The organism is Bacillus sp. NP247, from assembly GCF_018966865.1.
Classification (GTDB): Bacteria; Bacillota; Bacilli; order Bacillales; family Bacillaceae_G; genus Bacillus_A.
The window spans coordinates 5,143,827-5,201,497 of record NZ_CP076653.1 but is presented as its reverse complement, the minus strand read 5'-3'; the positions used below and the strand labels follow the sequence as shown (position 1 = coordinate 5,201,497).

General features: G+C 32.5%; 53 protein-coding genes and 7 pseudogenes (2 of these 60 cut by a window edge). 15 read left to right on the top strand and 45 right to left on the bottom strand.

Features of this window, described 5'->3' with window-relative positions; genetic code table 11:
• Window positions 1-294 carry the beginning of a hypothetical protein gene (locus KPL75_RS26900; RefSeq protein ID WP_219921176.1) on the bottom strand. It extends 999 nt beyond the left edge of the window, so only the first 294 of its 1,293 coding nucleotides appear in the window; it begins with the start codon at window positions 292-294; the stop codon falls past the left edge of the window.
• 469 nt (window positions 295-763) lie between these two features.
• Here KPL75_RS26900 and bla point away from each other — a divergent pair, with 469 nt between their 5' ends.
• On the top strand, window positions 764-1,699 hold the full coding sequence (bla, locus tag KPL75_RS26895; RefSeq protein WP_215575058.1) for a class A beta-lactamase: 936 nt from the start codon (window positions 764-766) through the stop codon (window positions 1,697-1,699).
• 239 nt (window positions 1,700-1,938) lie between these two features.
• On the opposite strand, the gene KPL75_RS26890 is transcribed toward bla, so the two are convergent.
• The 3 genes from KPL75_RS26890 to KPL75_RS26880 are packed head-to-tail and all read right to left on the bottom strand — an operon-like array spanning window position 1,939 to window position 5,700.
• On the bottom strand, window positions 1,939-3,099 hold the full coding sequence (locus tag KPL75_RS26890) for a spore germination protein GerXC (protein ID WP_219918694.1): 1,161 nt from the start codon (window positions 3,097-3,099) through the stop codon (window positions 1,939-1,941).
• Window positions 3,086-4,564: a spore germination protein GerXA gene (locus tag KPL75_RS26885; protein ID WP_219918692.1), complete on the bottom strand. Its 1,479-nt coding sequence runs from the start codon at window positions 4,562-4,564 to the stop codon at window positions 3,086-3,088. Before KPL75_RS26885 ends, KPL75_RS26890 begins: the two co-directional genes overlap by 14 nt.
• A 56-nt stretch (window positions 4,565-4,620) precedes the next feature.
• Window positions 4,621-5,700, bottom strand: coding sequence for a spore germination protein GerXB (locus tag KPL75_RS26880; RefSeq protein ID WP_219918690.1), 1,080 nt, complete (start codon window positions 5,698-5,700; stop codon window positions 4,621-4,623).
• A gap of 523 nt (window positions 5,701-6,223) precedes the next feature.
• Between KPL75_RS26880 and KPL75_RS26875 the strand changes: the two genes are divergently transcribed.
• Window positions 6,224-6,406 carry a hypothetical protein gene (locus KPL75_RS26875; protein ID WP_215575056.1) on the top strand — a complete coding sequence of 61 codons (183 nt, stop codon included), beginning with the start codon at window positions 6,224-6,226 and terminating at the stop codon, window positions 6,404-6,406.
• A gap of 296 nt (window positions 6,407-6,702) precedes the next feature.
• On the opposite strand, the gene KPL75_RS26870 is transcribed toward KPL75_RS26875, so the two are convergent.
• Both KPL75_RS26870 and KPL75_RS26865 read right to left on the bottom strand, forming a co-directional pair.
• Window positions 6,703-7,389, bottom strand: a complete 687-nt coding sequence (locus KPL75_RS26870; protein ID WP_219918688.1) for an ABC transporter ATP-binding protein — start codon at window positions 7,387-7,389, stop codon at window positions 6,703-6,705.
• 11 nt (window positions 7,390-7,400) lie between these two features.
• Window positions 7,401-8,825, bottom strand: coding sequence for an FtsX-like permease family protein (locus KPL75_RS26865; RefSeq protein WP_219918686.1), 1,425 nt, complete (start codon window positions 8,823-8,825; stop codon window positions 7,401-7,403).
• Window positions 8,826-9,347: 522 nt separating this feature from the next.
• Between KPL75_RS26865 and KPL75_RS26860 the strand changes: the two genes are divergently transcribed.
• On the top strand, window positions 9,348-9,809 hold the full coding sequence (locus tag KPL75_RS26860) for a GNAT family N-acetyltransferase (protein WP_219918684.1): 462 nt from the start codon (window positions 9,348-9,350) through the stop codon (window positions 9,807-9,809).
• 237 nt (window positions 9,810-10,046) lie between these two features.
• Here KPL75_RS26860 and KPL75_RS26855 read toward each other — a convergent pair whose 3' ends face one another.
• From KPL75_RS26855 to KPL75_RS26845, 3 genes are all read right to left on the bottom strand, one after another.
• Window positions 10,047-10,763 (bottom strand): hypothetical protein, encoded by a 717-nt coding sequence (locus tag KPL75_RS26855; protein ID WP_219921175.1) that lies wholly within the window; start codon window positions 10,761-10,763, stop codon window positions 10,047-10,049.
• Window positions 10,764-10,921: 158 nt separating this feature from the next.
• A complete protein-coding gene (locus tag KPL75_RS26850; RefSeq protein WP_219918682.1) occupies window positions 10,922-11,296 on the bottom strand; it encodes an ammonia permease in 375 nt (124 codons plus the stop codon).
• A 284-nt stretch (window positions 11,297-11,580) separates the two neighbouring features.
• Window positions 11,581-12,042, bottom strand: a complete 462-nt coding sequence (locus KPL75_RS26845; protein WP_219918680.1) for a helix-turn-helix transcriptional regulator — start codon at window positions 12,040-12,042, stop codon at window positions 11,581-11,583.
• A gap of 687 nt (window positions 12,043-12,729) precedes the next feature.
• Here KPL75_RS26845 and KPL75_RS26840 point away from each other — a divergent pair.
• Complete coding sequence (locus KPL75_RS26840; protein ID WP_219918678.1) at window positions 12,730-13,731, top strand: alpha/beta hydrolase; 1,002 nt, start codon at window positions 12,730-12,732, stop codon at window positions 13,729-13,731.
• A gap of 453 nt (window positions 13,732-14,184) precedes the next feature.
• Here KPL75_RS26840 and pulA read toward each other — a convergent pair whose 3' ends face one another.
• The 5 genes and pseudogenes from pulA to KPL75_RS26815 all read right to left on the bottom strand — a co-directional run bounded on the left by pulA (window position 14,185) and on the right by KPL75_RS26815 (window position 18,519).
• A complete protein-coding gene (gene pulA / locus KPL75_RS26835) occupies window positions 14,185-16,755 on the bottom strand; it encodes a type I pullulanase (protein ID WP_219918676.1) in 2,571 nt (856 codons plus the stop codon).
• Window positions 16,756-17,237: 482 nt separating this feature from the next.
• Window positions 17,238-17,318 (bottom strand): hypothetical protein, encoded by an 81-nt coding sequence (locus KPL75_RS27620; protein WP_258237060.1) that lies wholly within the window; start codon window positions 17,316-17,318, stop codon window positions 17,238-17,240.
• 23 nt (window positions 17,319-17,341) lie between these two features.
• Window positions 17,342-17,698, bottom strand: a pseudogene (locus tag KPL75_RS27760) (peptidase M4 family protein); the annotation flags it as partial.
• Window positions 17,695-17,871: pseudogene (locus KPL75_RS27900) on the bottom strand (Holliday junction resolvase RecU); the annotation flags it as partial. The pseudogenes KPL75_RS27760 and KPL75_RS27900, both read right to left, overlap by 4 nt.
• A 45-nt stretch (window positions 17,872-17,916) precedes the next feature.
• A complete protein-coding gene (locus tag KPL75_RS26815; protein WP_219918672.1) occupies window positions 17,917-18,519 on the bottom strand; it encodes a DUF6944 family repetitive protein in 603 nt (200 codons plus the stop codon).
• Window positions 18,520-20,077: 1,558 nt separating this feature from the next.
• Between KPL75_RS26815 and KPL75_RS26810 the strand changes: the two genes are divergently transcribed.
• Together KPL75_RS26810 and secY are read left to right on the top strand one after the other, a co-directional pair.
• Window positions 20,078-20,185, top strand: coding sequence for a YjcZ family sporulation protein (locus KPL75_RS26810; RefSeq protein WP_078178596.1), 108 nt, complete (start codon window positions 20,078-20,080; stop codon window positions 20,183-20,185).
• An 812-nt stretch (window positions 20,186-20,997) separates the two neighbouring features.
• A complete protein-coding gene (gene secY / locus KPL75_RS26805) occupies window positions 20,998-22,302 on the top strand; it encodes a preprotein translocase subunit SecY (RefSeq protein ID WP_219918670.1) in 1,305 nt (434 codons plus the stop codon).
• A 55-nt stretch (window positions 22,303-22,357) separates the two neighbouring features.
• Here the strand turns inward: secY and KPL75_RS26800 are convergent, their stop codons facing one another.
• The 4 genes from KPL75_RS26800 to KPL75_RS26785 all read right to left on the bottom strand — a co-directional run bounded on the left by KPL75_RS26800 (window position 22,358) and on the right by KPL75_RS26785 (window position 25,741).
• Window positions 22,358-22,588 (bottom strand): hypothetical protein, encoded by a 231-nt coding sequence (locus KPL75_RS26800; protein ID WP_258236998.1) that lies wholly within the window; start codon window positions 22,586-22,588, stop codon window positions 22,358-22,360.
• 167 nt (window positions 22,589-22,755) lie between these two features.
• Window positions 22,756-23,418, bottom strand: coding sequence for a TetR/AcrR family transcriptional regulator (locus tag KPL75_RS26795; protein ID WP_219918668.1), 663 nt, complete (start codon window positions 23,416-23,418; stop codon window positions 22,756-22,758).
• Between the two features lie 24 nt (window positions 23,419-23,442).
• Window positions 23,443-24,606, bottom strand: a complete 1,164-nt coding sequence (locus tag KPL75_RS26790) for an FAD-dependent oxidoreductase (protein WP_219918666.1) — start codon at window positions 24,604-24,606, stop codon at window positions 23,443-23,445.
• Window positions 24,607-24,823: 217 nt separating this feature from the next.
• On the bottom strand, window positions 24,824-25,741 hold the full coding sequence (locus tag KPL75_RS26785; RefSeq protein WP_219918664.1) for a DMT family transporter: 918 nt from the start codon (window positions 25,739-25,741) through the stop codon (window positions 24,824-24,826).
• Between the two features lie 148 nt (window positions 25,742-25,889).
• On the opposite strand from KPL75_RS26785, the gene KPL75_RS26780 reads away from it, so the two are divergent.
• On the top strand, window positions 25,890-27,329 hold the full coding sequence (locus KPL75_RS26780; protein ID WP_219918662.1) for a MocR-like pyridoxine biosynthesis transcription factor PdxR: 1,440 nt from the start codon (window positions 25,890-25,892) through the stop codon (window positions 27,327-27,329).
• Between the two features lie 340 nt (window positions 27,330-27,669).
• On the opposite strand, the gene KPL75_RS26775 is transcribed toward KPL75_RS26780, so the two are convergent.
• The 5 genes and pseudogenes from KPL75_RS26775 to KPL75_RS26755 form a co-directional block, all read right to left on the bottom strand.
• A complete protein-coding gene (locus tag KPL75_RS26775; protein WP_002147682.1) occupies window positions 27,670-28,092 on the bottom strand; it encodes a DUF3995 domain-containing protein in 423 nt (140 codons plus the stop codon).
• A 158-nt stretch (window positions 28,093-28,250) separates the two neighbouring features.
• Window positions 28,251-28,784, bottom strand: coding sequence for a TetR/AcrR family transcriptional regulator (locus KPL75_RS26770; RefSeq protein ID WP_219918660.1), 534 nt, complete (start codon window positions 28,782-28,784; stop codon window positions 28,251-28,253).
• Window positions 28,785-29,012: 228 nt separating this feature from the next.
• Window positions 29,013-29,510 carry a DUF421 domain-containing protein gene (locus KPL75_RS26765; protein WP_219918658.1) on the bottom strand — a complete coding sequence of 166 codons (498 nt, stop codon included), beginning with the start codon at window positions 29,508-29,510 and terminating at the stop codon, window positions 29,013-29,015.
• Between the two features lie 150 nt (window positions 29,511-29,660).
• Window positions 29,661-29,807 (bottom strand): annotated as a pseudogene (locus tag KPL75_RS27615) (NAD(P)H-binding protein); the annotation flags it as partial.
• Between the two features lie 82 nt (window positions 29,808-29,889).
• Window positions 29,890-30,816 (bottom strand): zinc-binding dehydrogenase, encoded by a 927-nt coding sequence (locus tag KPL75_RS26755; RefSeq protein WP_219918656.1) that lies wholly within the window; start codon window positions 30,814-30,816, stop codon window positions 29,890-29,892.
• Window positions 30,817-30,999: 183 nt separating this feature from the next.
• On the opposite strand from KPL75_RS26755, the pseudogene KPL75_RS27610 reads away from it, so the two are divergent.
• A pseudogene (locus KPL75_RS27610) lies at window positions 31,000-31,226 on the top strand (hypothetical protein).
• 73 nt (window positions 31,227-31,299) lie between these two features.
• On the opposite strand, the gene KPL75_RS26750 reads toward KPL75_RS27610, so the two are convergent.
• The gene (locus KPL75_RS26750) at window positions 31,300-31,500 is read right to left on the bottom strand and encodes a hypothetical protein (protein ID WP_219918654.1); all 201 of its coding nucleotides are present in this window, start codon (window positions 31,498-31,500) and stop codon (window positions 31,300-31,302) included.
• A gap of 209 nt (window positions 31,501-31,709) precedes the next feature.
• On the opposite strand from KPL75_RS26750, the gene KPL75_RS26745 reads away from it, so the two are divergent.
• Both KPL75_RS26745 and KPL75_RS26740 read left to right on the top strand, forming a co-directional pair.
• Window positions 31,710-32,153, top strand: coding sequence for a cysteine dioxygenase (locus tag KPL75_RS26745; protein ID WP_219918652.1), 444 nt, complete (start codon window positions 31,710-31,712; stop codon window positions 32,151-32,153).
• Between the two features lie 18 nt (window positions 32,154-32,171).
• A complete protein-coding gene (locus KPL75_RS26740) occupies window positions 32,172-33,605 on the top strand; it encodes a 4-hydroxyphenylacetate 3-hydroxylase family protein (RefSeq protein ID WP_219918650.1) in 1,434 nt (477 codons plus the stop codon).
• A gap of 50 nt (window positions 33,606-33,655) precedes the next feature.
• On the opposite strand, the gene KPL75_RS26735 is transcribed toward KPL75_RS26740, so the two are convergent.
• The 3 genes from KPL75_RS26735 to KPL75_RS26725 are packed head-to-tail and all read right to left on the bottom strand — an operon-like array spanning window position 33,656 to window position 36,283.
• The gene (locus KPL75_RS26735; RefSeq protein ID WP_219918648.1) at window positions 33,656-34,534 is read right to left on the bottom strand and encodes an SDR family oxidoreductase; all 879 of its coding nucleotides are present in this window, start codon (window positions 34,532-34,534) and stop codon (window positions 33,656-33,658) included.
• Between the two features lies 1 nt (window position 34,535).
• Window positions 34,536-34,892 (bottom strand): serine/threonine protein kinase, encoded by a 357-nt coding sequence (locus KPL75_RS26730; RefSeq protein ID WP_002147709.1) that lies wholly within the window; start codon window positions 34,890-34,892, stop codon window positions 34,536-34,538.
• Window positions 34,893-34,912: 20 nt separating this feature from the next.
• The gene (locus KPL75_RS26725; protein WP_219918646.1) at window positions 34,913-36,283 is read right to left on the bottom strand and encodes an aminotransferase-like domain-containing protein; all 1,371 of its coding nucleotides are present in this window, start codon (window positions 36,281-36,283) and stop codon (window positions 34,913-34,915) included.
• A 127-nt stretch (window positions 36,284-36,410) separates the two neighbouring features.
• Between KPL75_RS26725 and KPL75_RS26720 the strand changes: the two genes are divergently transcribed.
• Complete coding sequence (locus KPL75_RS26720; RefSeq protein ID WP_219918645.1) at window positions 36,411-37,349, top strand: DMT family transporter; 939 nt, start codon at window positions 36,411-36,413, stop codon at window positions 37,347-37,349.
• 17 nt (window positions 37,350-37,366) lie between these two features.
• Window positions 37,367-39,058 (top strand): M3 family oligoendopeptidase, encoded by a 1,692-nt coding sequence (locus KPL75_RS26715; RefSeq protein WP_219918643.1) that lies wholly within the window; start codon window positions 37,367-37,369, stop codon window positions 39,056-39,058.
• Window positions 39,059-39,119: 61 nt separating this feature from the next.
• Here the strand turns inward: KPL75_RS26715 and KPL75_RS26710 are convergent, their stop codons facing one another.
• The gene (locus KPL75_RS26710; protein ID WP_002147718.1) at window positions 39,120-40,193 is read right to left on the bottom strand and encodes a helix-turn-helix transcriptional regulator; all 1,074 of its coding nucleotides are present in this window, start codon (window positions 40,191-40,193) and stop codon (window positions 39,120-39,122) included.
• 391 nt (window positions 40,194-40,584) lie between these two features.
• On the opposite strand from KPL75_RS26710, the gene KPL75_RS26705 reads away from it, so the two are divergent.
• Window positions 40,585-41,541, top strand: a complete 957-nt coding sequence (locus tag KPL75_RS26705; protein WP_219918641.1) for a phosphotransferase enzyme family protein — start codon at window positions 40,585-40,587, stop codon at window positions 41,539-41,541.
• Window positions 41,542-41,656: 115 nt separating this feature from the next.
• Here KPL75_RS26705 and KPL75_RS26700 read toward each other — a convergent pair whose 3' ends face one another.
• The 8 genes and pseudogenes from KPL75_RS26700 to KPL75_RS26665 form a co-directional block, all read right to left on the bottom strand.
• Window positions 41,657-42,112, bottom strand: coding sequence for a cupin domain-containing protein (locus KPL75_RS26700; RefSeq protein ID WP_002147723.1), 456 nt, complete (start codon window positions 42,110-42,112; stop codon window positions 41,657-41,659).
• A 246-nt stretch (window positions 42,113-42,358) separates the two neighbouring features.
• Entirely contained in the window at window positions 42,359-43,738 is a 1,380-nt protein-coding gene (gene lpdA, locus KPL75_RS26695) for a dihydrolipoyl dehydrogenase (protein WP_219918638.1), read from the bottom strand.
• A 202-nt stretch (window positions 43,739-43,940) separates the two neighbouring features.
• On the bottom strand, window positions 43,941-44,537 hold the full coding sequence (locus KPL75_RS26690) for a TetR/AcrR family transcriptional regulator (protein WP_219918636.1): 597 nt from the start codon (window positions 44,535-44,537) through the stop codon (window positions 43,941-43,943).
• Between the two features lie 97 nt (window positions 44,538-44,634).
• A complete protein-coding gene (locus KPL75_RS26685) occupies window positions 44,635-45,342 on the bottom strand; it encodes an aminoglycoside phosphotransferase family protein (RefSeq protein ID WP_219918633.1) in 708 nt (235 codons plus the stop codon).
• 116 nt (window positions 45,343-45,458) lie between these two features.
• A complete protein-coding gene (locus tag KPL75_RS26680) occupies window positions 45,459-46,253 on the bottom strand; it encodes a VOC family protein (protein ID WP_219918631.1) in 795 nt (264 codons plus the stop codon).
• 117 nt (window positions 46,254-46,370) lie between these two features.
• Window positions 46,371-46,472: pseudogene (locus tag KPL75_RS26675) on the bottom strand (alpha/beta hydrolase); the annotation flags it as partial.
• A 69-nt stretch (window positions 46,473-46,541) separates the two neighbouring features.
• Window positions 46,542-47,294 (bottom strand): class I SAM-dependent methyltransferase, encoded by a 753-nt coding sequence (locus tag KPL75_RS26670; RefSeq protein WP_219918628.1) that lies wholly within the window; start codon window positions 47,292-47,294, stop codon window positions 46,542-46,544.
• A 292-nt stretch (window positions 47,295-47,586) separates the two neighbouring features.
• The gene (locus KPL75_RS26665) at window positions 47,587-47,925 is read right to left on the bottom strand and encodes a winged helix-turn-helix transcriptional regulator (protein ID WP_219921174.1); all 339 of its coding nucleotides are present in this window, start codon (window positions 47,923-47,925) and stop codon (window positions 47,587-47,589) included.
• A gap of 174 nt (window positions 47,926-48,099) precedes the next feature.
• Between KPL75_RS26665 and KPL75_RS26660 the strand changes: the two genes are divergently transcribed.
• Window positions 48,100-48,816 (top strand): SDR family oxidoreductase, encoded by a 717-nt coding sequence (locus tag KPL75_RS26660; RefSeq protein ID WP_219918626.1) that lies wholly within the window; start codon window positions 48,100-48,102, stop codon window positions 48,814-48,816.
• Window positions 48,817-49,024: 208 nt separating this feature from the next.
• Here the strand turns inward: KPL75_RS26660 and KPL75_RS26655 are convergent, their stop codons facing one another.
• The 8 genes and pseudogenes from KPL75_RS26655 to KPL75_RS26620 form a co-directional block, all read right to left on the bottom strand.
• Window positions 49,025-49,447, bottom strand: coding sequence for an STAS/SEC14 domain-containing protein (locus tag KPL75_RS26655; RefSeq protein ID WP_258237059.1), 423 nt, complete (start codon window positions 49,445-49,447; stop codon window positions 49,025-49,027).
• A gap of 100 nt (window positions 49,448-49,547) precedes the next feature.
• Window positions 49,548-50,357, bottom strand: coding sequence for a MerR family transcriptional regulator (locus tag KPL75_RS26650; RefSeq protein ID WP_219918622.1), 810 nt, complete (start codon window positions 50,355-50,357; stop codon window positions 49,548-49,550).
• 130 nt (window positions 50,358-50,487) lie between these two features.
• A pseudogene (locus KPL75_RS26645) lies at window positions 50,488-51,946 on the bottom strand (serine hydrolase domain-containing protein).
• On the bottom strand, window positions 51,946-52,458 hold the full coding sequence (locus KPL75_RS26640; RefSeq protein ID WP_219918617.1) for a DUF1129 domain-containing protein: 513 nt from the start codon (window positions 52,456-52,458) through the stop codon (window positions 51,946-51,948). Before KPL75_RS26640 ends, KPL75_RS26645 begins: the two are co-directional and overlap by 1 nt.
• Entirely contained in the window at window positions 52,455-52,796 is a 342-nt protein-coding gene (locus tag KPL75_RS26635; protein WP_016095396.1) for a PadR family transcriptional regulator, read from the bottom strand. The genes KPL75_RS26640 and KPL75_RS26635 overlap by 4 nt, the downstream gene beginning before the upstream one ends.
• Before the next feature lie 430 nt (window positions 52,797-53,226).
• Complete coding sequence (locus KPL75_RS26630; RefSeq protein WP_219918614.1) at window positions 53,227-53,859, bottom strand: type 1 glutamine amidotransferase family protein; 633 nt, start codon at window positions 53,857-53,859, stop codon at window positions 53,227-53,229.
• Between the two features lie 74 nt (window positions 53,860-53,933).
• Complete coding sequence (locus KPL75_RS26625) at window positions 53,934-54,896, bottom strand: helix-turn-helix transcriptional regulator (protein WP_219918605.1); 963 nt, start codon at window positions 54,894-54,896, stop codon at window positions 53,934-53,936.
• Between the two features lie 63 nt (window positions 54,897-54,959).
• Window positions 54,960-55,535, bottom strand: a complete 576-nt coding sequence (locus tag KPL75_RS26620; protein WP_219918602.1) for a recombinase family protein — start codon at window positions 55,533-55,535, stop codon at window positions 54,960-54,962.
• A 128-nt stretch (window positions 55,536-55,663) separates the two neighbouring features.
• Between KPL75_RS26620 and KPL75_RS26615 the strand changes: the two are divergent.
• Window positions 55,664-55,807, top strand: a pseudogene (locus KPL75_RS26615) (DUF4158 domain-containing protein); the annotation flags it as partial.
• Window positions 55,808-55,942: 135 nt separating this feature from the next.
• On the opposite strand, the gene KPL75_RS26610 reads toward KPL75_RS26615, so the two are convergent.
• Window positions 55,943-57,671 carry the 3' portion of an ATP-binding cassette domain-containing protein gene (locus KPL75_RS26610; RefSeq protein ID WP_219918599.1) on the bottom strand. 1,442 nt of this gene lie beyond the right edge of the window, so the window shows 1,729 of its 3,171 coding nt (coding positions 1,443-3,171); the start codon falls outside the window, past its right edge; its stop codon occupies window positions 55,943-55,945.

Genomic DNA, 57,671 nt, shown 5'->3' with positions numbered 1-57,671 from the left:
CACATGTAGAAACAATAAAGTACTCGTCATGGTAGAAATTGTACTAACTGCAAAACCAGAAAATAACGCACTTATTTCTAGCCATCTTGAACTCCATCCAAAGAAAGTAACACTAAGTAATGATACTATCAGAATAGAAACAGTCCAATATAAGGAGCGGTGAATCCCAGCCTTATTCACAATAGGTATCCAGATAAACACACCCGTCATATAAGTTGTATAAAACAAGATTGATGGCCAGTATCCCTCAAAGCCTTTCGAAATCTGTAATCCATAAACAATGTAAATAAGCATGGGTGTAAAGATAGTCGTTATTAGTAGACTAAATGTAGTTATACTTTGCACCACAAGTCTTTTTTGTTTTGTCGTATGTATCGTATAACACCTCACTTAAAATGAAATCAGTAGTTGTTATTACTTATTCTGTCCGAAACGAGGTTGTTATATATGCGCAATCCAATTGAAATTCCCATTACGAGATAAACTCAATCTAAATCCACATTAAATTAAGTGGCGTGCAAAAAAGGTGGATTTTGTGATTCTTATAAATAAAATTAATGGATATATTCAAAATCTTAATCATAAATGGAACAAATGTGTTACTTAGATTGTCTATTACGTATAAAAAAGGTGTTCTTGGTAGTCCTCTCATTTTGTAATGCAAGAAATACAAGAGGAGTGCTATCCTGTGCATTTGTTAATTGTATAGGTATGTAAAATACCTATACAAAATCCATATATTCTTGAAAGAGGTTGAAAATTTATGATAGTTTCAAAGAAGTTTTTTCACATTGCACATTATAAAAAGATGCTCCCTGTAGTATTACTTTCATGTGTAACGCTTATAGGCTGTTCCAATAGTAATATTCAATCCGAATCCCCTAAACAAACCACACAAGAACATATAAGTAATCAATCTTTTGTTAAGCTTGAAAAAGATTATGATGCTAAGCTTGGTATTTATGCATTGGACACAGGTACGAATCAAACCGTTACTTATCGTTCAGATGAACGGTTTGCATACGCATCTACCCACAAAGCCCTTGCTGTAGGAGCACTGTTACAAAAGAAATCAATAAAAGATTTAGATCAAAGAATTAAGTATACTAGCAAAGATCTTGTGAATTACAATCCAATTACTGAAAAATATGTAGATACAGGTATGACTCTGAAAGAGCTTGCGGATGCTTCCATTCGATATAGTGATAATACTGCACAAAATCTTATTCTTAAACAATTAGGTGGGCCAAGTGAATTCAAAAAATCACTGAGAGAAATAGGAGATACTGTCACAAATCCTGAACGTTTTGAACCAGAATTAAACGAAGTGCAGCCAGGAGACACTCGTGATACTAGTACCCCAAAGGCATTAGCTACTAGTCTTCAAGCATACGCGCTAGGCGATATACTTTCCATTGAGAAACGGAACTTTTTAATAGATTTGATGAAAAGAAATACTACGGGGGACAACTTAATTCGTGCTGGAGTTCCAGGAGAATGGGAAGTAGCCGATAAGACCGGCTCTGGGTCTTATGGAACAAGGAATGATATTGCAATCATTTGGCCACCAAATAAAAAGCCAATTATTCTTGCGATACTTTCTAATCATGCGAAAGAAGATGCGAAATACGATGATAAACTTATTGCAAATGCAACTAAAATAGTGTTAGACGCTTTAAAAGTAACGAATAAATCATAGCAATGAATTTAAGCTGCTCCTACTTTACGGTACATATAGTTTTAAATACTTGTACTTATCTAAACGCTAAGAAATGTAAGCGTGTTTTCAGGCAAAGAAGGAGGCAAAAGCCTCCCTCTTCTCCTAATCGAACTCTCATCCCATTCCTAAAGAAGACGACGCCACATCGTAGTGGTCTTTCAAGTTCGAATCTCCTATTTAGAATTAATATTTTACGTTTCCTTTCATCATCAACCATTCTAATGCTCAATCATATTACGCATATTTTTAGATTTTCCATTTGTAGCTATATTAATCGAGACATTTAAATCTAATTCTTTATTTTGAAGGGATATTCCCCCCTCTTTTTTATAATGTTTCCACAATTTAGAATTCTGCCGATATAAGGAATGTGATAACTGATACGTGTCAATCCCTCTTTCGATTCCTTTTCGGTACGTTTTTTTAATTTCTTTTTCAACTTGGTCCTCTGCAATTTTTTTAATATCATTTACAGGCATAGAATTTATTAATTGAAAAATATCAGCATCGAAATGGATGTTCATAAGCATACATAACTTTCCATTTTTAATAAAATGCTTTGTATCTATCTTTGGATTTTTTAATACTATATGTCCAATGATTTTCTTGTTAAATTTTAATAGTAATGGAGCTCGTTTGGTATTTTCATCCGTCCATCGAACCCCAGCAATATCATGGCTGTTTAAATGATTTATATAGGATTTATCGTTTATAAAACCATAACCACTAAATTTTAACATTGGAAATGATGTATGTCCTTTTTTCCAATATGTTTTAGTCGTAGCTAAGAATGGAATGCGAGTTGTCATCCCAGGTTCATAATAATTTCTTTGGAATTTATATAAAGGTAAAGGATCTATTATTGTATATTGCTTGGTTATCTCTTTTGGTAAATTAATGATTGTATATAATTGAGAAATATTTAATATATTATTGTTCGCTAATATATTTTCTAAAGGCTCCTTAGTTCCAAATATCCACATAGTATCTCGAAATTGAAAAAACCGAGAAAAAAAATCATTAAATTGATTTAAGTCACCATGTTTTAGAAATCTCTCTGTTACAACAATTGTTTTGAGATGCTCCCATGAGATTTCTTGTTGAGCACCCTTATAAAAATCAAATGCTGCCTCATCTAAAATGGGGCCTTTTCCCTTTCCAATATAGGCCTGACTATAATTACGGGTAGTGCTCCCTTCTTGTTTAGCTATGTTAGAAAAATTAATAAATTGCGGACGGATGATATAGTTATTATCTTTAAAATCGATACCTAGACTATTTATATACAAAACGTGATGCAACTCTCTTTGATCCCAACACCCTGTTAGAAACGTACACATCATAAAAAGAAATATAACTATTCTTTTATTTTTCTTCATCGGTACTCTCTCTTTTCCTTGTATTATCTTGCGTATGCAATTCTTTAGGTCTTTTTTTCATATACGTGAAAGGAAGTCTAAATGTGGCTGCTAGCATACTTTTAAACACAGGGGGTGAATATGGTGTAAAGAATGGAACTCCAAAAGAGCGTAAATTTACTACGTGTATCACCATCACAAGGACACAAAAGATAAATCCTACTATGCCTAATAAAGAAGATACTAAGAATACTACATACCGCAATATACTTATTATTCCTGTTACTGACTGATTAGTTAAAGCAAATGTCGAAACAACCGAGATTGCTATTATAATGACCATAGATGCTGAAACAATTCCTGCACTAATAGCGGCTTGTCCAATAATTAATCCCCCTACAACAGATAATGTTTGACCAAATACGGCAGGAACACGTAATCCTGCTTGCCTCAAAATTTCAAATAATGTCATCATAATTAGCCCTTCTAAAGGAGCTGGAAAAGGAATCCCTTCTCTTGATAAGCTTAATGTAGCTAGCAACGTATAGGGAATTTGATCTGGATGATATGTAATTAGTGCTATCCAAATTCCTGGAAGAAATATAGAAATTGCTATCCCCAAAAGACTTACAAGTCGTACAAAGCTACCGAATATATAGAAAAAATCTTGATCTTCCGATGTATTCACAAAAAAAGGAAATGTAACTGGTGCAATTGTCGCTGTTGGTGACCCTTCAACTAATAAAATAAAACGCCCATATAGCAAACAATTCACAGCATAATCAGGGCGCCCTGTATATTCAACTAAAGGAAATACACTAAATTGATTGTTTGTGATTAACTCTTCAATTTGTGCACTTGAAACAACTCCATCTATTTTAATTTGTCTTAATTTTAATCGAACTTGATTAATGATATCTTGAGATGCGATATCTTTTAAATACATGAGTGCTACTTTAGTTTGTGTTCTTTCTCCAATAATAAATTCTTCATAACTAAGAGAACTCGTTTTTAGTCTTTTTCTAATTAATCCTATGTTTGTGTTTAACTCTTCAACAAATCCATCACGTGCACCCCGAATGGTCATCTCTGTATTTGTTTGTTCAACTGATCTTGTAGGTATTTGGGCAATATCAACTATATATCCTTGTTTAGATTCTTCAAAAATAATAAGGAGGTTTCCTTCAAATATAATCTGAGAGATAGTTTCATTCGAATTTACCATATCTAATTTCTGTACTGATAACTGGGGAATTAATGTTGAGAGGTTAAACTCTTCTATCGAATTACTTGAAAGCTCTTTGCAAACATGGGATGATGTGGCTTGTTTTAATTTTGTATTGTCAATTAAGTTTTGACAATACATAAACAATACTGACCTCGTTTTTTCTTTCTCATCGAATTCACGCTTTATTACTTTTACATCGTTGCATCCCTCAAACCACTCTAATATTATCTTCTCGTTTAATTCTACTCGTTTGTTCATCTACGTTGTCTCCTTCAAACTCAGCAACCTTATATAAAATACATTCTCATATTTTTTCAAGAACTTTTCTTATATTTAGCAACCCATACAAACACTATCAGTAAGATAGAAAATAAAAATAGCCCTAATGCTGAAACTGGTAAAACAATTTGAGATACAAACCAATAGAAACTAGAGTCACTGATAGGTAGTATACTTATTACTACAATACATGAAAGGATTACAAACATAACCCCATTTCTCGTTTTTTGATTTGTAATTGATAACAAATCTGGAATAAGAAAAACAACAAGTGATAGACGAATAAAGATCCCTACAAGCCACTGATACACGGAGAGAAAGTCTAAATTTTCAATGTACCTTCCTATTGACACAAGTCTCCATTCTTCAAATGCTGGATATCGTTGGTTTGCTGCTACGAAAGGACCAAATTCTATAATTGCTGCCATAACTGGGCCTATTGTGATACCAATAATAACAATACCCAAGGCAATCAGTTGATATAATTTGATTTTTGAACAAATGTGATGTTGTAAAAAAAGAATAAAAATTAACTCTAGAAATCCTGCTGCAGGATAAACCATCCCTCTAAATACTGGATTCATTCCATTTTCCATCATTGGCTGAAGTAAAGAATAATCTTTATGTGGAACATTTGCAAACATGACAAAAAAGCCAAGTAGAAATACAATAGGTAACAAAACACCTGTTGTAAGTGCAATAGATTGAATTCCTCTTGTAGCATTATAGAGACAAATCATTGAAAAAAGTATTCCTAATACAAAGTGAGGTGTTTCTGGTAAATAAAAAGAGAAAAAGGTTAATGTTTCTTTTAGTGCAACGACACCAATTGTTATTAAATAAAGTACAACTATGAATATGATTGGATATACACTGAATTTCCCAAAATTATTTTTTAACCACAAAAATAAATGTTCATTTTTTATGTTTATATATATGATGAATATTAATGAAATCCAAATCAAGTATATAACGCTTACTAATAGGATAGAGATCCACGAATCTCTACCCGAGGTATCTAATAACATAGGAATCATAATGACATGATTAATTATCCCAATACTACCAATGAGTATCATAGAAACTTGAAATAAAGTAATTGTTTGCTTTGTCATACTTACCACCATATTTTGTAATGAAGAAACATTACATAGTATAACTGATACATTACATCTTTATTCCAAATGGTTAGTGCTTAGAGCTACGGGAAATCAAACGCCCTTACTTATAATATCTATTACATAAGATGTAAGTTAGCCCTTCCCTTGGTGTATTTACCCACAATTGTTCAATACCCAATTAAAATCATCTCTTGGTAAAGGTTTACTATGTTTTTAATGAGCATCTACTTTAGAATACATAGCTTTTGAGTAATTGAATTTTAGTTTTTTGAAATATAGTATGCTGTACTGAAAAACCGATTACACATTAAAAATAAAGTCCTCCATCCACCTTCATAATTTCCATTGATATAAGTAGAAAGAAGTTCTTACCAACTTTTTTGAGAGGTACATTACCTGAATTTCTTATATCCACTACAATTGTCGAATCGCTTTTTATTTTGTCGAATATTCTGTACATGATTATCTTCAGACTGATATACTATAAATACAATAGTTTTAGAAAGGTGATGATATTATGTATGAACAACAAAATAATAGGGATAGAGATCAAAAAATGATGTTTTCTATGCAAGGAGTTCCCACAAATAAAGTTAACATGGATCAATTACCAAAATGGATTAGAATTTTCGGCTATTGTGCTTTTGCTTGGATGATATTATTTAGTTTAATTATGATTGTAGGTTTAATTCTTCAATAGCTATATAAATAAACGGTTAAAACGGGACAGTATTTAGATCATACATCTAGGTAATGGCCCGTTTTTTATATGTAATTCCTCAATGATATAGTTAACCGATCATAACAAAAAGAACCTGTAGAAAATCCTACAAGTTCTTTTTTAAATATTATTAAAAAGGAAACAACAAACTATCTCAACATTCATTGCAGGGAGACCATTTTGATTATGGCTTGGCTTTATTATATAGCAAATATAAAGATTTGAAGGGGTTCATTTTTGAAAATTATGTGAATTAAATAACCATGGTTTTTATATTAGGTATTATTAATTTCGTTTATCACTAACTTCTTTTTCCTTAAATAAACTGCTCGATCCGATTTTTTTGCAACTTCTTGTGAATGCGTAACTACAATTACACATTTATCCTCTTGATGAGCGAGCTCCTGAAACAACTCAATAATTTCATTTGCTGTTTCTCCATCAAGGTTTCCTGTTGGTTCATCAGCAATCAATAAATCGACATTGCAAGATAGTGCTCGAGCAATTGCTACACGTTGTTGTTGTCCACCACTTAGTTGCAAGACATTTCGTTTCGCTTCTACTTCTGTGAGTCCTACCTTCTCTAATAATTCTAATGCTCTTGCTTTTTTATTTTGTACCTTCACACCTGTAATTTCCATTGCCGTTAGTACATTCTGAAGAGCAGTCATATAGGTAATCAAATTATACGATTGGAAAATCACGGATACATTTTGATTACGGTATCGATCCAAACCAATTTTTCGAATATCCTTGCCATTATATAGTACATAACCGTTTTTAGGTATGTCCAGCCCACAACCTAAGCTAAGAGTTGTGGTTTTGCCAGATCCAGAGGGCCCTAAAATCGTGTAAAAATGCCCTTTTTGAAAAGAAAAATTAACATTATCTAGTATCGTTACTTTTTTCCCGTTACTTTCATAATAATAATCTAAGTTTTTAAATTGTAAAATCGTCTCCATATCGAGCCTCCTTATTCATCTTTTAATAGAATTTGTTTTGGATTTAAGCGTAGAATAGATAATGCTGGAAGAAGCGTTGCTAATATAGCAATAGCTAGTCCAATTCCCCCCATTTTTCCTACATCCTCTCCCGTTACACTTACATCAATCTTATCAATTGGCTCTTCGTTTTGGTTTTGTGGAGTACCACCAGCTCCAACCATCATTACACTACCATTTTGTGAATTGTCTTTTTCTTCGCTTGCTGTAGCAATTTCACCCGAAAGTAAGTTATCCCCTACGAATTGAGAAACTTTAGCCCCTGTTGTTAATGATAATCCTAACGCTAAAATAGCAATACATACTACTTCTACTACGAACTGCGCCATCAGTTTCCATTTTTTCTCTCCAATGGACAATAAAATCCCCATTTCCTTACGACGTGCTTTAATCGATAACATAATGATTAATCCTAAGATAATCGCACCTGCAATAGATACCATATAGATAATCATTTGAGACGTAGAAGCGATATTTTCGATAGGACCAATCATTTGTTTGTACAATGAATCTTGTGCATCTAACTTAAAATAATTAAAATCAATATCAGATTTTTTTGCTTCTTTTTTAAATGCATCAATGTCTTGTGGATCCTTCAATAAGTACACAACTTGAATACTACTACTCATACCTTCATCTGTTTCTAATTTTTTCAAAGTAGAGTAAGGCATATATAGTTTATTAGCTGGATTCATCATAGGAGGGGGATTTTGACCCATTGGTTGCTCATTCGTTTCGTAAATACCGATAATTTCAACTTCAAGAGTTTCCTTCTTATCCCCTGATTGAACTTTAACTTTATCTCCTACTTTCAAATTGTTTTGTTCCGCTAATCGTTTTTCCATTAAAGCTACATTCTGATCTTTCATCTGTTCTGTAATTGGTTTTCCATCAACGATTTTACTTTTTCCATTTTTAAAACTTTCTTGTAATAAAGTCTTGCGAACTCCTTCTATCATAAGAGAAGAATTCATATCTATTTCTGAACCTGAACCTGATCCTCCCACCATTGCAACGTTACCTTTTCCTTTTCCTTCTCCTTCTGAAGCTCCTACTAATTTAAACCCATCCGCAATTCCGAAATTATTGGTTATATAATTATAGTCTTTTACATGCTTGGACTTCGCTAATTGGTCTGCTTCTTTTGTGTTGAGCTTCGGCGGCTTAGGCATCTCGCCAGTTTCCCTAGCTTGTTGACCTAATTTGTCAAAATCAAGACCTAAAGTAACATCTGCACCTAGTTTTTTTCTTGCTGCATCCGCAGCTTTTTTTGATGCATTTTGGATTGTAAATCCTGCCAACACTAAATTTGTAACAATCAGGAAGACTGCCATCAAAATTAATGATGTTCCTACTCTTTTTTTCATACTGAGAATTGCGCGTTTCATAAAATTCATTTTTTCTTACCTCCTTGATAACTTGTATTCTATATAGGTTATCTAGAGTCTATATGGAGCTAATCGGTAGTTTATCTAGAGATATAAGGAGTTTATGTGTAGTTAGTTATTGACCTGGTCAAGAAAAACCGGAACACAAATTCAAAAACGCAATCGTTTTTGAATATTGGTAAGGAGGTAGTCCACATACATAGAGTTAAGATTCATTGAATGAGAGCATACAAATCTATGCTTATTATGTAATTGCTATACAACAAATAAAAAGCACCCTATTTGAATGGTTATATCTGTGTTTGTTAAATATAAAAATCCATTAATGAATATGGAGGTTTATTGAAGTTGGTTGGATTTTTAATAATAATATTGTGTTAAAAAGCCTAACCTATAATTTTATAAGTTAGGCTTTTATGTTATCTATAAGAAAAAGTTATAGAGACTCATAATATTTTATAATTTAACCTATTGTATTTAAACAAGTAAAATAAAAGTAACAAGTGCATACATTAAGGAGGTTTTTTGATAGTGATAGAAACTATAACATTTAGGATTGCTACGGCAGATGATTTAGATGCTATTGTAAAAATGCTTGCTGATGATGTTTTAGGAAATAAAAGAGAGCGCTATGAAACACCACTCCCTGATAGTTATATAAGAGCATTTCACGCTATTGATTGTGATCCAAATAACGAGTTAATTGTAGCGTGTGATGGGACGGAGATTGTTGGTGTTCAACAAATTACATTTACGCCTTACATTGCACGTCAAGGGGGTTGGAGAGCTACAATTGAGGGTGTACGAACAGCCTCATCAAAACGTGGTAAAGGTATAGGAACTAAACTTATTAAATGGGCTATTCAACGTGCTACATTACGAGGATGTCATTTAGTACAGCTAACAACAGATAAAGAACGACAAGAAGCTTTGCAATTTTATAAGAAATTAGGTTTTAAAGATTCTCATGAAGGATTAAAACTTTTTCTTTAATGAATATTGTTATTTATATACCAAAAAGACGTATATTGTAAGGTTAATTAACTATAGGCTTCGAAAATTATGGTAACTATCACTGTATTAGATATACAAATTGACACATTGTCTTTCATATAAATTACGCCACTTCAAAAGGTGTACCTTTTGAGATATAAAAACCCAATTCATTTATCAATGATCTCCTTGTATATGAATAGAATATAAAAAAGGAAATCGAAATGATTTCCTACTTCACTTTGTAAGCTGTAAAGCTTTCATATAATCATCCTTTTTCTCAAAGGTCTTTTTTGCTTCTTCAGCCGTTAATACATAATCTACTGCAATATTTTGTAATAAACTCTTATTAGCATTTGGCAGCTGAATCGTTATGTCTTCCACACTACTCTTATGATTTTCAATTGTTTTATTAAATTCCTGAATACTTCTTGCAAGATCCGCTACTTTTTCCATATGTGCAAAGTTGTTTAAATCCAAAAAGATATTACTTCTGAAAACTGCCGTAACATAATGCTTCGAATGTTTCTTCGCTATTTCTTTCTCAGCCTTCTTATCGAAAACAGTATCCCCTGTCTGCATTTGATCGAAAGTAAGTATAGTATTACTCCCTTCTTCTTCATAATATGTATTGAATCTTTCTTGTAAATCATTCGCTTCTTTTTTTATTTTATAGTTATCATTATTTACTTTTGGAGAGATTCGTCCATCGAAATATAATTGGAATTGTAAATATGGTTCATCTACTTGCTGTACAGAAGCTATTCGTGTGTCTGGGCCTGAAAAATCCTTACTTTGGTCAGGTATTTCAATTTGGTTTAGTTTAACAGAAAAACCATACTCCGATTTTGTATAATTTTGTGCTTTTTGTTCAATTTCTTCATTTGATATATCACATGATGTTAATAGCAATAAACTAAACAGCACGCTATATGTTATTTTTGTTCTTTTTATGCGAAAATCACAGGGTAATAAACCGATTACTAAATATAAAAATGTATAACTTTTTAACATCTTTTTTATTATTTTCATTTTAAATAGATTCCTTAACTTATTAATAATATAGTTTCATAGTTTGAAAAACACTTATTGAGTTTTCGTAACCAAAATAACTAATAGATATAAACTGAATCAGGTACAGACATTAAATAATAAAAAAAAGCCCCTAATATTCCAGTAATAAAAATAATAAATCCTATATTGCGTATGCTCTTAATTTTTGCTTGTAGTCCATTGAATCCTGCCAATAACCCACTTAAAGGGAATAGGGTAAAGTATGGAACGGGTGAAAGAAGATATTCTGCATCAATCCCCATACCCCAACACACAAAAGGTAGTACGACAAGGGAAAGACTAAGTAATCCCATTACACTTACGAGTAATTTACGGTTTTCAATCCCTGCAATAATTAAATAAATCCCACCAATAAATCCACATAACCAGAAAATGGGCATAAAGTAAATCCAAAGAAAGCTCAAGATGATCATATATAATTTTCTCCTAGTTGATAAGTTGTATTTCAACAATTGTAAGATGATACATAATAATAGAAAAAAGCCATACATCCTACTTCATAGGAACAATAGGACTTTTTAATTGCATAACATAGTCCGTTTAAGAACATGAGTGGTGTTTCCACACATTCCAACGTACAGCAAATTAATTGAGTAATAAATTTATTCTATGTGTAATCATTACTGTAAGCCCAAAGAAAAGGAGAACCAGTCTAATATAGGTATATATCCCTATTTCTTCAGTCTTAAGAAATTATTTAATTTTCTGGATTCCCTGTTAATTTATCAAGTTGATCTAGTGCTTTTTCTAAATCAAACGAATTAAACCAACGGTAATCATGTTTGTCTAAAATACGATAATGCTTGCTAATCAGATTTTGTTGTAAGCGAAAGTCCCCTTTTTCTTGAATTTGTTTCCACCAGACTTTTCCTCCCAATGTTTTTTCTTTGAAGTTGTTAATACTTTTATGGGCTATTGTTTCGATCACTACTAACGGATCATCTCCTAGAGTGGACTGTAAAACCTCACTATCCCTAAATAATGCACAAATAGCAACGGTATTGGTCCAACCCATATTAGATCTTCCCTTCTCGATTTGAACAAGTGTTTTCTTTGAAATGCCGAGAACTTCAGCCATTTTATCCTGCGTATACCCTTTTTCAGTACGAATTAACTTTATTTTCGTTGAAATGAGTTCAGTTATAATCTCCTTATTCACTTTCTCTCCTCCTTTAAAAAGTAACTTATGTATCATTTAGTGTAATTTTACACTTTCGCTCATCTTTTTTCAACTCGATTTTTTTCCTAGACCTGGAAAGGAAAAATCAGCGATCATCCAATATTTTAATATATACATATCATCTTTTTATGAAAACACTTCTTTTAATTACGAACAACGTATTGTAGCACAGAAATTATTTGTAATTAACGAGGGTGGAATTTGGTAGAGGAATATAAATAAAGCAAGAAAAAAGACCACCAGGGTAAACTGTGTGGTCTTTTTCAGAGGCGGGAAATTTTATAAAGATAATAACTTAATTAAAACTCAAAATAAGTATAACCTTATATTATACCTTTTGATACGAAAATAAGCATGTTCATGTTCTCTTATATTAATGAGAATATGAACTTACTTTTTAGATTTTAGTGTAAATTATTTATGGTTTTATTTTTTTGCTAGCTTTATAATATAATATACAAATTTATCACCTGTTTTTATAATTCAAGCACCTAATATTAGGAAAAGAGAATATTTGATACATTGGTATTCTTCTAGAAATACATTATTGATTATTCATGATGAATAATCAATAATCCTTTTAATATTTTATAATTAATTTACAGTATAAATAAAATATAAATTCTGTCCATAGTTTAAACAATATGTATTTTGGAGGAGGTTAATTTGATTTTTTCAAAACTCATTGATCGATACGCCTTGTATGATTTGCACAAAAAAAGAAGTGTCGAGTTTCAGTATACTTCTCTTTCTAACACCTCACTAGATATAAAGGACATAGAATTTTTTTATAAAGTACAACCATCTGATATTCATTTTAACATTAAGCATGCAAAGCAGGAAAAAGAATACATGGTTGGACAGTTCAAATATAAAAGCTCGGTTCAATCTGGTGATTCACGCAACGACTCTGTAACAGGGGAATTATTTTTACATAAAAATGAAGATGCACCTCATGTCATCTTTGTTCATGGTTGGAGAATGGATTCTAACGAACGTGTAAAAAAAATATTTCACGACCATATGACCAACTTGAAGTGGAATATGTATTATTTCACTCTACCCTATCATTTTGAAAGAAAGCCCAACCATTCCTTATTCAGTGGAGAGTACATGGTAAGTGCCGATATTGAACGAACTTTACAAGCCACTAGACAAGCAGTAGCTGATTTACGAGCTTTGATTAAATGGATTAAAGCAAATAAAAATGGCCCCTTGATTTTAATAGGAGTCAGTTTAGGTGGGGTTATTACCAACTTAACATCTCTTGTTGAACCAGAGATTGATGTATTAGCATCCATTTTCTACGCGAATCGACTTTCTTATTCGATTTGGAAGACAAATCCAGGTAAATTTATTAGAGAAGACTTGGAACATCATGGTGTAACGTATGATGATTTAATAAATTATTGGAAAATCACTGAACCGAGTCAAGCATTACCAAAAGTGAAAAAAGAAAATATTTTATTAATTTCAGGCAAGCACGATCTATATGTGCATCCTGAGGATACGGACTATTTGTGGGAATCCTGGGAAAGACCTACAAGATATATTTATACATGTGGACATGCTGGGATTGTTCTTAAACGTAAAAAAATTGCAACTGATACTATCAATTTTATTCAGAATCGATTGAACTCCCCACACTTTCCCAATGCGATGCCTTAAAGCGAGAAATTACTAAGTACGGAATCTTATACTTGCAATGTTTCATTTTATACTAAGCTCACTTTTAAACCTTCCTTTCTTCTGTTTTCACCCTTAACCTTACATGATTGGAAACTGATATAGAATTTAGGAAGTAACTCTGAAATAAACTCGCCATATGGAAAAGCGCTACTTATTCACCAGAAATTATTGTTATTTATCCTTCTTATGCAATATTACATATAAAATGCTTTATTTGTTCTGTTATAATTTTAAGAGTAAATTATTCATCCATTAATTTACACCATCCATATCTACATTTATGGAAACCCTAATTACACATAAAAAAAGAGAAGAACCTTGGTGAGTTCTTCTCTTTTTGTTTATTAAATTGTAATATAATTACAGTATGTGAAATTATACTAAGTTAACTTTTAAAGCGAAGTGAAAATAACCTCACTTCACTTTTTGCATTTATTTAATCGGTTTCTCAGTTTTTAAAACGAATGAACTTAATGCAGGAACTTTAATTTTATTATCATGGACAACATAAAGTGTTTTACTTCCGGCTTGCTTACCATCTACTAGTACTTTCCAAGGACCTTTCGATGGAAGCGTTATGTCAACGGCTTCTCTATTTGCATTGTGAGCCACCATAAAGTATTCGCTTTTATTCCCATTGCCCTTTCCATCTATTGAATAAGCCACAACATTTTTGGGCGCATCAATAAAAGATACATGTTTTTTAATTTGCTCTGCAGATGTCATTCGAAAAGCTGAGTGCTTTTTCCGTAAATCTATTAAGCCCTTCATATAATCTACTTCATTATTAAATGCTGCACGGCGCAACCAATCCATTTGGTTAATTGAATCAGGAGATTTGTAACTGTTATGATCACCATATTTTGTGCGCATAAACTCTTGTCCTGCATGTAAAAATGTAATACCTTGTGATGTTAATAAAATAGAAGAAGACAATTTATGCATTTGTTTTCGCACTTCTTCACTGTCACCTGGATTAGTCAACTCAAGTTTATCCCATAATGTATGATTGTCATGTGCTTCCACATAAGTTAGCACCTGCTCCGGATCTTGATAAGTAGACGAATTTGTATCATAGTCAATACCGGCCGTAATGCCTTTTTTAATACGGTCTTCCATGTTTTGTTTTCCATTTACAAAACCATTTTCTTTCTCTTCAAATACACTACCTTTCAATCCATCACGTATATTATCGTTAAAATGAGCAATCCCTTTCATTTTCTCCGCGTTTTTTTGATTTGCTTTCAACTCAGCTGCAAGAGGTGTATTTAAATCCCAACCTTCCCCATGCAGAATAATAGAAGGGTCAATTTGATTAACAGCTTTACGTATTTCATTCATCGTTTCATAATCATGAATGCCCATTAAATCAAAACGGAATCCATCTAAATTGTATTCTTTTGTCCAGTATGTGATAGAATCAACCATAAACTTCCTCATCATTTTTCGTTCTGAAGCGGTATCATTTCCTACTCCAGTTCCATTTGCAAATGTTCCATCTTCATTGTATCGATAATAATAACCTGGAACTAACTTATGAAAATTAGATTCAGCGGCATTATACATATGATTATATACTACGTCCATTACAACACGAAGGTTATTATCGTGAAGCACTTGAATCATTTGCTTTAATTCAGTTATTCGAACAGTCGGCTCATAAGGATTTGTAGAATAGGAGCCCTCTGGAACGTTGAAATTTTTCGGGTCATATCCCCAGTTGTATTGTGGTTCATTTAAAGTTTCTTCATTTACTGATGCATAATCAAATATCGGTAAAAACTGAACGTGCGTAACACCAAGATCTTTCATATGATCAAGTCCTGTTTTAACACCTTCAGGACCCTTTGTTCCTTTTTCTGTTACCCCTAAATATTTTCCTTTCTGCTTAATGCCACTTTCAGGTTGGATGGAAAGATCGCGTACATGCAATTCATAAATAATAGCATCTTCCGGATTTTTAAATTCCGGTTTTTTGTTTGCTTTCCATTTTTTCGGATTTGTTTCTTCTAAATTAACAACTGTACCTTTATCGCCATTTACAGAAGCAGCACGCACATATGGATCAACTGCTTCAGTCCACTTATCTCCAATTTTCACCTTATACGTATAAAAGAGACCTTTTTGATTCCCTTTAAGTTCTGCTTTCCAAGTTCCCTTTTCACCTTGTTGCATGTTTATTTCAGTACCTATTTTATCGTCCCATTTTTTATATGTAACTAACTTCGCTTCACTCGCAGTAGGAGCCCATACACGGAACTTTGTGTGTTGCGGGGTATATGTGTTACCTAAATCAGTTCCGCTATAATAAAATAAATTGTCAAATTCTTCACTACGAATGACTTTACCGATTTCAGTATTCGTATCAGCTAAGTTTTCTATTTTAACTTTGTATGTCCGTTTTAAATCAATTTTCTGTTCCGTAATTATTTTCACCTTATTAGTAATATCTCCACCATTTTTATCAAAAGGATTAATTTCCTTAACTTTAATGCCCTCAATTTCAATTTTCTGTTCCTTACTATTAAACGGAACATTAGTCGTTACAGTGATTTCATTAAAACTATCAATAGTAGCTTTTTGAATTGAGAGATCCGAAGAAGGCTTAAAGTTATATACTTTTTCATCACCCGAAAGAATCCATACTTCAGCACGACCGTCCTTTATATTTTCAATCCAACGATCCCCACCATCTTTTTCCCACTCATTCGTACGAATGATAAATCCTACACGATTATAGTCACCATCTACTTTAATCTTTGCGTATTTTCCAAATTCATCTTCACCAGTAAATTCATAAGATTTACCATTTGCATTTTCTCCCCACATCCAAAGATTCCAGTCTTTTGTATTTCCAGGCTGCTCTTTGTAATGAATGATAATTTCAGTTGTTTTCGAATTTGAAACGGCCTTCACATTCTGAAATGAGAAAACAGAGGATAACATAACGATTATAGTAAGTAATAAAACTGATTTGTTAATTAGTCTTTTGGTCATTTGCACCACATACACCCTTTCTTTAAATAGTACGAGCGATTTATATGCTCGTCTAAATTACCCTACTTAAATTAATCTAGAAATCTCTTTTACTTCACCCCCATATTGGCTATTTTCATGTATGTATTTCAATGATCTTTTAATACGAAAGCGCTTGCATTAAAACTTAAAAAATAGATTTCTTTATGCCTTCATATATTTGTAAATACTAAAAGATCAGGGAAATCATTTTAAAGCAATCGTTTGTTATCGCTTTCATTCTATAGCACTTACTATTAAGAGGTCAATATATTATTAATTTTCTATTTTTATATACTTTACATCTTGTATATTTCTCGCAACTTATTGAAGATAGACAGCGTTACTATTAATTAGTAAGTCTATTTTCACTAATGCATTGCCACATAAAAAAACAGCTATTATCCTTAAAGTGACATTAGCTATTTTTCATAATGTATTAATATATGAATGAAAACTATATATCTAACTTACTTAATTTTTGCTGCATCAAATGCCTTTTGCACTGCTTGAACTTCAGCTGTATTCGCCCCATATTTATTTGTTGCCACTCGAATACATGCTGATTTTAATTCTTTGAAATTAGAAGTGTACGAGATATACCTAAATCATCTTTTCCTGTTCCAGTTAATGATGTAAGACTGCTTTTTTTACTTTCCTTTAAGGCTCCAACTAGTTTTTCATTTGCTTTTAAATTAGATTCTTGTACCATATTCTTTAACATATCACCATTTTGGGCATTTACTAAATAAGTTTTAGAAACATAGTTTGGTGTTGCAGCTTCAAATGTAACTTGGCATGCATTGCTAGCTTGTCCATTATTTTCATCAACAAAAATAACTTCCTTAACTTCCGGTTCAGAAATAAACTTGATATCGTTCCCATATTTCGTATAAATATATTGTTTTGCTTCTTCTTTTGATAGATAAATTCTACTGTACTTTTAGCTTCATAGAATCCATTTAGTACGCGGCCACCTTTACTCTTTAACACCTTCACAGGAGTCAGACGCTTGTTTATAAACGCCACTCCCCCTCTTTGATACATTTTATTCGCTAGATTGATAAGCATTTCAAATGCCATTCCACGGTTTCCTAGTCCCATTGTTATTCCTCGTCCTCTATTAAAAGGATTATTTTATTAAATCCTCTATGAATTATTTTCTTCTATCTCTTGGCTTTCTTCTCTTATTTGACCAATTAATGAAACTACTGAACCGACTGCTTGGACCCAACTCCCCATAATCACTATAAGCTGCCCATCCTCCTCATCACCTTTCGAAATTCCCTCCACTTTATCCCGACTAGCTTTCAATTCATCTATCCCCCCTATTGCCTGTAATGAATTACCAGTCGCTTGTAACATATTTCCGACAATGTTATAAGATTCATCTATATTTGAACTATCCTCTATTTCCCCACCTATTGCTGTAACACCGCCTAATGCCTGTACCCAATTCCCTGCAATTACTAATTTTTTTTGCGTTTCATCTTCAAAATTTATAATGAGTCCTGTTAGAACCGTTACATTACCAATTGATTGGATTCCGTGACCAATCAATTCAAAGGATATTTCTCCTTGTCCATCAGCTTCCAGACCGTTCCCCGTTGCCTGTAATACATTGCCACATATGCTCAAGTCTTTTCTTAATTCACTGTTCAACCTTTTTAAAGGTGTACTCCCAAGCGCAGCAATAATTGTCCCTACTGTAACAAACCAGGCGCCAACTATCTCCTTAATCGGATCATCCATTCTCAATCTATCCCGTCATTAATTTATTACTTACAGGATATGAATTGGCACCTATCCTGGTTAATATCCTACTTCTTTCCCTCTGAATAAAACCCAATATTCCGTCAATAGTATAGAAAACCCATTTCTTAACCATATTCCATGGTTGGAGCAGTTAGCTTTTGCTAGCTGCACTTTTATTTGTGACCTTTTCAGACAAGTATTCATATAATGGACTCATTCCTTTCTTATAACTTAAGCTCGTCACTTGAATTATAAAAATTGGATTATAATAACCTATAACTTTTTTCAGGATCATACATAATTTATTTCTGAGAAAGTGCTTTATTTTACTAAAAGGTGGTTGCGGAAACAACCGCCTTTTTATTTATGACAAAATGAAATTTTCATTAGCTTATCACCATTAGATTGGACGAGCATATATTATTAACATAAGGATTTTCCCCTCATGGAATTCTCTTTACAAAGAGCATTTATATACAGTGCTATTTTTTCATTTTTACTTTCTATTAAATAGCGTTTTTGTTAAAATTCTTTTCAACTTTTAACTGGACAAGCATATGTTATTGTATGGGGATTATCCACTCATAGAAATCCACCTTTCTTATCTAAGAGCATGCTTATATGTATGCTCTTTTTTACTTACTATGAAATAACGATTTCAATCCGCTTTTGCTTGTCCATCTCTCATTCCCCTTTACGGATAATCTTTTTTTGTATTACACATACTACCTCTAATCCGGTCTCTCCCAGGCTGCACTCTTTCAAAACGGAAAGTGCTCCTCCGTGCCGTGCAAGAACATAGCGGGCAACTTAAACTGTTGCCTGCTGTTTTTATGTATAATCATAAAATTTCTTGTACAAACTGTTTAGAGAAAACGTCTTATGCCATTTGATGCAATCTCCAGCACAGGTTATTTGTACGACCGTTCCGATAAAAGGAGCGGTCTTATTTATCTCCGCATTACTTTTCTATTCAAATAACGCTTTTGTTCATTTAAAATCGATTAACTATTATTTAAAATATTGGAAACATTTATCCAATGTTTCTTCCGAACACTCATGATATTATTTTATTTGGTTACTGGTTTTCATCAACCCGAGAACTCAGTAGCTACATCCACAGGCTCAACTCTCACCCTTTTGAGAGTTGAGCTTTTATTTATAAGATGATCCCCACACTCTCTGCATAATTGTACAAAATTCAAATAATGCGCCCTATTGTTGTCCCTAATGAACTAAAGCATATAACCAACAAATTAACGTTCAAAGACTGGGAGGAACTACTTAATGTCACATGAACGTAATCTAGTAGAGGTACCACCACATGCCCATCAAGCTAAAATTTCACAGTACCCCAGAACGAAATTTTGTACTAACTTGTAACAAGAAATTGTACATTTTCACCTGGAGATGCCAATTTTCTTGTTTCGGGGTACTTGCTTTTCTTAACTTGATAGCGATGTGGCTAGATTCCTATAAAAATAAAGAAAAGTGAACCCGTTAAAATACATGAGTGGCCTCTTGTTTTCGCCTCTTATCTAAAGGAGGAACTATTATGGGATTTGGTGGTAGTTGCGGCGGTGGCGGCTTTGCTGGAGGATTTGCTTTATTAGTTGTGTTATTTATTTTATTAATCATAGTTGGGGCATCTTGCTTCTGCTAAAAAAGCTATCGGAAAAGACACTTTTATATGGGTGTCTTTTCTTTATGACCTTCATCATCAACTATTTAAAGTTTCTTTAAACTATTACATAACATATGTTTTTTGTACCATGCTTTGTTGATACATTTAGCCTTCACAGATGTTGAAGGTTTAGACTTATTCCTTAGTGTAGCCATATCATTAGAACATCCTGCAATATTTAGACAGAATGCAGCCAATAAAAACGATAATATTAATTTATTCAAATGATCACTTCTACCTCTTTTTTAGTTAACATTTTTCCATAAAATAAGTTCCTTACTAATTTTACATTTGATTAAAGGTCAGAAAATATTCTTATACTCATAAATTGTTACGTTTGAATTAGGAGGAATTATGAGTTACTGCGGTTCTTGCAGTGACTTTGGTGAAGAATTCGGTTTCTAAAAAAGTGGGTCAAGTCAGAGAAAGGCACCTTATGGCGTCTTTTCTTTTTTTATTATAAGAAACTCCTCAAGCATTCATATACTTGAGGAGTTATCCATTTCTCGTCGTTCTAGCGTTAAATACATGTAAAAAATCGCTCTATTCATGCATTTTTCATGCGTATGTATGTACATTTGCTAATTTATTAGTTATATTATGGGTATTGAATGATTACGAAGATAATCTATCGCTTATATAAACACTTGTATATTTATATCCGTGAAAACTACAAAATGTATAAAATTCCATTTGTCAAATGAATTTAATGCGGAAGGAGGTTTGTGGTTACTTCATCGGGATATAATAATCGGTTTTATTGAACTGATAAAAATACAGGAGGCGACATGATGTTTCGTACGATTTCAAATTTTATGAGAGTAGCTGAGATAAGAAACAAAATTCTTTTTACACTAGCGATGTTAATTGTTTTTCGAATTGGCACGTTTATTCCAGTTCCTCACACTAACGCAGAGGTATTAAAAGTACAAGATCAAGCCAACGTTTTAGGCATGCTGAACGTATTTGGCGGAGGAGCACTTCAACACTTCTCAATCTTTGCTGTGGGTATCACACCATATATTACAGCTTCTATTATTGTACAATTACTACAAATGGACGTTGTACCTAAATTTACAGAATGGGCAAAGCAAGGAGAAATGGGCCGTAAGAAATCAGCTCAATTCACTCGATACTTTACAATCATTCTCGCATTCATACAAGCCATTGGGATGTCTTATGGCTTTAATAATATAGCAGGCGGACAATTAATAACAGATACAAGCTGGACTACATACTTATTTATCGCGACAGTTTTAACTGCTGGTACTGCATTTTTACTTTGGTTAGGTGAACAAATTACCGCTAACGGTGTTGGTAATGGAATCTCAATGATTATCTTCGCAGGACTTGTTGCGGCGATTCCAAATGTCGCAAATCAAATTTATTTACAACAATTCCAAAACGCAGGCGATCAGTTATTTATGCACATTATAAAAATGGTCTTAATTGGACTCGTAATTTTAGCAATTGTTGTTGGTGTTATTTACATCCAACAAGCAGTTCGAAAAATACCGATTCAATATGCAAAAGCTGTTTCAGGAAACAATCAATATCAAGGAGCAAAAAATACTCATTTACCTCTTAAAGTAAATAGTGCAGGAGTTATTCCAGTAATCTTTGCTTCAGCGTTTTTAATGACGCCGCGTACAATTGCGCAGCTCTTCCCTGACTCGAGCGTATCTAAATGGTTAATTGCGAATCTTGATTTTGCACATCCGTTTGGAATGACGCTTTATGTTGGTCTTATCGTTGCTTTCACATACTTCTACGCATTTATTCAAGTAAATCCTGAACAAATGGCTGAGAATTTGAAAAAGCAAAACGGATATGTCCCAGGTATTCGTCCAGGTAAATCTACAGAACAGTATGTAACAAAAATTTTATACCGTTTAACATTTATCGGTGCGATTTTCTTAGGAGCAATTTCAATATTACCGCTTGTATTTACAAAAATCGCTACATTACCACCATCTGCTCAAATCGGTGGTACAAGTTTACTAATCATCGTAGGTGTTGCATTAGAAACGATGAAGACGTTAGAAAGTCAACTTGTGAAGCGTCATTATAAAGGTTTTATAAAGAAAGTGAACTAATAAAAAAACACTAGATTTTAAAGATCTAGTGTTTTTTATTCTATCTGTATCTTAACTACCAAAAAAGCAGTTCCTTATTCTCACCTTCAATACATCTCTTAGCTGTTATAAAGAGTCTCATCATGATTTTATCAATAGTTAGATAATCGGGTACAAAGTCTTTTAATATAATTAATTTGTGACTAACAACTCTATTACCATCTTTTATCCCAAAGGTTTTCACTTCTAAGTATTCTATTTTACCTAAAAGTAAATCTATACCTTGATATATTAGCACTTCAATCATTTAACCTCTTTGTTATCAGGGGTATATTGTGTAAGTTGTCTATTACTATCGTATAAAAAGAGATGTTGAAATTAATTAACAATGTGGTTTGCGGACACAGATATCATATTTTTCTTTCAAAAAAACAGAGTGCCGCTCATTTAGCTCTCTGTTTTAAACTAATTATATTATTGCGCATGTAAAATACCTTGCAAAACAACTTCTAATCCCCAGCGGAATCGTTCTTCTCCACCAGATAACATATCTTCTTTTAGACTTACAATCATTGGATACCTTTTTGTATCTAAAGTCTCATATGAAGCACGAATTGAGTCAAGAGTGGTACCTTTTTCTTTGCGAGCTGTTTGTTCATATGCGACCGAAGCAGCATATAACAGTAAAATATCTACTCCCCACGCCGATCCTCTTGCATTAACCCCACCTTCATGTAACTGACGCAAAATCTGTTCAGTAAGGGCTAAAGAATTTGGTCCAATTGGAATTGTCATTAAAGCTAATTCTGCCATTCCAGAAGAGTCGAATAAAATTCGAAAATATGAATGTACAAGTGCAAATAGCTCTTTTTTCCATGGTTCATTTTTCTCATCTGTTATTTCAATTTTCCCTAGACCATAATCTAATACATACGCTCTTAATTCATCAGCATTTTTTACGTATACATATAAAGAAGACGGCCCGGTATCTAATACTTTTGCAATTTTACGCATACTAAGGCCAGAAATACCTTCAGACTCTAATAGGTCATAAGCAGTCTTCACAATGATTTCCTTACTTAACGGTTCTTTTGCTGGTCGTGAACGACGACTAGTAATATTCGTTTGTTCTTCCATAGTTCTCCTTTAGTAAATATTTTTTTATTGTTGCTCATGAAGTTGATTCATAAGATTATACATTTTCATAGCAGCATCCTCTGAGAAACAAATCTCCAGATTATCATTTGACACTTCAGCGGATTGAGAAGAATAATCGTACATTTTTTCTTCATAACTTTCAATCGCTTTGTTCCAATCATCGTGTTTTATAAGAGATAATGCAAGCTCTGCCGCATCACGCATCGCAAGGTTCACACCTTCACCCGCAAATGGAGACATTAAATGAGCTGCATCACCAATTAAAGTAACACCAGGCGTACTTTTCCAAGTTAGTCCAACAGGTAACATATAAATTCGTCTAGGAAAAATCGCACCATCTGCACATCGAATATAATTTTTAAGTGTTTCATCCCAGTCTTCGAAATACTGTAGAAGTTGATGTTTTGCTTCTTCTAAATTTTCAAATGGAATTCCACAATTATCAAGCCATTTTTTATCTGTTCTAAAACTTAAATATACGCGAATACTGTCATCTCCATTTAATTGCGCAAGAATTCCTTTATGCTCCGCAAGTGCAAATACTTTGCCACGTCGATTGAATTTCGCCATCTGAGGATGATTTTTCGTTACATTTTTCAAATTCAATTCTACCATGCTAATTCCAGTATATTGTGGTATAGAATTTGTGACAAGTGGACGAATTCGAGAGAAGGCACCATCTGCTGCTACCACTAAATCAACAGTGTCTACATGTCCATTTTCAAAATGCAGTTCATGTATACCATTTTCTATAGAAATGGCTTTTGTTAAGTTATAGCCCCAATGTATACATTCCGGATCAACAGAATTTAAAAGTAATTCACGTAAAGTGCCTCGATCAATTTCTGGACGATCCCCGCCATTAGGATCCGCTACTTCATCTAAATATATTTTTCCGTTCTTATCAAATAAACGAAAATCTTCTCCCTCATATCTAGCAAATTCATTAAATTGTTCTAACAATCCTGCTTCTTTAAGCGCCTCTTGTCCGGAATCGTGATGAATATCTAATGAACCTCCTTGTTGCCGAATCCATGGCGATGTTTCTCTTTCATATACGACACATTTTAAACCATGTTTCTGTAATATACGAGCTAATGTTAAACCTCCTGGTCCAGCACCTATAATTGCAATACGTTTTTCTCCTTTATTTTTTCTTTCCATCATTTATCACACCTTATATTTTATTAAATTACTTGTTTTATTTATAACATAACGTACACTGTTCGTAAAGTACACCGTTCGTTAATTATTAAGCAAATTATGTTAAACTTAATGTGTAAAAATAAAAAGCATGTTACAAGTCAGTAGTAACATGCTTTTTAAGTTAATAAAGTAATAATACTTTATTAACTTAATAGTCCAATGATTTCTTTTATATTATTTAAATTTCTTTCTTCAATAACTTCCCTTGCTTAAAATAGACGCCCAGCGTAGAACGATTTGCTAAAAATACACCAATCAAGATTAAACAAGCACCAATTCCCATTGTAGGATTTAATGGTTCTCCTAATACAAAATAACCTACAATAACAGCGATTAACGGAGATACATATAACCACGTTGATGGAAATACAGGATTTGTTTTTGATAAAAGCCAGTAATATAAACCGTGTCCACCGATAGATCCTATAAATATGAGATATAAAATTGGCCATTGTACATTCCAAGATGTTAATACAGCTAGATTTGGCTGTTCCATTACACCAGATACAATTAACAGCAAGATTCCCCCATAAAACATTTGAATACCGTTAATGAGAAATGGTGATACATCAGGTAAATCTGAAAGTATTTCTTTTGAACGAATAGAACCTATTCCATAAAACAACTCTCCTACTATTATAATAAGGCAAGCGATACTCCATATTAATGTAAGTTCTTGATGCATTCCAGGTAAAGAAATACAAAAAACGCCTATAAGTGCTATAACTAAAGCAACAAGTTGTTCTTTTTGCAATTTTGTTTTGTTTCGCCTTGATTGTAATAGCAAGATCATCATTGGGGCCGTAGCGGATAGAACTGCAGCTAATCCAGAAGAAATATATTGTTCTGCCCAGTAAAGGGTCGCGAATGTCATAAATGTTAAACAAAAACCAGCATATATAATACGTTTCGATAATAAGTAAGGCATAATATCCTTTCGCTTTAATTTAAAAAGAATAATGAGAATAAGGCCCGCCAAAAAGAAACGAATTCCAGCTGAAAATAATGGTGGTGCCCCCGCTTCTATTCCAATTTTTATCGTTAAAAATGTCGTTCCAAAAATAATACATACTAAAATATAATTTAAAATGACCATTTTCCTTCCTCCTTTTTACTCTTGAAATGAGTATAGAGGATATGGTGTATAACAGTGTATCCACGCATATAACAGTTGAATAAAAATATAGTTGATTGTCAGGATGTTTTTCGCTTTAATTAAATTAAAAAGAAAAACAGGTGATTCTATGAAGATAGTACTACGTAAAGAATCCAACATACCATATTACCAACAAATATATATGCAAATTGTTGAGAGAATTCAAAGCGGGATGCTTTCACATGGCGATTACCTCCCTTCTTTACGTTCTATGGCCGATGATTTGCAAATTAGTTTATTAACTGTTCGTAAAGCTTATAAACAGTTAGAAACGAAAGGTTATATACGAATTGAACAAGGAAAAGGTGCCTATATACATAAACGTGTGAATAAAGATTTCAAACCAATTCCATATCAATGGCAACAAACGAAATCCATTAATGTTATGCGTTCTCAATATGTGATGAACCAACACCGTAAATATTTCGATTTTTCACAGGCGGTCCTTTATCCGCGTTTATTACCAAATCCGTTTCTTTCAGATGAAATGCTCAAATTACTTAATAAAGATCAAATGATACTAGCAACTTACGGACCTGTTCAAGGCGATAAAGAACTTAGAGTGGAAATAACAAACTACTTAAAAGAACACCAACAATTAGTTACAGATCCATCTCAATTATTAATTACAAGTGGTGCCCAGCAAGGAATTGATTTAATTGCCCAAACATTATTAAAGCCCGGAGACTTAGTGCTAGTAGAAAGTCCATGTTACGGAGCGGCGCTTGATGTATTTGTTAATAAAGGCGTTCAGATTATCCCTGTTAGCCTTGACAACAACGGCATTCGCTCAGATTTAATCGATGATATTTGTCAAAGAAAGAATCCTGTTTTATTATATGTGAATCCTACTTTTCAGAATCCAACAGGTACAGTAATGAGTAAAGAACGAAGAATAGAACTTGTAGAACTAGCAGAGCTTTATAACTTCTTCATTATTGAGGATGACTCTTTCGGAGAAATTTATTTTGAGGATGCTATAGTACCTCTCACCATAAAAAGCTTTGATACAAATGGTCACGTCATATATTTAAAAGGATTTAGTAAAACGCTAGCACCAGGTCTTCGCATCGCGGCGCTTGCAGCTGAGGGTCCTATTTTTGAATGGTTATATGCCGTGAAAGCTTCGATGGATATAGGTAGTCCCTTATTGACACAAAAAGCACTACTTCCTTTTTTACGAGCGGAACGAATGAAAAATCATTTAGAAAAATTACGTACTGCTTTACAAATTAGACGCGATTTAACAATTGATATATTATCTCCATTAAAAGAATTAGAATTTGAAATACCTAATGGAGGATTTAACTTATGGGTTACACTCCCTCAGTCAATCGATCCTTTTACATTATTACAAAAAACGAATGAAGTAGATGTTTCTTTTTTACCCGGCACAGCTTGTCTGTTAAGCCATGAAACTCAATATAATCATTTGCGAATTAGTTATTCAATGTTAAATGAAAAAGATATGTTGATTGGATTAGAAAGATTACATGATACAATTGCCAAGTTTAAATCAATGATTTAAACTCCAAAACAACTACTAATCTCTTATTCACACAATAAAAAACCAACACTTTAAAATTTTATTAAAAGTCAAGATATAAGCTGAACCTATTATTAATAGTGAATTCTTATCTAATGTCATACATTATATTTATAAAAATTAAAAGGATAGAAGAGCTTGAATAAATTCGCCCTATCTATCCTCTTTTTAAACACAAATGACTAATCATAGCGGACTTCGCTGTCACCAGAACCCGTATTGCTCTATTGCTATGCTCAAACCTCTTTTTATTACTACTTGTTCAATAGGAGGTGTTTTCTTCCTGTATAAAATTTATTTTATAGGGAATTCATTATACTTATTAAAACAACAACATGATATAGACAAAGCCAAAAAATAAACATAATGGACTATAAAACCAAGTGTCGTATCTAGCAAACTGAGAATGTTTAATTTTTTTGAAAAATCCAACAAACTTAAAATCACCAATTGCCCTAATAATGAAAACTAAAGCACAGACAATACTTCCGATTTTAGATAAACTATTTGCTTGGAATCCCTGCAAATAACCTACTTGAACAACAATAATGACACTAGCTAGTAGAATAAGAATGGCTATGAATAATGTTCCCCATATTCTCGGAGTAAAAGCTGGCTTATGTTCTCCCTCTTTTACTGGGATAACAGCGGCAGAACCCCATCGACCTCCAAAAGCCCAATAAATATGCAAAAAACTGATAAAACACAGAAGCACTACAGCTACTAATGTTAATAGTAATTTCATTTATTCGCCCCCAATGTCGTAACTTCAAAAATAACATACACTACCGTATGTTACAGTAAAAATTTTGTCCCTTCAGGTTTTATAACCATATTAGGGACACATATTATCGAATAATCAATTATGCCTCAGCATAATTGCGTCTGGAAGCTTTACTTCTTTCAGTCGATGTTTGGATACCCACTGAAAGAAGTTAAAAGCTCAACCATTTTATTAATATCAAAATTAGGATTTGCTTCAAACCTTGTCATCCATCCTACATACGTTAAATAGGCAAGTCTCGCTCGATCAATTGATTCAGTTTCGTCTACGCCCATTTTTTGATACAATTTTGCAACACAAGAAATTCTTTGTTCTTCTATATCTACTAAACGTGTTGCCACAACAGGATCATATTTAGCCCAAGCATAAATACCATTCTCAATTTTTTTATCTCGATTAAAACTAATCTGTAATAGCTGTTCTAAAGAGGCATCCTGTTGCTCAATATTTTGAACAATCAACTTTGTTGCATGTACTTCCCAAAAGTCGAGCATAGAATCTAAAAGCTCTTGATGGTCACGAAAATAGTGATAGAAGCTACCTTTGCTTATTTTTAGCAATCGAGCAAGTGCTTCAATGCGAACTTTATGTATACCTTCATTAGCTAATTGTTGTAATCCTACTTTTATCCAGTCTTCCCTCGTTACTTGCATATCATCTCTCCAATAAAATACGGTAGCGTATGTTTTACGTTAGGTTACTACTATTCTCATTTTTTGTCAATTATTTATTCTGTTTATTTTTTGAACTTTAATGTTGTTAATCGTAATATTGATTGTCATCACCCTCGGTAAATTAGAGTCCCTTCAGGATTACTGAAGGGACTTTTACACGTTTGCGAAAAGTGCCTTTATGTACAAGAAGCGCTTTTCAGTCTAAAACTATTTTTTCAGATTACATTTCTCTAGAAGCTTTTCTAGCATTTCCAAAGTAACTGGTTGTGCCTTAGTAGTTAGTTGATACCCAATCCGTCCATTCGTTTCTACGGTTGCTTGTTGTAAATTCTTGATTTCATGTATACCTTTTTCTCTCAGATGCATAAATAATTGTTGTTCTGACATTTTTGCACGTAATAAATTCTTTTTTAAAACTTCTCCGTTTTCTATAACAATAATGCTAGTTCCATTTAGAAACTTTTCTACTTTTCGTGATTTCAATTCAAAAAAATGAATAATAAGTAAAACACCCGCAAAAATAAACGCAGCAAAAATAGATGGGCCTACTTTCCTACTTAATATAGGTTCTACAATAATACGACCTATAGAAACCACAATAATAATTTCAGCTCTCGTCATTTGGCTAACAGATTTACTACCTGTCAGTTTTAAAACAATAATTCCAGTGAGGATTAAAATAATGCTTTCAAAAAGTATATTCATTACAGCCCAACCCTTTAATAGTGAGTGTTACTAGTATTCCCATTAAAGGATTTTTATGATATTTCACACACTCATCAGACCATGAAGGATGTAAAGGTATCCATCCATAATCTTTACGTGCTTTATTATTTGAAGCACCTCTCTCCCGGTTATTACTTGTATAGCACCAACTTTCTTTATTGCTTCTACTTGCGATTCATTACGAATCATTGCAAATACCGTATGACCTTCTCTTATTAACATTAGCAATAAAGTACGTCCTATTACACCAGTTGCACCTGCTACAAAAATTTTCATATGTGTTCCTTCTTATTTTGAATATCATAATTGAGACAAAACATATATAAGGTATGTGACAAATATTTGGTTAGTTTTTTCATTATTCATATGAAACGTATACTTTTAAAGGGTTGATTATCCCTTGACTCAGTTCCTCAAAACATTGTATGAGTGCAGTATAATGTATTTCATGTTGAAAAATCCCTTCTATAAATGGTGTTTGTTCTATTTTTCTAAAAAACCAATCTGCATGTTTTTGATAATCATATCCGTCACTTGACCCAATGATTTGCAATTCTTTCCGATAAAAGTCGGCGGTTAATGTTAGTTCTACTTTATTACCATCAGAAAGTATACATATTACACCATTACTGTTAAGTGCTTTTTGCAATGTACGGAATCCGCTATTTGTAGCTGAACATTCGAAACCGTAACTATATGTTTCTATTATTTGCTCTTCTGAATCATATATGTTTTTTGCACCAAATTTCTTTGCAAATTCTCTTCTATTTCTATTAGGTTCAACAACATCCACATGATCCACACCCACATAGTATTTTAAGAAATAACAAGCGAGTAACCCCATAACTCCCATTCCAGTTATAAGTACTTTTTTATCTTGTCGTGGGTTTAGTTTTAATACTCCTTTAGCAGCATCACATGAAAGAATGGATAATAAGGAAACTTTAGGTTTTATATAACTAGGTACTCGAATTACTTTATGCCCCTTAACTATTCCTATCGTTTGATGCCCATAAAAAGAAACTACTTTATCGCCTACGTTTAAATTTGTTACTGTATTACCAACTTGAATAACTTCACCATAACTTTCATATCCAGTTTCTCTCGGATATAAAGGATTAACATCTGAAATGTCCGATTCTTTATACTGTGGTAACTCTGCCCCAATACTTATTGCACCTGCGATTGTTTTAACGATAATTTCATCATCCTGTATAGGCCTAATTTTATCTGTTTGCCACTTCAGTTGTTTAGGCCCTTTTAAAACTAACTTATATTGTTTCATTCATATCCTCCCCTTTTATCCCGCTATTTGTGGGGATCAGGCTGATAATCACTGAGAGATGAACTATACCCCAATGATAAAAAAATGTATTTAACGTAGCTCTTAAACTATTTATAATAATTAATGTGAATGTTTCATCCGAAATTTAAGCTATAAAGTTGACTATCAACCAACAGTGATAATATGGTAATTGAATTTGATGGGTATGGAATTAATGAGTATGTAACTGGACAATACGTCTCAATTACGAAATTAAAAAGGATGTATTTGAATGTAAAACATGAGGGAATATCTAATATGGTGTCATTCGAAATAATTACGAACGTATTCCCCACTCTTTTTGTAAAATCGTTATAAGTGATATTGTTATCGATCTAGATACCGACTATATTTATTTACCCAATTTATAAAATTACCCTTATCCTTATTTACTTTACATTTCTGCCCAGCATCTAATAGACAATTAATCATACATGAAGATTACTATTCTGATAACATTTTAAGAAAAGTTGTTGCCGCCCAAATGAAATACGCAAGTTGCGTCACGATATACATCGTAATTTCAAAACCTGTAAGCTTTCTTTCCCTTTTCATTTTCTTTAAATATCTATAAAAACAAAATGAACAAAGTAATAGTAAAACAATTGATAATTGGTATAAATTTTCAACCAAAAGGACCGCCATATACTTCATCCCCCCTAGATAATACGTATAGTTCAAGCATAACATAAATAAAGGTATTAATTACCAATTTGTTCAAAAACAGATATTCCCCTAATTAAAACCAGTCACTTTTTTGAAATGCTTCAATACAATATTATGTAATCAACTACGTACTATATAATATGAGATTACTTTTTCTTTCACTGCATATGCTTAGGAGGAAGTTTTACATGCAATTGATTCATAACATACAAAAAGCGTTTAATAACCTATGTAACTACGATATGGCCAATTTAATACACGCTATTCAATCATTAAATATTACACTTCATAAAGTATCTCCTTTCATAACTTCACCAGCTAATCTCGAATACGGAAGAAACGTTATCTATAAGTCTGAATTTGTGGAGATTATAGTATTAAATTTTCCAAGCAAAGCAAAGACTTTTGTTCATGATCACGGAATATCTTTAGGATGTATCCTAATAGTCAATGGCACGTTACAAAATATAACGTATGAAAACAATAGCGAACGGATTGAAGAATTTACAAAGGGAAATATTTTCACCGTAAAAAAAGATACTGTGCATAAAATGTATAACGCTACAGATTCAGCAGTAATAACATTCCACGTATATTCTCCACCATTAAAAGATGTACAAATATATGAGTAGTCTTTAGAAGGAGGAAATATGCAAAATTTGAAGGATGCTTATATAAAGAGTTTACAAGATGGAAGAAATGTTTGGCTCTATGGAAAGAAAGTAGATGTAACTACAGACAAAAATTTCGCGGGTACACTATGTACTATTTCTAATTTATTTTCATTATTCGATGATCCAATACGAAGAAACTCTGTTGGATATGTGAGTCCAAAAACGAAAGAGTTTGTCCATACAGCTTTTTTAGTTCCAAGTTCCTATAACGAATTATTAATGAGGAGAACCGCCTTTGAAACGTGGAGCTTTTTTACAGACGGTGTAATGAGTAGATTATCCGATTACGCCAGATCGAGACTTACTGGATGGTACGTATCAAGATATTTTTATAAAAAATTTGATTCACAGTTTCCAGATAAAATCACATCTTATTATGAAGAAGCTAGAGATAAACACTTATTTATAAGTGTAGTTCAGCGTGATCCACAAATAAATCGATCTACAGAATCAACGTTGAATGCAAATGAATTAGGATTACTTAGAATTACGAAAAAAACTACCGACGGAATTTATTTAAATGGTGCAAAAATGATAGGGACTGCTTCCCCTTATTCAAATGATTTATTAATTTATCCATTAACAAAGCTGACTGACGCTCAAAAAGATTTAGCTCATTTTCTCATTGTCGCAGCTAATTCCCCAGGATTACATATGGTTTGTAGAGAGCCATTTGCGAATAAATCCTCAAGTACAGTTGATTCCCCTATTAGCTCGCAGTATGATGAAATGGATGCACTATTAATCTTCGATAATGTATTTGTACCTTGGGAACGTGTTTTACTTTATAACAATCCTGAAGCACTATGGGCAATAAAATCAGATGTAGCTTCTAGTTGTTTAGCTTATCACCAAGCAATTATACGATTACTAGTAAAGCTCGAATTTATAACTGCAATCGCTTGTGAAATTGCTGAAGCAATCGGTGCTAATACTTATTTGCATGTCCAAGAGAAACTCGGGGAATTAATTATGCAAATTGAAACAATTCGAGCTCTCCTAATTGCCTCAGAAGTTGGAGGTACTATTTATGAGAACCAAACATATTTGCCAAACTTTAAATATATTGAAACTGCAAGAAATCTTGGTTCGAAATATTATCCCCGCGCAATAGAAATTTTACAATTAATTGGAGCAGGTGGCTTTATTCAACTACCTTCCAGCATGAAAGATTTCCAAAGTCCGATATCGGATTTGTTGAAAAAACACTTTAAAGGAACGAACATAGATGCTGAACAACGTACAAAGCTATTTAAATTAGCATGGGATATTGTCGGAAGTCCACTAGGATCCAGACACGAATTGTACGAAAGGTTTTATGCAGGAGATCCAATACGTAATACAGCTATCCAATATGTAAATTACGATAAAAATCACTTTAAAAAGATGCTAAGTAAATATTTACATTAATGAAAAAGAGCACTCTTCACTAAGAGCGCTCTTAAAAATATTATACTATCTTAATTTTGATTTAAAACGTTCTCCTCAAAATATTTTCCCCAATCTGGTCTTCTACCATCCATATCTGTAAAACCATACTCTCTTCCTAATTCCCATGAGCTTAGTGCTCGGCCAGTTTTTACATGAACGTTTGAATCACTTGCTAAAGCTGCGATTGCTCTTCCAACGAAGAAGGGAGTTTCTGATGCGATGAAATGAGGGTCTTGTTTAGCTCCTTCTTGCCAATTCTCCTCTGTTACACCAAATATATCTAGCATCGCTTCTGAACGAAGGAAACCTGGGCTAACTGCTATTGCTGTAATATCGTGTTTCTCTAAATCTTTCGCCATAGCTTCTGCTAAATGGATTGTTGAGATTTTTGCTAAACTATAATATAAATTACCTCGGTATTGATAGTCGACACCATCTGTAATTTCTATTACAAGTCCCTTGTTATTTTTCACCATTAACGGTACACCGTAATGGCTTGTCATTATATGAGAATGAACAGCTCTTTGGTGCATAAGTAGTCCGTTATGTAGGTTGTGTTCCCAGAAAGGTTTCTCCCATTCCGTTAAAGGATCTCCGCCCCAAACATCATTTACTAAAATATCAAGCTGCCCATTTTGTTCCTCTTGAATCTTTTTAAATAATGCTTTAATATCTTCTTCTACCGTATGATCAACACGAACTGCAATTCCGATTCCGCCTTGCCTTGTAACAAGCTCTGCAGTTTCTTCAATCGTTTCAGTTCTCCCCATACAGGATAAATTCCCTTTTGTACTTCTTCCTGTTACATATACAGTTGCGCCAGCTTCACCAAGCATCATCGCAATACCTCTTCCAGCACCTCTTGTTGCTCCGGCCACAACCGCAACTTTACCCTGTAATGGTTTCATATCATTCTCCTTCATTTTTATCACTAAGTTTAATTATTTTTGGTATATGCTCACTATCATATTCTTTCGTATAGATTTCTCCATCAGGAGTAACAAATTGTAACGTAATTTTACCACACACGCCATTAATAATTTCAAATTCACCTTGTAGATTTGAAATAGCACGCTCTTTACTTTTAATGGAATCTTCATAAATTTTCACATTAGATATAGGTTCGTTGTTATGATCCACTATAACACCTCTCGAATACATAGCAACTGCTATACATTTGTCACTTTCTTTACTATTGATAATAATTACAAGTGCTCCAATAACTATAGTAATACATACAAACAAGGCTATTATTTTTCGTTTCATAACAAACCTCCTTATACGTATTATTCTTTTTTAAATTGAAAATATAGACGTCCCAATTGTTTTACTTCCTCAATTACCTTGCGAATACCTTCTTCAATCTTATCTTCCTTTACATTCGATACGTTTAACTTCAACAACCTTTCTTTATGAAAATCATTTAAATAATTTCTATCAATAGAATCAATACTTATTTGATTTTCACTTAATTTTTTTATAAGTATTTCCGTCACTATGTTTTTCTGCATTTCTAAACAAGTGTGTATTCCCAATGTATTTTGCTTATTATATGTAAACAAAAATGGGTTTTCATTTTGCATTTTTTCTAATGTTTCTGCTAGTTTTTTTGATCTATTATTATAGGAGGATTTAATTTTATTTTTATGGCGTTCGAACATACCACTCTTTATATAAATTTCTAAAGCAGCTTGAGATATCATTGGACTATCGATGTCTAAAATCTTTTTATATTTATGGAAAGCATTTGCAATAGCCGGTGGAATAACCGCCACACCGACTCGTAAACCTGGAAAAATAATCTTCGAGTAACTTTTCAAATATATGACATGATTACAATTATGTAAGCTATATAACGGATCTGCTTTTGAATCTGTTTCTAAATCTGCTAAATAATCATCTTCCACTATAAATACATTATACTTCTTGGCCAATAGCACGATTTTTTCTTTCTCATTTTTAGAATAAGACGTTCCAAGTGGATGATGATATCTCGGTATCGTATAAAAAAATTTTATTTTTCCTGTTCGAAATATACGTTCTAATTCATTCAAGTCAATTCCTTCATTCGTACGTTTAATGCCGATTACAGGAATTTTATTTATTTCTAGATATTCAATATATAAATGATATGTTGGCTGTTCAATTAATATCGTTTCGTTTTCATTCGGAAATGGTATAGAAGTTAATATAGCAAGTGCTTGCTGCACACCTGATGTGATAAAGATATTTTCTTCTTTTGTAAAGACTTGATAATTTGCCAGCTGTTTTTGAATAACTGGAATTAAAGATGGTAAACCTTTCGGTGTTCCGTATACAAACAAATCATTTTTATATGTATCAATTGCCTTATTAATACAATGTTGAAAATCTAAGTATGGAAAAACATCTGGATCTGGTGCTGAGGAAGCAAAATCAATCATCTCGTTATTTTCTATGTAACTCCCAGATTTCTTAACAACGTAGTATCCACTTTGAGGTACAGAATAAATAATATGACGCTTTTCTAATTCATGCAGCGCTCGTATTACAGTCGCCTTATTACATTCATATTGCGTGACGAGTGACCGTATAGACGGTAATTTCTTTCCTTCTTTTATCTCACCATTTTGAATCACACTTTCTAAATCGTTTAAAATATGTAAATACTTATACATCATTACCACCCCAATATTTAAGTTGTACCGGTACAGTTTGTATTTGTTCACATTGTAGCACTAGATCAGAAAGATTACTATATACGTATACTGGCCAGTAAGAAATCAACTACTATGAGGTGAAATTATGACAAATACAACAAAAGCATATATATCCGCATTACTCTATTCATTTATTATTGGATTTTCATTTATGTTTGTGAAACTAGCACTAACCATTACGAGCCCTCTTGATACTCTTGCTCACCGTTTTACAGTTGCTTTCATAGCAGCAAGTATTCCGGTTATTTCCAGTTTTGTAAAGTTAAATATATCATTCAAAAACATACTTGCCCTTTTACCACTTGCAATATTTTATCCAGCACTGTTCTTTGCTTTCCAAGCATTTGGTCTAGTATATACAAGTTCATCTGAGGCTGGAATTATACAAGCTGCTATCCCTATATTTACGATGATACTCGCTTCCTATTTTTTAAAAGAGTATACAAATATATGGCAAAAAACATCTGTACTCGTTTCTGTCATCGGTGTCATTTATATATTTATCATGAATGGTATCGGTGCCCATGAAACTAGCTTCATCGGAGTTATTCTCATCCTGTTATCGGCATTATCATCTGCTTGCTACAATGTATTAGCTCGAAAAATGACAAAGAAATTCAAGCTAATGGATTTAACCTACACAATGACAGCAATCGGTTTTATTAGTTTTAATTTAATCGCTATCGCTGATCATATAAATAAAGGCACAATAACTATGTACTTTAAGCCATTTACAAACGGTACATTTCTTATATCCATTTTATATTTAGGATTACTATCATCCTTACTAACGGCCTTATTATTAAACTATTCATTATCTTATATTGAAGCAGCCAAAATAAGTGTTTTTAGCAACTTATCTACACTTATTACTATAATTGCAGGTGTTGTATTCTTACACGAGCAAATTGCCTACTATCATATTATCGGTACACTTATGATTATTCTTGGCGTAATAGGCACAAATTTTTTTGGTAAAAAAGGAATTATAACGAAAAAGAAGAATATCTCTATGAATAAATAAAAAGTGAGGGATATATAATGCAGAACTCTAATACGATTGATATTCGTAATTTACATGAGCTTGAAAAAGACTTGTCTACTTTATTAAATACGTCTATTTCTTCTGGAGAAGATTTAGAAAACTGGCTAAAAGCTCAGTCGAAATTAATATCTGAAATCGAAGAACAATTAAGATCACACTATATTGCTTTTCAATGTAATACAGATAACAAAGAAATAAAAGATACGTTTGAATATGATCAACAATATGTAAGGCCTCTTTTGAAACGTTATCAAAATTCATTTGATAATACATATTTAGAATCATCATTTCGAATGCAACTAGATCCAAAAACTTATAGCATACTTGATAAAAAAATAAAGAATGCACAAACATTATTTTGTGAGAAGAACATTGATTTAGAAGTAAAAGAAGACAAATTAGTAACCGAGTACTTCGAAATCACAGGCAGTTTGACTGCACTATGGGATGGCGAAGAAAAAACAATTACTGAACTACAGTCTTACTTACAAAATCCAAATCGTGATATACGAAAAAAAGCAAAAACGCTCATTTCTGAAAAATTCTTATCTGTTGAAAATAATTTACAACATATTTTAAATGAATTAATTGCAATCCGTCACCAAAAGGCAAAAAACATTCAATTAGATAATTATCGTGATTATATGTTTAAAAAATATGAACGCTTTGATTATACGGCTGATGATTGCTATGAACTTGCAGAATCTGTTCGTAAATACGTTGTACCACTTATTGATAATATATTTAATGAGAAAAAAGCTGAACTTCAAGTAGATACACTTCGTCCGTGGGATCTAAAAGCAGCCGCACCAAATCAAAAAGTATTAAAACCTATTGAAGACGAGAGTGATTTAATCGAAAAAAGTTCTCATATTTTACACAAACTAGACCCTGAATTCTCTGCATTATTGAGCCGTATGCATAAAAATGATTGCTTAGATTTAGAAAGTCGTAAAGGAAAAGCACCTGGAGGATTTTGCGAACACTTACCTGCTTCTCAACTATCTTTTATTTTTATGAATCTCAATCATACACATTATGATGTTACTACTTTCCTCCATGAAATGGGCCATAGTATTCATAATGAATGTATGAAGCAGCTAGAGCTACAAAAATATTTAGAAATCCCTTCAGAATCAGCTGAGCTAGCCAGCATGACAATGGAATTATTTTCGATGGAGTATTGGGATACATTTTATGAGAATACAGAAGAATTTATAAAAACAAAATTAGATTTCTTTAAAGATATTGTTAAGTATTTACCACAAATGATTATCGTTGATCAATTCCAACATTGGATGTATGAAAATCCAAGTCATACTGCTAAAGAAAGAAATGAAAAATATTTAGAATTACATAACACTTACCAATCGAATGTGGTAAATATTGAAGGTTATGAAAATTGGATAGCAACTGGCTGGTTACCTGTACTACATATTTTTGAAGTACCATTCTATTATATCGAATATGCGATTGCACAGCTTGGTGCACTGCAAATGTATAAACAATATAAAGAGAATCCTAAACAAGCACTACAAAACTATAAAAAAGCATTATCTCTAGGTAGCTCTAAACCCTTAACAGAAGTATATGAAGCAGCTGGAATTCGCTTTGATTTTTCTAGTGAAACAATAAAAGAATTAATGGCATTTGTAGAAGAAGAATTGGAATTACTTGAACGGATATAATTAAAAAAGATGCACCTATGCTTTTAGGTGCATCTTCTTAGTCAATTAATCCAATGATATTTCATTTTATTCTATTGATAAGTTCTATGTATTGGGAGTCTCCATATCCGATTGTTGGGAAAAGATGAAACAACTTTTTTAATAATTCTTTGGTTGGTAAATCTTTATTTTTGGAGATGAATTTTACTACCGCATTCTCTTCTTTTAACATATCTAAATATAAGTTTATAGCCTGATACAGCACTGGAAGTAATTCAACAGATGGTTTTTCATGATTTACCAATACCTTTTTGTATACAGAACAATAGTTACCTAACTTCAGTTCAGTTTGACTGACTTTGAATTCATCTTCTCTAAAGCTATTTAAATATACTTTCCCCTCATAATCGGACTGCTCAAGGTAGGAAAGTAATGTGAGCAAGTTCATTTGGCAAAACATGTCCTCACCAAACCATAAAACGATACATTTATACTCACGCTTAAAAAGACCTTCTAACGGATGAATGACCTTTTTTATATAATTTTCTGTTGAATTGCTATGTCCCTCTGCCCTGATTTTAATAAACTCTTCATCAAAAACTTGTTCAGTAGTTGCATTTACACACATCGCTTCATTAAATGGAGCGTAATCAGACTCCCCCATTAGTTTTTCACCTTTAAATTCTTCATACATAAATTGACCATTTAATATGTTTAGTACATCTTTATCAAACAGCTCACTCTTCGCATTTCGTAACTGATCAACTTCAATTTTTCTAGAAAAATTCATTTTAAACTCTCCTCCATTATTTATATTGAGTTTAACAAATGATTGAATAGGCATTTTGTTAAGTTGAAATTCTCTCGGATTTATTCCAAAAATATTTTTGAAAGCTCGGCTATACGCTTCTTGCGAGGAGTATTCGTAATCAAAGGCGATATCAATTATCTTTCTATCCTTCTTTAAATCCTCAGTAGATAAATACAATCTTCTAAGAAGAATATAACGCCTAATACTTATACCTGTTACTTGATGAAACTTAAAAGAACAATAATAAGGAGAATAGCCCATATAATGAGACAATTCGTCTAATGAAAATTCACTTTTTAACTTCCCCTCTATCCAATCGATCATAAGTTGTATATGCTCATTCATTTATTTCACTCCTCAACGAAAATTATAAGAGGTATCAATTTCTTTCTTTTGATATTTCTTGTGGTTTATTATATAAAACTACTAAATAACAGTATTATCTTTTAATTTCATATTTTCTCATCTACCTAAGTTTGTCACATGTTCACTATACTTTCCAATATACAATTCTTACGTAAATATGAATAGTTTCATTCAAAAAACAAACTCTCTGTATTGAATTAAAATGTATTTCATATTTGTCTGCTAATTAATTACTTTGTATTAAAGTAGACCGCTTCGTACATTAAGGAAGGGTTTTTATTACCGATTCCCGAATTTGCTTAAGATACTAGATTCCATTTACATTTTAGAATAAAAAAATAGACTTAAAGCGAGAGGAACGGATTTTAAAATGACTAATTCGGAAAAAGAGATACTCCAACACATTGATGAACTATATCCATTAGATTTTATTGGCATTCATTCAGTAACAAATGAAATGTATCAATGTGTCGCATTACAAGGTAATTATTTCGTTAGAATAACTAATTATAAAACCTATGAAGAACAACTAGAAGAAGTTAGATATACAGATTTTTTATATAATAATGGCTTAGGAGTTCCTCCAATAATACCTTCTTTAAAGGGGAATTTAGTAGAGAAAATAACATTAGACAAAGAAGTTTTTGCTGTATTATATAAAGCTGCTCCTGGTGTCCATTTACCAAGAAATGAATGGAATTCCAATGTATTTAAAAAGCTTGGTCAACAAATCGCTAAATTGCATCTTGTATCTAAAAAATTTGAAAGTATAAAACCGGTAAAATATATAAACCATTGGCACGAAAATGAAGAATATAATTTTCTTCACTATATTCCTAAAGAAGAAGCTACTATAAGAAAGATTGCATCTGACGTTTTATCTTCCATAAAGGAACTACCAAAGAACCCCTCAAATTACGGCCTTATACACGGAGATTTATGGCTAGAAAACATATTAGTTGAAAAAGATTTAAGTTTAACAATGATTGATTTTCAAGACTGCGAAAAACATTTTTATATATTCGATTTAATAGTTCCAATCTATAGTGCGATAGAATATTCTTTCGGTGGGAATGGCAATATAGTCGACTATGAGCATTCTATTACAAAAGCAATAATTGACGGATACCAAGAGGAAAATGATCTACCTAAGGAAATGATAGAGCAGCTTCCATTGTTTATTAAATTAAAGGAGATTTTCGAATATAGTTTAATGCATATGTATTGGAAGAAAGAAGAACTAACTGAGGAACAAGTACGGATAATGAATCTTTATAGAATGAAGATTGAAAAAAGTCATTCTTTAAACATGGTTGGTTTCCAATGAAGTACACCCCAATTGTTACATTCAGTCTAACAATTGGGTGTACTTTTCTATAGCTAAGTTTTCTTCAAAAGACAAAATACAAGGAGCGGAACGATATTTAATCGTACAGTAGCACCTATTTTCCAATCCATTCAACGGATTTATCTAGCCTAATACCATCCTCGATATTGCTTTCTTCCAAAGTATTTGCCCTAGCTTGAATACAGATAAAATAGAGCGGTTCACTTGAATTATTACGCCAAATTCTTTCCCCTTCTTGTGCTACCCTAATGACAGTGCCCTCTTTGATTTCAAGGATTTCATCATCAATCTTGAATTCCCCTTGTCCCTTGACAAAGATATACAGCTCTTCATTTTCTCTATGCTTATGATAAAAAGACATCGAAATACCTGGAGGAAAAATATTTAGTGAAACTTCCATCCCTGTACATTGTAAGTCATCTTTAAGAAATACCTTTCCAGGAGCCTTAAATGGATTTCCATTTTTATATTGAAGCAAATCCTCCCATTTTCCTACTTGAACAGCACTAAAGTTTTTACCTTCCATTGTTGAATTAACAAATTGACTCATTTGTATTCTCCTCTCATATTTGTTTTTCATGATTTCACTTTGTAACCTCTAATGAATCGAACAAAAAAGAAACCAAACAGTCTCTTTTTTAGTAAAAACAACTCAATTAATTGTCCATAATGTATCATTTGAAATGTACTGTCGATTTTGAAAAAGGATCTACTCCGTCCTCTAGCTTCAGACTGCATCTTCATTTTATTTAGAACTTCTAAAAGGCGAAACAATTAAATTTTTATAAATTACTATCTATTTCAACTTGTAAATTAAGGTCTCAGCAGCTTCCATAATAATCTCACTTAAAGTTGGATGAGCATGAGGTGTTAATGCAATGTCTGCAACTGTCATGCCTGATTCGATTGCTAAACCCATTTCGGCAATTATTTCTGATGCACCATTACCCACGATTTGAGCACCTACTAATACACCATCTTCTCTACGCACCAATAGCCTCAAGAAACCTTTTTCTTCATTTAATACAAGTGCACGACCGTTTGCTGAAAATGGCGATTGAACCACTTTTACTTCCATGCCTTCTGCCTTTACACGCTCTTCAGTATAACCGACCGTTGCTAATTCAGGGTTTGTAAAGCAAACTGCTGGAATTGCCAAATAATCAACAAATGATAGTTTACCAGAGATAGCTTCGGCAGCTACTTTTCCTTCGTAAAATGCTTTATGTGCAAGCTGTGGACCAGCAATAATATCACCGATAGCAGAAATGTTCGGACGGTTAGTACGACATTGTTGATCAACTTTTAATAAACCACGGTCAGAAAACTCAATACCGATTTTTTCAAAACCCATATTTTCAGTATTAGGGCGACGGCCAACTGTTATTAATACGTAATCAGCGTCAACTTTCTTTTCTTCACCACCAATTTCGTAGGTAACAATTACACCATTTTCAACTTCTTCAACACCTTTAGCTGATGCATCTACTATTACTCTAACACCTTTGCTTATAAGGTCTTCTTTCACAATTTGAGTCATTTGTTTATCGAAGCCAGTTAAAATATCTTTACCTCCTTCAATAATTGTTACTATAGAACCGAGGGAAGCGTAAGCAGAGCCCAATTCAGTACCAATGTAACCACCACCGATTACAACCAATTTACTTGGAACTTCAGTTAAACTAAGTGCACCTGTAGAGTTAATTACACGTTTTGTAAATTTAAATGTTGGAATTTCAACTGGGCGCGATCCAGTAGCTATAATTGCATTTTTAAATGTATATGTTTGAACTGCATCTTTATTGGTTACTCGTATAGTGTTAGCATCTATGAAATAAGCTCCACCTTTTATCACTTCTACTTTATTGCTTTTTAATAACCCTTCTACACCACCTACTAATTTTTTTACAATGCTGTTTTTAAATTCTTGTACTTTTGCGAAGTCCACATTTACACCAGAAGAAAAAATACCCATATTTTCTGAATGCTTTGTTTCCTCAAAACGATGACCTACAGAAATAAGTGCCTTAGATGGGATACAGCCGACGTTAGCACATACTCCACCAATATTTCCTCTTTCTATAATTGCCACTTGTTGCCCTAATTGTGAAGCTCTTATTGCAGCAACATATCCTCCAGGTCCAGAGCCAATTACGATTGTTTCTATTTCTCTCATATCCTTTTTCACACTCCTCCAAAAATTAGAAACAGGTAGGCCGAAATCGTTCATACTCTACACATTTTTCAATTTACAATTTTGTAAAAGTACCATTCTTCTCTCATCCGTTTTTTCATAGTTCCATCATGGAATTTCTATTCAGGATCACCCCCTCAAAAAAGAAACTGAACGGTCTCTTTTTTACGATAAAAATTACGGCTTACTTGGCCGTAATTTGTTTTTTAAACTCATCTAAAAGTCGTGACGATACTGTATCAATATAGACTGTATCTTGGTATAAGCGTGACAAAGCAAGTGCTCCTTCAAGAGAAGAAATCCAGATGATAGCAATCTGCTTTGCTTGCGTATCTGGTTTTAACTCACCTTTCTCAATTCCATTTGTAATAATCTTTTCAATCATTCCAAGTAATTGATTCATTGCTATCTGTGCTTGTTCTGCCATGGGAGGATGGGCATCATCTGCTTCTAACGTTACGTTCATGATTGGACAACCTCCAGGAAGAGGATCATTATGAACGAGAGATGTAAAAACAGAAATAAAAGTTTTTAACTTATCAAACGTATTGGATGCTTTTTTTATTTCTTCGACATAACGCACCTCCATTTGTGAGGTTGCGTGCTGAAAAGCTTGAATAGCTAATTCATCTTTATTTTTAAAGTGACGATAGATGCCACCCTTCTCTAATCCAGTCTCTCGCATAATATCAGAAATTGAAGAACCACTATACCCCTTTACATTAAACAGGGCAGAGGAACGATCAAGAATCATTCTTTTTGTTAATTCACCTTTACGCATAGTGTCCTCCTAAAAGAAAACGTTTGGTCTCTTTTTAGTATATGACAAATCGAAAAGAATTAGCAAGAAAAAATATAGAAATGAAGATAGCTTTTATTTATAGAGATTTATTCTCTGCCAATCTAGCCGCAGTAATTATAGGAGCCCACTGGAAAATTTCATCTCTTGATAAACCTGTATTTTTGCAATATATATGTAAATACATTTCAGCTAATTCCACTGAATTCTGTGAATACAATAAGTATGTCCGAAACACATCTGCACGAATATCACCTGAACTAGCATCAACCCAATCTATAATTTTTATATCACCATTACTCATAATTAAATTAAACGGATGTAAATCACCATGACATAATTTAGGTTCAAATGTGATTGAATCTAAATTTTTTAATATATTTCCCTTTTGTTTTTCATCCAGATTATGAACAGAATTAATTTGACGATAAAGCCTCTTTTCCATCAGCTCTATTTCATGCGATCTCACACAGATCGCATGAATCTTTTGTTGTACACTAACACATATACTTATATAATGCTCCGCTTTACTCAAATTATTAAGCAAAAGCTCACCAACACTTTCACCTTCTACATATTCCATAATAATAGCTTGTCTACCTTGTATCTCTGTAACTTCAAATACTTTAGGAACGTGTAAACCACATGAATATGCATACTTTTGTTTTTGTGCTTCGTATAGAGATTCTGTATTAGGAAGGTATTCTTTAAACAATTTCACAACTTTATTATCACAAAGATAAATTTCAGCCGTATTTCCTTTGGCTATCGGATTTCCTAGATTCAATTCATTTCTCTCCTTACAGTAAATTAGAATAACGCCTTATAGTCCTCTATAAATTCAGTTTAATTATACTGATATCCTTCTTCATGAAAATAAAAAAAACTTACCCCTACCTATAATTATATAGAAAGTGGTAAGTTTAATTTTCTAGGAATATCGGAATGAAACTCCGGTGTATGCAAAACAGAAAATGAATACCCTTGTTGAATAAACAATACTTCAGTATGTTTACTTTCAAATGGAACAACATTTTTCTTAAAGTTATTTTGGATTTGTTGTAAAAACGCATGATCCGGTGTTCCGAATGAAACATGTACTTTCGGTGGTAAAGCTTTCATCGCAACGGGAATCCAAGGTCGCTGCCACCAGGTTGCGATGATATATGCAGTGCCACCTATAACAAAGTTGAAAATATCCCCATCTTCCTTCGTTTTCATGTCTAGATTTGATTTCAACCATTCCGTAAATACAGGTACACTTTTAACCGGAAGACCAATTTCCCTTACGTATAAAATGTTTAACGGTGAATGCGGGACTAATACATCTTCTTTAACATAACTATGTGCAATAATTTCGAGAAGATTTCCATCACCATCTTTAAAGTATAAATTGAATAGACCATTCTCCTCACCAATTGTATGACCATCTTTCCATTTCACAATGAGTAATCCAGACTCTTTAAGCCATTTTGCCGTTTCATGAAACTTTGAATATGGGATCTCAAAAGCGAAATGCGCAGGTGCAATTGGTTCATATACTTCTTGAAAACTAATTGTTGTATACGGTGTTACTTCAAATTGAATATATGATTCGGTTTCTTTTTTTATTGGAAAAGATAATATGTCTTTATAAACTTGTTTTACCCCTTCTATGGAAACCGTTTGTAGTTTTATATCTGATATATGTGTAATCACACTACATTCCCCCTTGTTTCTTACTATCTATTCTTATTGTATTACACTTATAAATAGATAAAATCAAACGGAAGGATTGATTTTTTATATAAAAACTACAACTTTAGTATGAATATGTTAGCTCCAATTACTTTTAATTTCCTCTATAACAACTTCTGGTTTATCCCAGTGTAACAAATGTGTAGTATCAGGAATTACTTTTACTATACTGTCAGTTTTCCCTGCATTCTTTTCCACAAAAAAAGCTGATTTTCTTTTAAAGAAAATCAGCTTTTACGTTAAAATACACTATGATTTAACAGCAATAATCATAAACCTTTTTGAATTCGTACGAATACCTTTTTCAGAACTATTAGCGTCAATGAACTTTTGTAAAATATTAAAGTCCTCTTCTTTTTCTCCAAATCTAGGAATAATAGGCGTATGTTTTAATAAGAAAATGAGATCCTCAGGAGTACTGTAATAATCGGTTACATCATATTCACGTACTTGTACGAGTTCAAATCCTGCACTAATAAGTTCACCCATATACTTATCTTTTAACGTACCATCTCTTTCATCTAAACATTGCCCTCTACCAAATGCTTCTTTAAGATTTAATTTATCATGTTCGCTAACTTGTTGTGTTAAGAAAAAAGCACCTTTTTTCATTACTTTTGCCAATTCAGATGCTACAAACGGCGCATGACAACTTGAAGCAATATCAAAATGAGCATGCGGAAACGTTAAAACTTCAGAATCCATTTGGAGAAATTCAACGTTTTGTACACCTGCTTTATTCAAATTAAAATGTGCTGTTTTGATCATTCCATTAGAATTATCTATTCCAATCAGTGATGCAGCTGAAGATGCTATTTTTAGTACATTTTCGCCTCCACCTGTACCAACATCAAGTAGAATGTCTGCTGGTTTACATCTTGTTTTTACTTCATCATAAAAGTCCCAGATGTCTCCTACAGTTTCACATTTTAATTTACTAAAGTCGCATCCGTTTAATCTTCCCACTTTATCATAAAAGTTTTTATACTCTAATTCGTTCATTTTATTATTTCCCCTTTGCAAAAATGTATCAAATGTTTAATTATGATGATCCTTGAAATAGACTCATAGTTGATTTTATCGTAAAAGGGCCTATGTCTCCTTTTATATCTGCTACGCATTTTTTCAGCCCCGAACAACTAGTTACTTCGAACGATACAGCATTTCATCTATATCACCTCATCTGGAAGACTGCATATATAATAACCTATAACACTATTTAATTATATATTATAAAATACAAATTATTAAAACGATATGTTTCGACACACCACATTTAGTTTACATAATAATATTATAATTTGTTTTTATCGATATATTCTAAATGTCCTCTTCCCCAACCACACATACTATCTAAAACAGTACTGACTGTTTTACCATGTTCAGATAAGCTATATTCCACTTTAGGTGGTATTTCTTGATAAATTTCGCGTTTTATTAGTTGATCGTGCTCTAATTCACGAAGCTGCTTCGCTAATGTTCCTTGAGAAATGTCTGGTATTAATCGCTTTAATTCACCAAACCGTTTCGTTCCATCTGTTAATAATATAAATAAAATGAGTGGTTTCCATTTACCTCCGATTATTTGTAATGTTGCTATTACCCCTTTTAATTTCGGTTCCTCTAAATTCATTTTCCTCACGACTCCCCCCAGTAATTTTTTATTATGTATCCGTACAACTAGCGATTAGTACGAAATTTGCGACTAAGTACATATAAAGTGCGTACTTTTCAGTAGTCATTCTTTAACGAATAATAAAATTAACACGACTTATTTTAAATCTTATATTAAGGGAGATGTTTAATCATGTCTATTACTGTATTAAAAGATAAGCATATCGTTATCATTGGTGGGAGTTCTGGTATTGGATTAGCTACGGCGAAACAAGCAATCGAACAAGGAGCACATGTTATTATTGCAGGGCGCTCGGAAGAAAAGTTAAAGGCTGCTCAAGAATATATTAATAACAATCGTCTTCAAACTTATGTATTGGATAATCAAAATAAGAAACAGTTACAAAATTTTTTTAAGAAAGTTGGTAATATTGATCATTTATTCACACCAGGAGCCTCTTACACACTTGGACCAATAACTGCTACGGATGATATCGCCGAAAGCAGCTTTATCGGAAAGTTTTGGCCACAATATTATGCCGTAAAATATGCAATTCCTTTTCTTTCAAACTATGGATCCATTGTGTTAATGTCTGGTGCATTTAGTCAAAGACCACTTAAAGGTGCGCCTGCTTATGGTGCTTGTAATGGGGCTATTGAAAGTTTAGGGAAAGCTTTAGCTGTTGAATTAGCACCGATTAGAGTTAATGTTGTTTCTCCTGGAACAATACAAAGAGAGAATGAACAAAACGAAAAAAGACTAGCTGATTATGAAGATTATAAATCTCTTTCTCTTGTACAGAGACCTGGACATAATGATGAAATTGCACATACCGTCCTGTATTTAATGCAAAATAGCTTTACTACAGGCAATCTATTGTTTCCTGATGGAGGATACACATATCACTAATTTATAAAAATTTAATGCCTCCTTAGATTAACTAGTATTGAGGAGGCTGGTATTATTAATTTAGAAACTGATCTAATAATGTAGGATCTTCAATCTGCGAAGAAAAACAATAGTGTTGGAAGCTTGTAAGCAAGTGAATTTTATGACAACGGCAACATTACGGGCATAAAAAACCAGTTGATTGAGAGCAACTGGTTCAATAAAGGTTTTATATTGGATATTCATTCAACCAAATTAATGCTTGTTCATAATCATCAAAGAATTTCACAGATTCTTTTGTATTGGATTGTTGTAAATAATTCATTATCTCCCCTTCTTCAAGGAGAAACGCAATTGCCTTACTGTGATTCAAAATGGTTTCATTGAAGAACTTATCTTTCCATACTTTTTGAACAGAAAAATAATTTGGTGTGTATCCTTTTCTATCCACCAACAATTTGAATTTTCGACCCTCAGAAATAAATTGCTGACAAACCTGCTCGAAGCCATTAAACCATTCATAAACATCATCTGTTTTAATCTTGCCAATTAGATGGGTAACAATTAAATCTCCTGAAACTGTTGTGCTGATATTCTGTTTACTCAAATTGGAATCATCTCCCTTAGTTACAATTATGCGTAAAAATCTCATGAAATCAATAAGGATAAAATTCTTACGCAATAAAGCAACATTATTTACGAAAAGAGCCTAAAGAAAAAAGGCATATCAATAATGCCATTTTTCTTTATCATTATTTAATTGGATAACAAACTTCAGTAACCCACTTATTAGGATTCGATTCCATCGCGGGGCTAACATGATAAATATTAAACATCGATCCCGTTAATTCATAACCTGCCGCCTCAATCCATTTTGCCACTGCTTCATTTACGTCTGTCATTTGTTCATAACTTCCGTTTACTATTATAGATGCTACCTTGATTGGCTCAATCTTTTCAAAATGAACATCTTTTGTATTTTCGTACTTCCCTAAAATATTTAGCTGTATTTCTACATCTACATCATTTCCCTTGTATTCTTGATCATGGAAGACAGCAATACTATAACTTGGATTAGCTATACTAATATTCTTAACATTAATTTCTTGCATTAAAATACTCCATAAATCTCCTTCGTAATTATAAGATGGAATAACCTTTCTAACGCTTGCTACTTTTCTTTCTGGAATTTCTTTTAACGAAACATGATAGTTCATCTCAACAAAATCCTCTCTCATCGTTTTCAGTAAGTCTTCGAGGAAACGTAATTGTTTTTGGAGATTGTGCATGTCTTCCTTTATTTGAGCACTACGATTTACAAATCGCGATTTTATTACTTCAATATTTTCACTCTCTACTATTTCTTTAATAGCAGCAATATTAAATCCCATATCTTTTAACGTTTGGATTCGATTTACTTTCTTTAATTGTGCAGCGGAATAATAGCGATAGCTATTTTGTTCATCTACTTTTTCTGGCTGCAATAATTCCACTTTATCGCAATATCTCAACATACGTATGCTAATGGAAGAAAGTTTTGAAAAATCCCCTATTTTGAACATTAGTTCCTCCTATTTATTACAATTATTCGAAGCTCAACTTAAGCTTAAACAATGACATTGTGCGAGAGTCAACTATTTATAACGTTTTAAGTGATCATTTAACATGTTATATTTATATAATTAAAAACTCTTATGATTCATTTACCAATTTACTTTTCAATGCAATACATATTGATATTAATCCATTTACGGTCAATAACATCACTATAATACTAGTGAGTAAAGCTACATCTGCTGCAAATAATTTAGTCGTATGCCACGGTGAATTTGTGTAATAAATAAGAATTGGGATCAAAATAATAGATAATAGTAGAAATATACTCCCAACGAACAGCCTAGTTATTTTTTTACAAGTTTTCTTACGTTTATACTTTTTCACTAACATAATTGATGTAATAATGAGTGAGAGTGTGACTATCGACATAACAATTTGTGTGAATGGTATGTTTTTAGGGATATCACCAGGTTTTTCCCCGTTCAAAATACTAATAATCCCCTTTTTCAATACCGTTAGTGCTGTTTCTTCTAATACATGATTTTTATTCGTTAAAATCACACCAGCCCAGCCGCTTTTATTTAAAGTAAACATTTCTGCACGAGCATCGGGCGTTGATCCTGAATGCCAAACCATCGTTTCGCCTTCATTTATATTTGTTGTTCTTAATCCAAACCCATAACTTTTTTCTGAATTTATTTTATAAAGCGGTGATAGATAAAGATCCATGCTTTCTTTCTTTAAAAATTGAGTGTGCTCTTGGTGATTCAAAAACATTATAAATTGAATCATATCTTCCAAATTCGCGGTAATGTAACCATACGGTGCTCCAGCATTATCATAAGACACTACACTTTTTCTTGGTATACCAAACCACGACTGATAACCTGTTAAATAGCCTTTTTCATATGCACTATCTTTATTTGCCGCTGCGCCATTCATTTTTAAGGGCTGAAAAACATGCTTTTCTATATATGAAGAATATGTTTCATTTGTGACGGCCTCAATAAGGGCACCAAGTATCATATAATTTGCATTACTATTGGTACTCTTCCCCTGGTGGGGCATTTAATTTTACTTTTGAAAGTTTCATTACATTTTCTTTTAATGCTTTAGAACTCTTTAATTGTTTATCTGATAATGCTAAGCCTTCATATGTATTTATTCCACTTGTATGAGTTAGTAGATGTTGGATTGTTATATTTGAAGTTGATTGTGTATTTTTTAGTTTAAACGAAGGAAGATGTTGTTGAACTGAATCCTCTAATTTTATTTTTTCATCTTCTATTAACTTGACTATAGCTAAACCTGTTAAAGATTTACTTATTGAACCGATTGCAAACGGCGTTTTACTTGTTACCTTTTTTTCAGACTCTCCAGTAATTCCCCACGATTTTGCGAAGAATACATCTTTATGATGTACAATTGCAACAGAAGCTCCTGGTATGTTCTGCTCCTTTATAAATTTTTCAATGTACTTATCTAAAGTAACTTTAATATTTTGCTCAGCATAAACCTTTGGATGTACGATACATAATATTAATACATTACAAAGAATACAAATTTGAAATAGTTTATAGATAGTTTTCTTCATTATACTTTAGATAGCTTTCTTTTTTTATAACTTACTAGGCTAATAAATACTAATATAGAGAGCGTAAAACTAAACATTATTAATACATAGTTCCACCATTGATTCTCTGCTATACGATATAAAAGATTATAATTAAATGTATTTTTGCTATTAGATCCGTTAAATGATTCAGTTAAAAATAGTGAAAGTGTAGTTTGTGAGATGAGGTAAGTAATAACTGCGATGAATATGCCACCTAAGATAAATGTGCTCGAATTTCCCTTTTCATTTTGAAGTTGTCTCATTTTAGCTTGTAGGTCAATTTCATTTATTTCTAAAAAATTTTGAACAAATAATTGAGGCGTACCTAGATCATTTATACTATCCTCCCCATTTTCACGACATTCTTGAATATGCTCTAATATTTGTTGCTTAATATTTTCCCTTTCTTCTAAGCTGATATCGTATTGCTCTAATTCCTTAAGTACGTCAGTTAAAAATTGCTTTTCTTTACTGTTTAATTCATTCCTCATTTCAGAAGGTCTCCTTTCAAACCGCTTTTTAATAATATTTGAATATCAGATTGCAATTCTAACCATTCATTAATTTTCTTCTCAAGACGTATTTTCCCGTTTTCATTAATTTCATAATAGATTCTAACTTTACCACTGTCTGTTACTTCTTGATAAGTATTAACCCACTCTTGATTTTTTAACTTAGTTAAAATAGGGTAAATACTTCCTACTCCTTTCAATTTTAAATTGTGTACTTCAAGTTCTTTCATAATTTCATAACCATAACTTTTCTTTTTCGACAAAATAGATAACACACACATTTCTAAATGACCTTTAATTAAACTTGTTTTGTCCATAGGATAAATTTAACAATTATACAATCACTAAAAAAGCAGCATATATTATCCAAATAACCTAAATTATTATCCCCCCAAAAACATTTTTATACGTCAATAATTACATAATAAATAATTATAATTAACGATTTTAAACTAACTCTCACAGACAAACGTCTTAGAAAGACTAAAAAAACTTAAACATAAATGCAAACCTGTAATACCTTTCAGTTTAAAATTTAATAATTTAAGAATAATTTATATTAATATTACAAATAGATTTTTCTTGCTATATGGGGTAGCGTCAGGAAAATGCGGATTTACAACGTTAAGGAAATTCCAAATTAAAAAGCTCAACTTCTCTGCAAAACAAAATAGAGAAAGGGAGCTTTTCAGTTACTTCATTATTTTTATTTGAACTAATATAAAACTGCTAAGTTTATTTTTTAGCTCAGCTATTTATTGAATTCATTAACTGGAAGAAGTATTCAGGTTTATGAGTCTTATTTAGGTTATACCATGAATGTAATGTGTCGGGTGCAAATACATCTAATTTTTTCAGTACTTCCATCGCAAATTCCAAAGGAGCTATTCCTGATGCAGTAACTAAATTCGCATCAGATACCGCAGATCTCAACTCATAGAACTTTTCTCCTTTATAGTTAGGACATACCATTTTAGTGTATTCTAAATTATTACTTGTATGCTTTCTAGTATCTAAGTATCCCATATTCGCAAGGCCCTCAGTTGCACCACAAATTGCAGCAACAATAGTGCCAAGCTTTAAAGCTTGGCCAATTCTTTCCAAGATAGGTTGATGAATTTCTTCACTCCAAGTAGTCCCTCCTGGTAAAATCAAAAGATCTTTACTCTCAAAAGTATATTCATCAAGGGAAATATCTGGTTTTATGCTCAGTCCTCCCATAGTAGTAATCATTTCTTTATTAGCTCCTACTGTAATTACTTTTAAAGGTACTAAATCTTTTTTGAAATATCTTCCTGAGTTTAGTTCAGCAATTAAATATCCATATTCCCAGTCCGACATTGTATTAAATACATATAGAAAAACTTTTTTTGTTTGCATCCAATAACACTCCAATCACAATTGATATAGCTATTATAATATAACTTCCCTGACAGTTAACGTCAGGGAAGTTATCATACTTGATGAAATTTTATTAATTCCGACAGAACTTCAATAATTCTTTTCTTAAGACTTATTGGCTCAATAACTTTAATAGATTTATTGTACGGTAAAAGTAAATAAGGTACATATGTATGTATCATATCTTTTTCAAGAAGAAAAACTGCTTGATTTGAAGTCCGTTCTTGTAAATAATGTCCTAAAAACCAATGTTGGCAAATATCAGCCATTACACTTTTATCCCCATTAATAACCAAAGAAATAATCCCTTCCTTATCTTCTATAGTTGGAAGAAGATTTTTCATAAAAAAGTCACGTGCTGAAAAGTTTTCTGGCCGGTTAAACTTATTATCGGTTAGCATTAGACTTTCAATTCGATCTACTCTAAAACTACGGATATCATTCCTAAGATGACAAAATCCAATCACATACCACTTATTATTCCAATAGATAATTCTGTACGGATCGACCAATCTATAATTTAATTGCTTTTCGCCACTTTTATAGTAAAGAATTTTTACTGAGTACCCGTCAGCTACGGCCTGCTCCAACTCCTTCAAAAAAGGTTCCATAGAGAGTGAACTTAATCGACTTATTACTTCTAGACTAGTTAAATGTTGGTTTATCTTTGCTTCCTGCTCTTGATTTGAGTATTTACTTAGTTTTGAAATGGCCCTATTTAGTGCTTCACCTCCATAATATCCGGCTTCTTCCGCAAAAACAGCAGCGTGAAATAGTGAAGTTTGCTCCTCAAAATCAAAAAAAAGAGGAGCCTCAATAAAATTGTTCAATAAAGTGTATCCACCGTTATGTCCTGGTTCTGAAATTATAGGTACGCCACTTGTTGAAATTGTATCAATATAACGATACACAGTCCTTATATTCATCTCTAACTTTTCTGAAATTTGTTTTGCAGTAACTTTTTTACCTGAGCGAAGCATCCATAGAATTGCTAACATATTGTCAATTTTAGGCATATAATTCCACCTCTATATGGAATTTATTTTCTATTATATATTTCTGATTTTTGGTATAACTCATCAACTGTTCCTTTCCGATAGCTTTCTATATAATGAGGCCCTAGACACATTTGTAATTTCACAAATTTGATTTACAGTCCTATCTCCCTCTTTATAAAGCTTTACTGCATAATTCATTCCTGCATGATTTTTATGGTACTTCTTTAACCGACCTTTAAACTTTCCTTCTTTCTTAGCCAGTTCAATCCCTTCACGCTGCCGCATACGGATAAGATCACGTTCTAATTGGTTTACACCCGCCATAACCGTAATTAAGAATTGGCTGTAGGGATTATCTTCTGATAAATCTAGCCATGTATCTTTTAAGGATTTTAAATTTGCCTTTTTACTCCGTATGTTATCGATTAATTCAAATAAATCTTGTGTACTACGAGTAATCCGAGTTAAGTCCGTAACATAAATGATGTCACCTTCTTGTATATCCTCTAACATTTTTTGAAGTTGCTCACAATCTTTTGTTGCTCCGGAAACTTTTTCTTTAAAAATAATATCCATTCCGATTTCGTTCAGTTGCTGAAATTGCCTTGAAGGATTCTGACTAGTTGAACTGACACGTATATAACCGATTTTTCGCAAAATATCACCTCGTTTTTGAGACAAGTCTTATGAGACGCTCTTAACTATGATTTTATCAGTCTTCTACACTCTATTGATACATAATCGAACTAATTAACTGAATAATTACATAAATGAGATGATACTGTATGAAAATGGTGAGAGGTAGCGAATTACTTACACCGGAACAGCGACAAGCCTTTATACAAATTTCTGAAGATGAGTGGGCGCTAGGAACCTACTACACTTTTTCCAAACGAGATTTAGAAATTATAAATAAGCGAAAGAGGAAAAATTAGACGCTTTTGAGGTTTTAGGTACCCCTATATTATGTTAAAGAAACTCTTCTTCACATAAAAACTCATTTGCAGATTATTGCAAATGAGTTTTTAATCCCTAACTGACCACTACTTTTTATTCTTCTTAATTTAATTATTTTTCTCCAGACATTCATAAACTGCCATCATTTCTCGCTTATTCAACTCACGAATTCTATTAAATATTAGAATGTCTGCAACATCCTCAGTTCGTAAGCTTTCATCCACAACATCACTAACTTTTCCAGTTAACCATGTTTGTACATCTATGCCATCAATAATTTCTTTAAGCCCTTCATCATTAATACCACTTGCATTACAAGTTACACACGGAATTGTTAATTTAAATACACCATCATGCAGATTATCTTCGGTTATAACTTTCTTTCCATTACAGAATGGACATGGGTTACTTTTTTTAATTTTATTAATTTGGGTAACTAATTTTTTGAAACCAAATGCTTCATACACATATGTTAGTTTTTTATATTTTCCATTTGTGAAATACTTATCTATGATAGTTTCTCTTGTTTCATTGATATTTTGGAAATCACAAATAGTCACCTTATTATTATTGTTGATTGACTCGATATTACCTTTAACTTCGCCCCAGAATGGTAAGACATTTTGTAAAACCATTTCATAGTTTGAAAAGCTTGCTTGCTCTAGTTCAAACATTTTCAGTGCAACTTGTGTTTCTCTAGGTAGTAACGAAACGTCTTCTATTAGAATCATCTCGTCACCTAAAATGGATTTTAATTTAACGAGTGCAGGTAAATCACCTACTATTTTTAATACTTCTTCAAGCGGCTGATTGATAATTTCACGAATATCTTTATCTCCAAACTTAAGCGATTTATGGTGGTTTAATACCGTCCCCTCACAAATTGGACATGTCATCATTTCTTTAGAAGTCTTAATAGCTTCCTTAATAGCTGCTTTGGAAATGACAATATACCCACCAATAATCGTATTAAACCCTACCCATGTTCTACGTGTCTTTCCTTTTTTATCATAAAAGGACTTATCAAAATAGCCGTACCAAAATGTATGTTTTTCTTCCTGAGACATATCATTATAGCTCTTCGTCAAATCGTGACCTAGCTCATCTTTAATTTCTTCAAATAGAAATTCTATTTTTTCATATTGATAAAATTTTAATACTTTCATGATTTCAGGATCGAATAGACCATCCCAAAATGGAATGTTTTTATCTTGAATTACAATTTCCTTATCAAAGATTTCTATCTTAAGACGTCCTGAACATGATGGGCAATGATTATCCTGAGAATAGAAATCGAAACTTCTCGTATCTTTATTAGTCGGATGAGCAGCTACAATATGATTGATCAATCCACCAATTTCATATAAGAAACTATATTGACTATACAAATGTCTTTCGAGATCAATAGCAACAACAGGTGCAATTGTATCAGATTCGTATTCACCGTAAATTAAACGAGCCATTGATGATAAGCTTTTTAATATGCCACCCTTATAGATGTTTTCTGCATTTTTAAAATAATCAATATGATTCTCTTCTAAGTAATTAATTCCATTTTGTTGATTCAGTGTTGAAGAAATATGTATTTGCTCAGTATTATTCACACTGCTTTTTTGATGATAATAATCCTCATGACTTACTACATCAAGATGCTCTATAGATTCAAGCTGTCTTTTTCCAAAATCGACGATATAATCAGAGCTTTCTAACATGTAACTATTATGTTCAATCATAATGATAGAGACTGATTCATCTTGCAATATCCCTCTAACACTATCTATAAATTGATTTAAAATATTTTGTGATAAACCTTTTGAAGGCTCATCAAAAATAAAT

Coding starts and splice junctions, on each gene's coding strand:
- bla (WP_215575058.1), top strand. CDS start 764: ATGATAGTTTCAAAGAAGTTTTTTCACATTGCACATTATAAAAAGATG.
- KPL75_RS26890 (WP_219918694.1), bottom strand. CDS start 3,099: ATGAAGAAAAATAAAAGAATAGTTATATTTCTTTTTATGATGTGTACG.
- KPL75_RS26885 (WP_219918692.1), bottom strand. CDS start 4,564: ATGAACAAACGAGTAGAATTAAACGAGAAGATAATATTAGAGTGGTTT.
- KPL75_RS26880 (WP_219918690.1), bottom strand. CDS start 5,700: ATGACAAAGCAAACAATTACTTTATTTCAAGTTTCTATGATACTCATT.
- KPL75_RS26875 (WP_215575056.1), top strand. CDS start 6,224: ATGTATGAACAACAAAATAATAGGGATAGAGATCAAAAAATGATGTTT.
- KPL75_RS26870 (WP_219918688.1), bottom strand. CDS start 7,389: ATGGAGACGATTTTACAATTTAAAAACTTAGATTATTATTATGAAAGT.
- KPL75_RS26865 (WP_219918686.1), bottom strand. CDS start 8,825: ATGAATTTTATGAAACGCGCAATTCTCAGTATGAAAAAAAGAGTAGGA.
- KPL75_RS26850 (WP_219918682.1), bottom strand. CDS start 11,296: ATGATCATCTTGAGCTTTCTTTGGATTTACTTTATGCCCATTTTCTGG.
- KPL75_RS26815 (WP_219918672.1), bottom strand. CDS start 18,519: ATGGATGATCCGATTAAGGAGATAGTTGGCGCCTGGTTTGTTACAGTA.
- KPL75_RS26810 (WP_078178596.1), top strand. CDS start 20,078: ATGGGATTTGGTGGTAGTTGCGGCGGTGGCGGCTTTGCTGGAGGATTT.
- secY (WP_219918670.1), top strand. CDS start 20,998: ATGTTTCGTACGATTTCAAATTTTATGAGAGTAGCTGAGATAAGAAAC.
- KPL75_RS26800 (WP_258236998.1), bottom strand. CDS start 22,588: ATGATTGAAGTGCTAATATATCAAGGTATAGATTTACTTTTAGGTAAA.
- KPL75_RS26795 (WP_219918668.1), bottom strand. CDS start 23,418: ATGGAAGAACAAACGAATATTACTAGTCGTCGTTCACGACCAGCAAAA.
- KPL75_RS26790 (WP_219918666.1), bottom strand. CDS start 24,606: ATGATGGAAAGAAAAAATAAAGGAGAAAAACGTATTGCAATTATAGGT.
- KPL75_RS26785 (WP_219918664.1), bottom strand. CDS start 25,741: ATGGTCATTTTAAATTATATTTTAGTATGTATTATTTTTGGAACGACA.
- KPL75_RS26780 (WP_219918662.1), top strand. CDS start 25,890: ATGAAGATAGTACTACGTAAAGAATCCAACATACCATATTACCAACAA.
- KPL75_RS26775 (WP_002147682.1), bottom strand. CDS start 28,092: ATGAAATTACTATTAACATTAGTAGCTGTAGTGCTTCTGTGTTTTATC.
- KPL75_RS26770 (WP_219918660.1), bottom strand. CDS start 28,784: ATGCAAGTAACGAGGGAAGACTGGATAAAAGTAGGATTACAACAATTA.
- KPL75_RS26765 (WP_219918658.1), bottom strand. CDS start 29,510: ATGAATATACTTTTTGAAAGCATTATTTTAATCCTCACTGGAATTATT.
- KPL75_RS26755 (WP_219918656.1), bottom strand. CDS start 30,816: ATGAAACAATATAAGTTAGTTTTAAAAGGGCCTAAACAACTGAAGTGG.
- KPL75_RS26750 (WP_219918654.1), bottom strand. CDS start 31,500: ATGGCGGTCCTTTTGGTTGAAAATTTATACCAATTATCAATTGTTTTA.
- KPL75_RS26745 (WP_219918652.1), top strand. CDS start 31,710: ATGCAATTGATTCATAACATACAAAAAGCGTTTAATAACCTATGTAAC.
- KPL75_RS26740 (WP_219918650.1), top strand. CDS start 32,172: ATGCAAAATTTGAAGGATGCTTATATAAAGAGTTTACAAGATGGAAGA.
- KPL75_RS26735 (WP_219918648.1), bottom strand. CDS start 34,534: ATGAAACCATTACAGGGTAAAGTTGCGGTTGTGGCCGGAGCAACAAGA.
- KPL75_RS26730 (WP_002147709.1), bottom strand. CDS start 34,892: ATGAAACGAAAAATAATAGCCTTGTTTGTATGTATTACTATAGTTATT.
- KPL75_RS26725 (WP_219918646.1), bottom strand. CDS start 36,283: ATGTATAAGTATTTACATATTTTAAACGATTTAGAAAGTGTGATTCAA.
- KPL75_RS26720 (WP_219918645.1), top strand. CDS start 36,411: ATGACAAATACAACAAAAGCATATATATCCGCATTACTCTATTCATTT.
- KPL75_RS26715 (WP_219918643.1), top strand. CDS start 37,367: ATGCAGAACTCTAATACGATTGATATTCGTAATTTACATGAGCTTGAA.
- KPL75_RS26710 (WP_002147718.1), bottom strand. CDS start 40,193: ATGAATGAGCATATACAACTTATGATCGATTGGATAGAGGGGAAGTTA.
- KPL75_RS26705 (WP_219918641.1), top strand. CDS start 40,585: ATGACTAATTCGGAAAAAGAGATACTCCAACACATTGATGAACTATAT.
- KPL75_RS26700 (WP_002147723.1), bottom strand. CDS start 42,112: ATGAGTCAATTTGTTAATTCAACAATGGAAGGTAAAAACTTTAGTGCT.
- lpdA (WP_219918638.1), bottom strand. CDS start 43,738: ATGAGAGAAATAGAAACAATCGTAATTGGCTCTGGACCTGGAGGATAT.
- KPL75_RS26690 (WP_219918636.1), bottom strand. CDS start 44,537: ATGCGTAAAGGTGAATTAACAAAAAGAATGATTCTTGATCGTTCCTCT.
- KPL75_RS26670 (WP_219918628.1), bottom strand. CDS start 47,294: ATGAACGAATTAGAGTATAAAAACTTTTATGATAAAGTGGGAAGATTA.
- KPL75_RS26665 (WP_219921174.1), bottom strand. CDS start 47,925: ATGAATTTAGAGGAACCGAAATTAAAAGGGGTAATAGCAACATTACAA.
- KPL75_RS26660 (WP_219918626.1), top strand. CDS start 48,100: ATGTCTATTACTGTATTAAAAGATAAGCATATCGTTATCATTGGTGGG.
- KPL75_RS26655 (WP_258237059.1), bottom strand. CDS start 49,447: ATGAGATTTTTACGCATAATTGTAACTAAGGGAGATGATTCCAATTTG.
- KPL75_RS26650 (WP_219918622.1), bottom strand. CDS start 50,357: ATGTTCAAAATAGGGGATTTTTCAAAACTTTCTTCCATTAGCATACGT.
- KPL75_RS26640 (WP_219918617.1), bottom strand. CDS start 52,458: ATGAGGAATGAATTAAACAGTAAAGAAAAGCAATTTTTAACTGACGTA.
- KPL75_RS26635 (WP_016095396.1), bottom strand. CDS start 52,796: ATGGACAAAACAAGTTTAATTAAAGGTCATTTAGAAATGTGTGTGTTA.
- KPL75_RS26630 (WP_219918614.1), bottom strand. CDS start 53,859: ATGCAAACAAAAAAAGTTTTTCTATATGTATTTAATACAATGTCGGAC.
- KPL75_RS26625 (WP_219918605.1), bottom strand. CDS start 54,896: ATGCCTAAAATTGACAATATGTTAGCAATTCTATGGATGCTTCGCTCA.